Source organism: Aeriscardovia aeriphila, assembly GCF_002259595.1.
Taxonomy (GTDB): domain Bacteria; phylum Actinomycetota; class Actinomycetes; order Actinomycetales; family Bifidobacteriaceae; genus Aeriscardovia; species Aeriscardovia aeriphila.
The window spans coordinates 692,057-749,727 of the sequence record NZ_MWWU01000002.1; the positions used below are offsets into that span (position 1 = coordinate 692,057).

Annotated in this window: 44 protein-coding genes and 1 pseudogene (2 of these 45 running past the window's edge); 14 read left to right on the forward strand and 31 right to left on the reverse strand. The window is 56.2% G+C overall.

Translation table 11 applies throughout. The annotated features are described in order from the left end of the window. Positions 1-110, reverse strand: the 5' portion of a protein-coding gene (locus AEAE_RS03965; RefSeq protein ID WP_094689820.1) for a LytR C-terminal domain-containing protein. Its footprint begins 571 nt before the window's first position; 110 of the gene's 681 nt are visible here — the first part of the coding sequence; its start codon is at positions 108-110; its stop codon lies off the left edge, out of view. A gap of 283 nt (positions 111-393) precedes the next feature. On the opposite strand from AEAE_RS03965, the gene AEAE_RS03970 reads away from it, so the two are divergent. From AEAE_RS03970 to AEAE_RS04020, 12 genes are all read left to right on the forward strand, one after another. Continuing rightward, positions 394-1,110, forward strand: a complete 717-nt coding sequence (locus AEAE_RS03970) for a uracil-DNA glycosylase (protein WP_094689821.1) — start codon at positions 394-396, stop codon at positions 1,108-1,110. A 238-nt stretch (positions 1,111-1,348) separates the two neighbouring features. Beyond that, positions 1,349-2,374, forward strand: coding sequence for an AAA family ATPase (locus AEAE_RS03975; RefSeq protein WP_094689822.1), 1,026 nt, complete (start codon positions 1,349-1,351; stop codon positions 2,372-2,374). 8 nt (positions 2,375-2,382) lie between these two features. Next, on the forward strand, positions 2,383-3,360 hold the full coding sequence (locus AEAE_RS03980; protein WP_158520492.1) for a DUF58 domain-containing protein: 978 nt from the start codon (positions 2,383-2,385) through the stop codon (positions 3,358-3,360). Further along, the gene (locus AEAE_RS03985) at positions 3,360-3,860 is read left to right on the forward strand and encodes a hypothetical protein (protein WP_094689824.1); all 501 of its coding nucleotides are present in this window, start codon (positions 3,360-3,362) and stop codon (positions 3,858-3,860) included. Before AEAE_RS03980 ends, AEAE_RS03985 begins: the two co-directional genes overlap by 1 nt. Further along, complete coding sequence (locus tag AEAE_RS03990) at positions 3,857-5,050, forward strand: vWA domain-containing protein (protein WP_094689825.1); 1,194 nt, start codon at positions 3,857-3,859, stop codon at positions 5,048-5,050. Before AEAE_RS03985 ends, AEAE_RS03990 begins: the two co-directional genes overlap by 4 nt. Next, positions 5,050-6,102, forward strand: a complete 1,053-nt coding sequence (locus AEAE_RS03995) for a vWA domain-containing protein (protein ID WP_094689826.1) — start codon at positions 5,050-5,052, stop codon at positions 6,100-6,102. Before AEAE_RS03990 ends, AEAE_RS03995 begins: the two co-directional genes overlap by 1 nt. Continuing rightward, positions 6,099-6,641, forward strand: a complete 543-nt coding sequence (locus AEAE_RS04000) for a DUF6466 family protein (protein WP_094689827.1) — start codon at positions 6,099-6,101, stop codon at positions 6,639-6,641. The genes AEAE_RS03995 and AEAE_RS04000 overlap by 4 nt, the downstream gene beginning before the upstream one ends. Positions 6,642-6,833: 192 nt before the next feature. Continuing rightward, positions 6,834-7,067, forward strand: coding sequence for a hypothetical protein (locus AEAE_RS06720; RefSeq protein ID WP_148139959.1), 234 nt, complete (start codon positions 6,834-6,836; stop codon positions 7,065-7,067). A gap of 85 nt (positions 7,068-7,152) precedes the next feature. After that, positions 7,153-8,661 carry a PGAP1-like alpha/beta domain-containing protein gene (locus AEAE_RS04005; protein ID WP_094689828.1) on the forward strand — a complete coding sequence of 503 codons (1,509 nt, stop codon included), beginning with the start codon at positions 7,153-7,155 and terminating at the stop codon, positions 8,659-8,661. A gap of 34 nt (positions 8,662-8,695) precedes the next feature. Further along, complete coding sequence (gene purB / locus AEAE_RS04010; RefSeq protein ID WP_094689829.1) at positions 8,696-10,150, forward strand: adenylosuccinate lyase; 1,455 nt, start codon at positions 8,696-8,698, stop codon at positions 10,148-10,150. 144 nt (positions 10,151-10,294) lie between these two features. Further along, complete coding sequence (locus AEAE_RS04015) at positions 10,295-12,814, forward strand: lysylphosphatidylglycerol synthase transmembrane domain-containing protein (RefSeq protein ID WP_094689830.1); 2,520 nt, start codon at positions 10,295-10,297, stop codon at positions 12,812-12,814. A gap of 245 nt (positions 12,815-13,059) precedes the next feature. Continuing rightward, entirely contained in the window at positions 13,060-13,341 is a 282-nt protein-coding gene (locus AEAE_RS04020) for an HU family DNA-binding protein (RefSeq protein WP_094689831.1), read from the forward strand. 186 nt (positions 13,342-13,527) lie between these two features. Here the strand turns inward: AEAE_RS04020 and AEAE_RS04025 are convergent, their stop codons facing one another. The 14 genes from AEAE_RS04025 to rpsL form a co-directional block, all read right to left on the reverse strand. Continuing rightward, the gene (locus tag AEAE_RS04025; protein ID WP_094689832.1) at positions 13,528-14,448 is read right to left on the reverse strand and encodes an inositol monophosphatase family protein; all 921 of its coding nucleotides are present in this window, start codon (positions 14,446-14,448) and stop codon (positions 13,528-13,530) included. 13 nt (positions 14,449-14,461) lie between these two features. Beyond that, entirely contained in the window at positions 14,462-15,982 is a 1,521-nt protein-coding gene (locus AEAE_RS04030) for an RsmB/NOP family class I SAM-dependent RNA methyltransferase (RefSeq protein ID WP_158520493.1), read from the reverse strand. Next, positions 15,975-17,036, reverse strand: coding sequence for a methionyl-tRNA formyltransferase (fmt, locus tag AEAE_RS04035; protein WP_094689834.1), 1,062 nt, complete (start codon positions 17,034-17,036; stop codon positions 15,975-15,977). The genes AEAE_RS04030 and fmt overlap by 8 nt, the downstream gene beginning before the upstream one ends. A gap of 2 nt (positions 17,037-17,038) precedes the next feature. Next, positions 17,039-17,860, reverse strand: coding sequence for an HAD family hydrolase (locus AEAE_RS04040; protein WP_094689835.1), 822 nt, complete (start codon positions 17,858-17,860; stop codon positions 17,039-17,041). A gap of 123 nt (positions 17,861-17,983) precedes the next feature. Further along, positions 17,984-20,623 (reverse strand): primosomal protein N' family DNA-binding protein, encoded by a 2,640-nt coding sequence (locus AEAE_RS04045; RefSeq protein ID WP_148139960.1) that lies wholly within the window; start codon positions 20,621-20,623, stop codon positions 17,984-17,986. Between the two features lie 178 nt (positions 20,624-20,801). After that, positions 20,802-22,043 (reverse strand): methionine adenosyltransferase, encoded by a 1,242-nt coding sequence (metK, locus tag AEAE_RS04050; protein ID WP_094689837.1) that lies wholly within the window; start codon positions 22,041-22,043, stop codon positions 20,802-20,804. 94 nt (positions 22,044-22,137) lie between these two features. Next, the gene (gene rpoZ / locus AEAE_RS04055; RefSeq protein WP_094689838.1) at positions 22,138-22,425 is read right to left on the reverse strand and encodes a DNA-directed RNA polymerase subunit omega; all 288 of its coding nucleotides are present in this window, start codon (positions 22,423-22,425) and stop codon (positions 22,138-22,140) included. Between the two features lie 57 nt (positions 22,426-22,482). After that, complete coding sequence (gene gmk / locus AEAE_RS04060; RefSeq protein ID WP_094689839.1) at positions 22,483-23,160, reverse strand: guanylate kinase; 678 nt, start codon at positions 23,158-23,160, stop codon at positions 22,483-22,485. A gap of 6 nt (positions 23,161-23,166) precedes the next feature. Further along, the gene (gene nusB, locus AEAE_RS07065; protein ID WP_094689840.1) at positions 23,167-23,943 is read right to left on the reverse strand and encodes a transcription antitermination factor NusB; all 777 of its coding nucleotides are present in this window, start codon (positions 23,941-23,943) and stop codon (positions 23,167-23,169) included. A 114-nt stretch (positions 23,944-24,057) separates the two neighbouring features. Then, positions 24,058-24,624, reverse strand: a complete 567-nt coding sequence (gene efp / locus AEAE_RS04070; RefSeq protein WP_094689841.1) for an elongation factor P — start codon at positions 24,622-24,624, stop codon at positions 24,058-24,060. 177 nt (positions 24,625-24,801) lie between these two features. Beyond that, positions 24,802-26,004 (reverse strand): elongation factor Tu, encoded by a 1,203-nt coding sequence (tuf, locus tag AEAE_RS04075; protein WP_094689842.1) that lies wholly within the window; start codon positions 26,002-26,004, stop codon positions 24,802-24,804. A 351-nt stretch (positions 26,005-26,355) separates the two neighbouring features. After that, positions 26,356-28,506, reverse strand: coding sequence for an elongation factor G (fusA, locus tag AEAE_RS04080; protein ID WP_094689843.1), 2,151 nt, complete (start codon positions 28,504-28,506; stop codon positions 26,356-26,358). 57 nt (positions 28,507-28,563) lie between these two features. Next, positions 28,564-29,034, reverse strand: coding sequence for a 30S ribosomal protein S7 (gene rpsG, locus AEAE_RS04085; RefSeq protein WP_094689844.1), 471 nt, complete (start codon positions 29,032-29,034; stop codon positions 28,564-28,566). A gap of 1 nt (position 29,035) precedes the next feature. After that, positions 29,036-29,407: a 30S ribosomal protein S12 gene (gene rpsL / locus AEAE_RS04090; RefSeq protein ID WP_094689845.1), complete on the reverse strand. Its 372-nt coding sequence runs from the start codon at positions 29,405-29,407 to the stop codon at positions 29,036-29,038. 360 nt (positions 29,408-29,767) lie between these two features. Between rpsL and AEAE_RS04095 the strand changes: the two genes are divergently transcribed. Continuing rightward, complete coding sequence (locus AEAE_RS04095; protein ID WP_094689846.1) at positions 29,768-30,997, forward strand: PP2C family protein-serine/threonine phosphatase; 1,230 nt, start codon at positions 29,768-29,770, stop codon at positions 30,995-30,997. A 46-nt stretch (positions 30,998-31,043) separates the two neighbouring features. Here AEAE_RS04095 and AEAE_RS04100 read toward each other — a convergent pair whose 3' ends face one another. From AEAE_RS04100 to nusA, 8 genes and pseudogenes are all read right to left on the reverse strand, one after another. After that, positions 31,044-32,162 carry a glycerophosphodiester phosphodiesterase family protein gene (locus tag AEAE_RS04100; RefSeq protein ID WP_094689847.1) on the reverse strand — a complete coding sequence of 373 codons (1,119 nt, stop codon included), beginning with the start codon at positions 32,160-32,162 and terminating at the stop codon, positions 31,044-31,046. 224 nt (positions 32,163-32,386) lie between these two features. Then, complete coding sequence (locus AEAE_RS04105; protein ID WP_094689848.1) at positions 32,387-36,526, reverse strand: DNA-directed RNA polymerase subunit beta'; 4,140 nt, start codon at positions 36,524-36,526, stop codon at positions 32,387-32,389. Between the two features lie 49 nt (positions 36,527-36,575). Next, positions 36,576-40,157 (reverse strand): DNA-directed RNA polymerase subunit beta, encoded by a 3,582-nt coding sequence (gene rpoB, locus AEAE_RS04110; RefSeq protein WP_158520494.1) that lies wholly within the window; start codon positions 40,155-40,157, stop codon positions 36,576-36,578. A 309-nt stretch (positions 40,158-40,466) separates the two neighbouring features. Then, positions 40,467-41,717: a riboflavin kinase gene (locus tag AEAE_RS04115; RefSeq protein WP_094689850.1), complete on the reverse strand. Its 1,251-nt coding sequence runs from the start codon at positions 41,715-41,717 to the stop codon at positions 40,467-40,469. A 139-nt stretch (positions 41,718-41,856) separates the two neighbouring features. Further along, positions 41,857-43,080, reverse strand: coding sequence for a tRNA pseudouridine synthase B (locus tag AEAE_RS04120; protein WP_094689851.1), 1,224 nt, complete (start codon positions 43,078-43,080; stop codon positions 41,857-41,859). Beyond that, entirely contained in the window at positions 43,077-43,688 is a 612-nt protein-coding gene (gene rbfA, locus AEAE_RS04125) for a 30S ribosome-binding factor RbfA (protein WP_094689852.1), read from the reverse strand. The genes AEAE_RS04120 and rbfA overlap by 4 nt, the downstream gene beginning before the upstream one ends. A gap of 119 nt (positions 43,689-43,807) precedes the next feature. Then, positions 43,808-46,720: pseudogene (gene infB, locus AEAE_RS04130) on the reverse strand (translation initiation factor IF-2); the annotation flags it as partial. 243 nt (positions 46,721-46,963) lie between these two features. Then, complete coding sequence (gene nusA, locus AEAE_RS04135; protein WP_094689854.1) at positions 46,964-48,016, reverse strand: transcription termination factor NusA; 1,053 nt, start codon at positions 48,014-48,016, stop codon at positions 46,964-46,966. A 125-nt stretch (positions 48,017-48,141) separates the two neighbouring features. Between nusA and AEAE_RS04140 the strand changes: the two genes are divergently transcribed. After that, positions 48,142-49,068 (forward strand): hypothetical protein, encoded by a 927-nt coding sequence (locus AEAE_RS04140; RefSeq protein ID WP_094689855.1) that lies wholly within the window; start codon positions 48,142-48,144, stop codon positions 49,066-49,068. 94 nt (positions 49,069-49,162) lie between these two features. Here the strand turns inward: AEAE_RS04140 and AEAE_RS04145 are convergent, their stop codons facing one another. The 8 genes from AEAE_RS04145 to AEAE_RS04180 form a co-directional block, all read right to left on the reverse strand. Beyond that, on the reverse strand, positions 49,163-51,010 hold the full coding sequence (locus AEAE_RS04145; protein WP_094689856.1) for a proline--tRNA ligase: 1,848 nt from the start codon (positions 51,008-51,010) through the stop codon (positions 49,163-49,165). Positions 51,011-51,055: 45 nt separating this feature from the next. Further along, a complete protein-coding gene (locus AEAE_RS04150) occupies positions 51,056-52,714 on the reverse strand; it encodes a PIF1 family DEAD/DEAH box helicase (RefSeq protein WP_094689857.1) in 1,659 nt (552 codons plus the stop codon). A 50-nt stretch (positions 52,715-52,764) separates the two neighbouring features. Then, positions 52,765-53,460 (reverse strand): oligoribonuclease, encoded by a 696-nt coding sequence (orn, locus tag AEAE_RS04155; RefSeq protein ID WP_094689858.1) that lies wholly within the window; start codon positions 53,458-53,460, stop codon positions 52,765-52,767. Positions 53,461-53,511: 51 nt separating this feature from the next. Next, complete coding sequence (locus AEAE_RS04160) at positions 53,512-54,051, reverse strand: hypothetical protein (protein ID WP_094689859.1); 540 nt, start codon at positions 54,049-54,051, stop codon at positions 53,512-53,514. 277 nt (positions 54,052-54,328) lie between these two features. After that, the gene (gene guaB / locus AEAE_RS04165) at positions 54,329-55,873 is read right to left on the reverse strand and encodes an IMP dehydrogenase (RefSeq protein WP_094689860.1); all 1,545 of its coding nucleotides are present in this window, start codon (positions 55,871-55,873) and stop codon (positions 54,329-54,331) included. A 72-nt stretch (positions 55,874-55,945) separates the two neighbouring features. Further along, positions 55,946-56,581 carry a 3'-5' exonuclease gene (locus AEAE_RS04170; protein ID WP_094689861.1) on the reverse strand — a complete coding sequence of 212 codons (636 nt, stop codon included), beginning with the start codon at positions 56,579-56,581 and terminating at the stop codon, positions 55,946-55,948. 14 nt (positions 56,582-56,595) lie between these two features. Further along, the gene (locus AEAE_RS04175) at positions 56,596-57,198 is read right to left on the reverse strand and encodes a Cg1360 family ATP-synthase-associated protein (RefSeq protein ID WP_094689862.1); all 603 of its coding nucleotides are present in this window, start codon (positions 57,196-57,198) and stop codon (positions 56,596-56,598) included. Further along, on the reverse strand, positions 57,191-57,671 hold the 3' end of the coding sequence (locus tag AEAE_RS04180; protein ID WP_094689863.1) for an MraY family glycosyltransferase. It continues 662 nt past the right edge of the window; only the last 481 of its 1,143 coding nucleotides appear in the window; its start codon lies off the right edge, out of view — the gene reads right to left on this strand; it ends in the stop codon at positions 57,191-57,193. Before AEAE_RS04180 ends, AEAE_RS04175 begins: the two co-directional genes overlap by 8 nt.

Sequence of the window (57,671 nt, forward strand, 5' to 3'; positions counted from 1 at the left end):
GTCACTGCCCAACCACTCGGCTTGCCACGATGCAGGCCGATAGGACCTGCGGGTGGATTCTCGAAATCATCGTCAAACGCGGACTTCGCTCCAGAACGCTTATCGGCCATCTCATCACCTCAGTCTTCATGCCGTGCCATTTAGGTACCACCGCTGCAAACGCTGTGACAATCTTGCTGTGACATTCACGAGGCAACAACCTCGCTGCAACGAACGCACAGAGATTATCACTGTGAAACTCACCGTGGCGCAGGGCATTCTTCTCTATACTGCTTTCGATTCTACCGAGCAACTGGCCAAGAGGAAGAGCACTCCCCATTTGTACACACTTTTCCTCACGCTCATCCGCGGGTACTCACCAACTCGTTGAGCCATCCGCCTATCCTCACAACTATGAGCACTGTTCTTCCGCTTTCCGCCATAATGGACCCCAGCTGGGCAACCGCCCTCGAGCCCGTCGAACCCACCATCCGCAAGATGGGCCAGTTTTTGCGCGATGAGGCCAAGCAGGGTATCCGCACCTTGCCAGCGGGAGACCGTATTTTCGCTGCTTTTCACATTCCCGTCGATCAGGTGAAGGTGCTCATTGTCGGCCAGGACCCCTACCCCACTCCCGGCAACGCGATTGGCTTGTCCTTCGCGGTCGCACCTGGAGTCGCGATTCCGGCAAGTTTGCGCAATATTTATAAGGAGCTTGTCGACGATTTAGGCGTTGCTATTCCTGATAATGGCGATCTGACGCCGTGGACGCATCAAGGTGTCATGCTTCTCAACCGTTGCTTAAGCGTTGAGGCGGGCAAGTCTGGCAGTCACCGCGGTAAAGGCTGGGAGGAGGTGACAGACCGAGCGATTGAGGTGCTCAATTCTCGTCGCGATTCTCACGGCAAAGCTTTACCGTTAGTGGCAATCTTGTGGGGTCGAGATGCGAGGAGTTTGGCCCCGCGCTTGACCAACGCTTTTGTCATCGAGTCGGCGCATCCTTCGCCTCTGTCTGCGCGTAATGGCTTTTTTGGTTCGCATCCTTTCTCTCGCACTAATGAGGCGCTTATTCGCATGGGTGCTCAGCCTGTCGATTGGTCGCTTCCCAGCCACGAAATTGCTGAGTTTTAGGCCTCAACTTGTCAGGCTACGTCACGCTCGACCAGAAAACTGTTACTGCCTGCAGCTAGTGAACCAGCCCGGCGCATGACCGAGGAGAAGTCCAACGCGCAACCAACCAGAAGCTCAGCAATCAGCAAACCGAGAGAAAACTCAGAATATTTGCAAAATCTCGTAAAAGTTAGGCACAAATCGGCAGAATTTGAGTGAAATAAGGCTGAGATTCCTCTGTTCCCGCTAGTCTAAAGGTATGTCTTTATTCACGAATAGCGCTCAGGTCAACACTCCTCAACTGTTGACCTCCGAAGATTCTGCTCGCGCACAGGAACTGACCAATCAGCTTCGCGAGCGTTTTAGCTCCCAGGTCGTCGGCCAGACGATGCTGCGCGAGTCCCTGATTACCACGCTGATTGCCGGTGGCCACATTCTCATTGAGTCCGTTCCTGGCCTGGCAAAGACCACCGCCGCTCAGACCTTGGCCCACAGCGTTTCCGGTACCTTCTCTCGCGTGCAGTGCACACCAGATTTGATGCCATCCGACTTGGTGGGAACCCAAATTTTTGATTTCCAGTCGCGCGAACTGACCACACATGTCGGCCCGATCAACGCCAACGTCGTGCTGCTCGATGAGATCAACCGTTCTTCGGCAAAAACACAGTCGGCCATGCTCGAAGCTATGGCTGAGCGCGCTATCACCATTGGTGGCAAGCGCATCGAACTGCCAAACCCCTTCATGGTGATCGCCACGCAGAACCCGATTGAGGAAGAGGGAACGTACAATCTGCCAGAAGCGCAGATGGATCGTTTCTTCATGAAGACGGTGATGACCTACCCAAGCGGCGAGGAAGAGCGTCAGATTCTTGACCTTCTCGCTCAGCGCGGCTCCGACACGCCAAATATGAGTGGCAGCAAGTTGAGCATTGATGATGTTCAGTTCCTGCGTACCGCTGCTCGTCGCGTGCACGTTTCGGAAAAGATCGAGCAGTACGTGGTGGACTTGGTCTCCACGACTCGCGGTTCTGGCCCTCGCCCGATCGATGGTTTGGCGCAGTTGGTGCGTTTGGGTGCTTCTCCTCGTGCTTCCATCGCTTTGGTGCGTATTGGTCAGGCTTTCGCTTTGATGAATGGCCGCGACTTCGTTATCCCCGAAGACATCAAGATTTTTGCTCATGAGGTTCTGCGCCATCGTATTTTGCTCACCTTCGAGGCTTTGGCTGACAATGTGACCAGCGATGAGATTGTGGACCGCGTAGTGCAGGTGGTTCCTATTCCATGAGGAAAACCATGAGGAAAACTGAGCGTACTCCTTACTCTCCCTCACTTGCTGAGGAGGAACAGGCTCTTTTCCGCTCGCGTGTCGAATCGTTTGCTTCGCGCCTCACCCTTCCCCTCTCCCAGCATGCTCTGGGCTTGTTGGAGGGCGAGCATCAGTCCGACATGTCCGGCAATGGCTTTGACTTCTTGGATTTGAGGGAGTACCAGGCTGGCGATTCCGCACAGGCTATAGATTGGCAGGCTTCGGCACGCCTGTCCCGCCCGATTGTGGTCAACCGCCAAAAAGATGTGATTTCCACCTCGTGGCTGCTGCTCGACACCGGCCAGGAAATGATGAGCGTTACGCCCTCGGGTGAGACGGCTTTGCAAGTGGCCAGTAATGCACTGCGCCTCTTTGCTCTGCTTTCGCTGCGTCGTTCGGATGAAATCTCGCTGGTGTTGGCTGATTCGGGTACGATTTCGCGTTTGCCATTTAACGGTGGTTACGCGAAGTTTGACACGACTTTGCGCGATGCCGTGGAAGGCAGGGCCTTTGCTCCGCGCGACTTGACGGCTTTGCTGCGTTATGCGCAGAAAATTCCTCGCCAGGATGGTTTGATCGTGTTGGCAACCGACGCCACAGCATTGACTACTGAGCAGACGCAGTTGATGACTCAGCTGTCGCAAGACCATGCTCTCGTCGTCGTGGGTGTTTCAACGCTTAACCCGTTCGATTCCGCTTGGCCACTGCTCACTGATTCTTCGACAGGACGTAAGATGCCAGCATTTTTGAGGGATGCAAGCTTGTCGCAAGAGTTGGATCGTCGTCGCACTGCGCTCAATGAAGCCTTGCGATTACAGTTGCGCCGCCATGCAGACACCTATGTGAGTGCCAGCTCGAGCCAAGAGATGATTGACACCGTGCTGAAACTGATTTCCACGAGTATGAAATCGCCGCGCCACGCTCATCAATCCCTGCTCGCCACTGCGCAGAAGGGTGGGAAGTGATGACGACAGGTTTTTGGGCTTTACCCGCTCTTTCTCATATGTGGGCGTACCTGATTGTGGGCATTGTGGCAATCTTGGGCGCTGTTATTGCCGTGGTGCTGCTGGTGTTACCTGCCAGCCGCAAGGAAAAAGTGAAGGCGGAGAAGAAGCAAGCCCATCATGACATGCGTTACTGGCAAAAGCTCGTCTCCCAGGTGGGTATTGACTTTAACTCGGGCACTATTTCCGAGGCGGAGGCATACTCTCGCCTTGCCCAGATTGCCAGAAACTTTGCATCCAGCCGCTTAGGAGTTGACCTGAGTTCGAGTACCTTGCTGGATTTGAACCAGCGTGTTCCTTTGGGCTCCAAGCAGCAGTTCCAACAGCTGCGTCAAACGATTGCTGCTCTCTACCCGCCGGAGTTTGCTCATGCGGCGACGAATGCTGCGGCAGATGAGGCGAGTGTGGCTGCAGCGATGAATTGGGTGAACAATTTGATTGAGAGGTGGAATAACCGATGAATGTGACATTCCGCTGGCCTCTCGTCCTTTTCCTGTTCAGTTTGGCCGCGCTGCTCGTGCTCGCTGGAGTGCTCATCGCCTCGTGGTTGATGAATCGCTCGCATACTTTTAGCGCGTGGCGCAAGCGCGTGTTCTCGCAGCAGAAGCGCAAGGAAGCTCGCGAGGGCACTGGTGAGAACGCTGATTCTGCACAGTCCACACTCGACCGCGCGCTGGCGAAAACCCGCCATCTCGCCCCTCGCACCCCCGAGCAGCCGATGGTCTGGTCGGTCAAGCAGCTTCTCAAGCGCGCCCCGTATGCTGCTCGCATGCGCCGCTACGTGGTGCTCAGCGTAGTGAGCCTGCTTGCCGCTCTGGGTTTGACGGTTTCTGCTGTGGGGCTGACGGGACGACCGAGCGCTGTTAATCAAGTGGCGTCGCAAAACCATTCGCGCCAGATCATCCTCTGCCTCGACGTTTCTGGCTCCGCGCTGCCTTTCGACCGCGAAGTGATCGCCACCTACCTGGATTTGATCGATCATTTCCGCACGGAAAAAATCGGCATGAGCATTTTCAACTCGACCAGCCGCACCGTTTTCCCGCTCACCAGCGACTACCACCTCGTCAAAAAAGAGTTGACGAAGGCTTTAGGCGCGCTCAAAGGCGTGGAAAACCAGAAGTCTATCGAAAATATGAGCCAGCAAGATTATCAGAATATCTCTGACTGGCTCGAGGGCACGCAGGATCGTAAGGATTCCACTTCGCTGATTGGCGATGGCCTCGTCTCCTGTGCGGCCATGGCTCCGAACTTCTCGGCTACCGCGACCAAGCAGCAAAACCGTGTGGCGCCAACCTCTATCGTTTTCGCCACGGATAACGTGCTGTCCGGCACTCCGGTGTATTCGCTGCGTCAGGCCCTGCATTTGACTGAGCTCAACTCGATTCGCGTCGATACACTGTTTACCGGTACTGACGTTCAGTCCGCTGCTGCACAAGATTTGAAGGCGCAAACCACTGCTTTAGGCGGCACTTTCCAGGTGCGCAGCGCCAATAATTCGGTGGCTGACTTGGTGACCGCTATTGAGCAGCAGAAGAGCCGTTCGCAGACGAATCCGGATGCTGATGTGGTCGATCAGCCGCAGTGGTGGCTGATTGTGGGCATGCTCTGTGCAGCTGTCCTCTTCCTTGTTGCCGGGTGGGTGAGACGATAATGATCCAATTTTCTGATTTTGTTTTCTTGCCCGTCACTGGCGCTTGGTGGTCCACTCTCCTGCTTGACGTCATCGTCGTGGCAAGCTTCGTGGTGGGTGTGAGTCTGTTTACTGCTCGTCGCGCTAATAATGATGCGCTGGTGTGGGATTGGCTGCGCCGTGGCCTTCTCCTGCTCGCCCTTCTGGCCGCTTCGCTTGGCCCTACCCAGGTGAGCAATACGACGAGTGCTGCGGTGAACCAGACGGATGTTTTCTTCGCCGTGGATACCACGGGTTCGATCGCTGTTGGTGATGCTCGCCTTCCTGGTAAGGCTCAGCCTGTCACTCGTTTGAGTGCGTCGCGCGAGATTATCAGAAACGTGATGAAGCTCTACCCTTCTGCTCGCTACGCGGGAATCAATTTCGCTTCTTCGGCCAACATTGACCTTCCGGTGACTGCTGATCGTGAGGCGGTGCTCTCTTGGGTTGATAATCTGGAGGTCGAGCCGACTGCTGTTTCCGCTGGCTCTTCGCTGGATCAGCCTCTCGACACGCTGATTAAGGCGATGCAGGATGTTCATGCGGAGCGCCCCCATGACGTCATCGTCCTCTACTACCTCTCGGATGGTGAGTCGACGAGTTCTCGCCAGCGCCGCACTTTCTCGGCTTTGCGTGAGTTTGTCGATGGCGGCGCGGTGATCTCCGTGGGTTCGGCTCAGGGCGGTCAGGTTCCTTTGGTGACTGCTCAGAACACTCGCGAGATCAGCCGCAGCGCTTCTCCGACAAGCCCGAACGGGTGGGTGAATGACCCAGATACGAAGAAGCCTGCCATTTCGCGTATGGATGCTTCCACGTTGAAGAGCATTGCTGATGAGATGTCGGTGGACGAGGTCGACGGCTCTCAGTCACTCGATTCGCTGAAGAGCCACGCTTCTTCTCGTTTCTTGGTGGAGAAGAGCACGAGGCGTCGCGCTGTTCGCAGCTACATGGTCTGGCCTTTTGCTCTGATTATTGCCGTCCTGGCAATCTGGGAGCTGGGTGTTGATGTAGCCAGGATGAGGAGGTTCCTATGAATTATCCTGTCATTCGCCGCACGGTAAGCGCCATCGTGCTGGTACTGTTACTGGTTATCTCAGGATTATCACTGGCCAACTTCTTTGCCGCGCGCAATTACACGAATATCGCCCACACTTTGAGCTCGACAGTGAAGGCGGCGCAAGGCCAGAGCCCCGATATTGCCACCCTTCAGGCTCAGCAGGAGCAGGCGGATGCGCAGTTAGCTGACGCTCAGTCGTCCTCGTGGTACCAGACGCCGTCCTTGCACGCTGCGTATTCTCAGGCTCAGCAGGTGTCTGATCGTCTGGCAACACTGTTGAGGCATATGAATGATGGAATGACGTACGCTCAAGCTGTGGCAACGGTGGAGGGCAAGAGTGGCACGGCGAGCTCGGCGAAGAAGCAGAATTCTGCAAATAATGCGAACTCGTCCCACCAGTCGGATTCTGATGCCCAGCAAAAAGAGCAGCAGAAGCAGCAGATGGATCAGTTGTTGAAGAACAACTCTTCGGATAAGCAGTCGAGCACGAGTAGTGATACGCAAAAACCGTGGTGAGTAGCGCAATTTCGTGACTGGCACAAGGCCTGTGGATTATTTTCATCGAATAGTCCACAGGCCTTTCTTTTTTCTGTTTGCTCCCCTTTATTGCGCTTGACTGGGAGCATGACTGTTCAACCACAGCTGAGCTTGCCAGTTGAGAGCGCAAGCAGTGTCACCGCCTGCAGCTTTCCTGCACGGGTGTCACAGATGAATCAACTCACCTCCTGCGTGAGCTCGGGCTTTGCACTCGAGTCGCAGCTACGCGCGCTGTGTACTCGTTTGCACACTGTTGCCGATGAAGGGTTTGTGCTCTGCCAGCGAGCGCGCGACTCTTCCTGGTATGGGCGTGCGAGTAGCGCTTACCGCGCTCAAGTGGATGAGCTGTACAACTCGTATGTGCTACTCGACGCATTATGTTGCAGCGTTGAAGAATATGCCTAACGCGGCTCCGCGCTGCGAAGCTGTACCAGTGACAACTATCACCTCCCTGAGCTGCCGCGACTATCCTGTTTGAGAAAGGTCTGCCATGCCCGATTCAGTAACTCCCCTCGCCCATGTTTCTTCTGCTCGCTACGGCGTTGACACTGAGGAGATGCTTCAGTTGAGCTCCTTGTGTTTTACTGCGAGAAACACTGCGACTGAGCTCGACACGAGTGTGCGTTACGCTATGGCTCAAGCGCAGAACACGGCACGTACGCGCATGCTCTGCCAGTATGCGAATCTGGCTGATTCTCCGCATTCGCAACTGGGATGGCATAGTCAGGCTGCACAAACTCTGGTGGATCAGCTTCAACTCGTTCTGGCGAGCCTTCTCCAGGCTGTGGAGGAAACTCAGGAGCACAGCGAGTTTCTTGCCACGGCGTTAGCGCGAGCTTCAGGTCTGTACTCTTCTGTCGAAGTGACAATCTTGAGCTATATAAGCGGTTCGGCAAACCTTAATTCCCTGTTTTCCGCAGGAGCTTCCACCGGCCTGGCTACCAGTGAGGCGAACTCGAGCGGTACGAGCATGCTCTTACCAGCAGGCTCAAGCCCGAGTTCCCGTGCAGAGAATTTTGGTTTCTGGTATGGCACTGATGCCTACCAGCAGGATGTTCTGCGCCTTCTCAGCGGCTATGGCGAGGACGGGGTGAGAGCGGGCAAACAGTTTGCCGCCTCAGGCTCGCCTGTCGTGGGAAATATGGCGTCAGTACTGGGGTTGACGGGAAATGGCATCCGCAATGCTGTGTACGGTGGTAATCTCAGCGTTTCCCCTGCTGCTCAAGCACCGACCAGCTTGACCGGGGCGGCAGATATCTCCGGGGCTTACCGAAACCTGGAAAAGCTGGGCAACGCCACCTGGGACAAGCCGCACAGCACCGTGGCCGTGCAAGCCATTCGCAACGGTGACGGGCAGAGGTCATGGGTGGTGTATATTCCGGGCACCCAAACCAATACGACGGCGCCCATTGGGTGGCTGAGAAATCTCGATTTGATGAGTTCCCTCCCTGTTCAGCGCAAGCAGGCGGCGAGTGCACGTTTTGTCGAGGAAGCGATGCGCCAAGCAGGAGTGCCCGCCACCGAGCCTGTTGCCCTCGTCGGCCATTCTCAGGGAGGAATTATTGCCGCGACGCTTGCCGAAGAGCCGTCGAAGTATTCCATCACGCATGTCATTACCGCAGGCTCTCCTATAGCTGGGCATCGCATACCGGACAACGTGCGCGTTACCAGTAGCGAAACCCAAGGCGAACTGGTTTCCCACCTGGACGCGATGGACAACCCGAAGCGGGACAACTGGGTGACGGTTCGAGGGCAGATGAAACGGCCTGAAAATCTTCCCAACACCCTCAACAAACAGGGGCTCAAGATGAGCGACTCACCAGCGGCGACGCATGGGATGAACTTCCACCGCGCAAACTGGCAGGATGCCATCGACTCTGGCTCGCCTGCCGCTGCTCAAGCAAGTGAGGAATTTAGTCGCGAGTTTGGAGGCGAAGTGGAGAAAACGCTGTTCTTCGAAGGCTTGCTCACGGCGGATAGTGATGCTGAAGGGTGGTGAGAGGAAAACTACCCTGTCCGATAGGCTTAAAGGTATGAAACTTGCGGATATCGACCAGATTGCCCTGACCTCTTTGGACGGGCGCTACCATGCCATCACTCACCCGCTCGTCGAGTTCCTCTCCGAGCCAGCACTCAACCGTGAGCGTATGGTCGTGGAAACCGAGTGGATGATCTTCCTGGCTGAAGCTAATAACGGGGAATCAGTGATTCCTGGCGTGAAGCCGTTCAGCGAGGAAGAGAAAGCATATTTGCGCTCTATTCCTGAGCAGTTTGATGAGAAGGGCATCGAAACGCTCAAGGGCATCGAAGCTCAGACTCACCACGATGTGAAGGCGGTGGAGTATTACATCGACTCTTACCTCGACAAAGCCGAGGAAGCGTTGGGGCACCCTACTGAGCTGTCTCACGTTCAGCCGCTGGTTCACTTCGCCTGCACATCGGAGGATATTAACAATCTCTCCCATGCGCGCTGCATCAAGGCAGGCGTGGAGCGCATTTGGCTTCCCGAGTTTGATGAAGTTCTCGACCTACTGAGCTCCATGAGTGAGAAGTTTGCCGACCTTCCTTTGTTGGCAATGACGCACGGACAGCCGGCAACCCCGACCACGTTGGGTAAGGAATTGGCTGTTTTCGTCTACCGTCTCACTCGTCAGCGTCGAAAGCTGATAAACCAAGAGTATTTGGGCAAGCTCAATGGTGCTACGGGTACTTTTGGCGCACACTATGTGGCTTTGCCTGATGTAGATTGGCAGGAAATTTCTCGTCGCTTCGTGCAAGAGCGCATGGGCTTGACGTGGAACCCGCTGACCACACAGATTGAGTCGCATGATTGGGATGCGGAGCTGTTCTCCACTATCAGCCATATCAACAGGATTATTCATAACCTGTGCGTGGATATGTGGCTGTATATTTCCCGTGGCGTATTCACTCAGGTTCCAGTCAAGGGTGCGACAGGCTCGTCGACCATGCCCCACAAGGTGAACCCAATTTTGTTTGAGAATGCGGAAGCAAACTGCGAGCTGTCCTGCTCCTTCTTGGACACTTTGAGCCAGACTTTGGTTGAGGCACGCTGGCAGCGTGATCTCACTGATTCCAGCACGCAAAGGAATATGGGTGCTGCTATTGGCTACTCGCTGCTCGCACTACATAACTTGCATCGAGGCCTGCTTCAAGTTCACCCTCATCAGGAGAAGATGGCTCAAGAGCTCGAGGAAAACTGGGAGGTTTTGGGCGAGCCGATCCAAACGCTGATGCGCGCTTTGAGCTTGCAAGGTGTTGCTGGAATGGATCACCCATACGAGAAGGTCAAGGAGCTGATGCGCGGCCATCGCATCAACAAGGATGATGTGGAACAGTTCGTTCGCTCGCTCAACTTGCCTGAGGAAGATGAACAGCGTTTGCTCGCGCTGACCCCGCACACCTACACGGGTGTGGCCAGCCAGTTGGTTCGCTTCGAGCACGGCACTCAGAACCCTGACAACGCCTGAAATTTACTCTGCCGAAGAAAACTGCATATTCACCGCCCAGCAATTGTGAGTTTCAACTCCTATTCTGGGCGGTTTCATCCTCCAGTCTGATGCATTCCGCCTGATTTTCGCGCACAATGAAAGAAGAGTGCGAAGGAGAATTGTATGAACACCGCCGTCGAGATTACCGATCACAAGCCCAGCCGCGTACGCGACGCTCGTGACTTACTCTGGGCAGGCTTGTGGCTGCTGCTATCCGCAGGAGTTATCGGCCTGGCAGTGTTCTTGCACTCCACCACCTCCGGCGTGCAAAAAGACTTCAACCGTGTGAGCACCCTCTCCGCCCTGCGCTGGGTGTTGGGCCTACCGATGACGCTGCTACAAACCGCCGTCATCCTCGTGCTCATGATTGTCGTCTTCTCCAGACTGTTGATGACTCGCCAATGGTGGAGAACCCTCGCTTCAGCAGTGAGCTTTAGCGCCGGCCTTGCCATCGGATCGCTGATCACGCTGCTTTTCCATCTGTTGGGTCAGCAATTCTCTTCACTGTTAATCCCAGGTAAGCCCGCCATCTTTGGCGTGGGAACTTTCGAGCTGCTCGTAGCCACCACCGCCCTGCTCGCCTGCGCTACGGGAAGGACGCGCGACCACCAACTGCGTTGGGTAAACTCCGCCTTCGCCATCCTGCTCATTCTTGATCTCATTACTTCGTATGCGGGAATTTCTGCGGCTTCAATGGCGCTCTTCTTGGGTTTGTGCATTGGCCAAGTGTGCCGTTACGCTTTCGGCACGCGCAGCCAAGGCCTGTGGGGTCAAGACCTCGTCACCGAATTGCGCCGCATTGGTTTCGACCCCGTCAAGCTTTCGCGTAAAGACGACGTTGACAAGATTATCAATCTGGGAGCAAAGAGCCACGCCAGCTTCTCGGATGACCTGTCTGCCATTTCTCGCATTTACCATATGAAGAATGCTGACGGCGCACGTTACACCGTCTCCGTCCTCGACGAACAGCGCCACACGGGAGGCTACATTTCCCAGTGGCTTAATTCCCTGAAGATTCAGGGCATCACCATTCGTCATGACACTTCCGTTCGTCAAACGGCGGAACATCACATGCTCGTACTCATGGCTCTGGCCAGCCACAATATTTCCCCCGTCCAAGTAGTGGGCATGGGCGATGCAGGCGAATCGACCTTCCTTGTGTTTGAATCCGCGCAACCGCATCATCACATTCACTCTCTCGACCTCACTTCTGCCTCCCCTGCCCAGATTCGCGAACTGTGGGAGCAGATGGAGCAGGCCCACCGCTTTGGCATCACCCATCGCAATATCACCCCATCCTGCGTGGGTATCATCCCTCAGGAGCCGACGAGCAGCGACCAGACGATGGATTTGGATAAGCGCTCGCTGGAAAGCCTCGCCAACGGGGAGATGGGCACTGCTGTTCTCGCTGGTTGGGAGATGGCGGACCTCGCTTCGTCGAGCTTGCATATCGCCGTTGACCGCGTCCAGCTGCTCGTCATGCTGGCAGCAACCTTAGGCGTTGATAAAACTGTCGAGGTGCTGCGCCCCACCTGCTCGGATGCAACACTCGCCTCGCTTTCTCCGTATATTCAGACGGTGATTGTGCCGAGTGCGACCAAGCAGATTCCTGGCTACTCGCGCAAAATGATGAAGGCCCTGCAGTCTCGCTTAGAAGCGTTGAGTGAGAAAGAGGCTGTTGAGGAGATGGGCGAGACGACGACGAATCTCTCCCGTTTCAACGCGAAGAAGTTCATCAGTATCGTCCTGCTTCTGGTGGCGATGGTCGCGCTGTTCACTCAGCTTAACTTGGAGCAGATGATCGAGGCAGTGAAAACTGCTAATCCTTTGTGGGCTGCTATTTCTTTGGCCTTCTCGCTCATCTCCTGGCTGGGTTCTGCTCTGGCTTTCGGTATCTTTATCGACAAGGATCGTCGTCGCAAGAATATCGATGGCATTATTGGCACTCAGGCCGTAGCGAGCTTTACCGCCGTTTCCATGCCGACAGCTGCTGGTCCGCTGACCGTTAACACGCTGTTTTTGAAGAAGATTGGCATGGATACCACGCAAGCTATTGCCACGGCTACTGCTGATACGGTGGCTGAGTTTACGACTACCTTCCTCATGTTCATTGTGTTGGGCTTGGCTTATGGTCAGGCTGGCTTGGAGAACGCTATTCCTGGTAAGACTGTTCTGTTGGTTATTGGGGCTGTTGCCGCGGTTATTGCTGTGGTGATGCTCATCCCTCGCTGCCGACATTGGATTATCACTACCGTTGTTCCTCAAATCAAGAACTACGGTCATCAAATGGTGATCCTGTTCTCCCACCCGTCGATTCTGAGCTTGTCGGTGTTTGGTTCGATTATTCAGAACACAACTTTGGCAGCGAGCTTCTGGACGGCTTTACTCGCCTTCGGCTACAACGCTGATTTCATTCAAACTCTCTTCCTGTTCTTGCTGGTGAATGCAGTGGGTACTGCTGTGCCAACGCCTGGTGGTTTGGGCGCGGTGGAGACACTGTTGTCGGTGACATTCACGGGTATTGGTGTGCCGTCTCCAATTGCCGTGTCTGCAACGCTGCTCTTCCGCTTCTGGTCCTACTGGGTGCGCATGGCTTTGGGTTATGTGTACATGAAGCACATGCAAAAGCATGGTCTGCTCTAAACTGTGCTGAACCAGCTTGACCGCGATATTTTATTGCATGAACGCCGGTTTCTCAACAGTTTTGAGCCTGGAGGACAGTTTTTCTTGTGAAGATTGTTCATTTTTGTTCGCACTTGTGAACGTGTGAGAAAAAATGACCAAAATCCGCGGAAATTCAACAGTTTTTCTGATTTTTGTTGTAATATCGGCTATGTAAACGGACGGCGAACAAGAAGCCGCTCCCACAGAGAAAGAGTTAGTGCACCATGGCATATAACAAGGCTGATCTCGTTTCCAAGGTTGCTGAGAAGTCCAACCTCACCAAGGCACAGTCCGAGGCTGCTATCAACGCATTCCAGGACGTTCTCATCGAGTCCCTCAAGAACGGTGAGGGCCTCAAGCTCACTGGCGTTTTCGCTGCTGAGCGCGTTAAGCGTGCAGAGCGCACCGGCCGTAACCCACGTACTGGTGAAACCATCAACATCCCAGCTCGCTACGGCGTGAAGCTCTCCGCAGGTTCCCTGCTCAAGAAGGCCGTTTCTGAGTGAAAACTCGATAGCCTCGCAACAACTCAGTGACGAGTCATTGACGAGTTATGAAAAAGCTCACTGCTCAGCAGTGAGCTTTTCTGTTGCGTACAACTGCTTGTGCGAGCTGTTACGCTGAGTCTATTCCACTGAACTATTGCTCAGTGGGTTGCGCAAGCTATTACGCTCAGCACCTCGCACCCCTGATCACTCGTAAATGGGTGGCATCTCCTGAGTGCGAGCAATACGCTCATCATTACTCGGGTTCGACACCGTTGGGTTATCTGAACGCGCAGCCAAATAAGGCATCAACTCATCGTCGATCACAGCATTAGTCGCCACAATATCATTAGCTTCATGCCAATTGATCAACGAGCCATCCCAACGGGAGAGATGGCCTTGAGCTTCCCACAACACAATGGCTCCTGCGGCTACTGCAGGAATATCCCAAGAATGCAACGATGGCTCAAAATAAGCGTCATAGGTACCATCTGCCACTTTGCACAAATCCAGAGAAACCGGCCCAATACGTTTGATATCAGCAGGTTTACCTGTCAGATCGTTGACGGTAGCCAACGCTCTGCGAGATTCATTCCTGAAGTAGCTCATACCAAAGCAGAGAACGGAATCCGACAGATGTGGCCATGTAGAGGGGATCACTCGCTCTCGCTTTTCTGTGGTTAACAGGCGGCGGACGCGAATGGCACCTTGCCCGCGAGCTGCCATATACGTCAAGTCGAGAGCTGGAGCGTGGACAACGCCGAGAATCGGGTAGATCTCGCCCATATCATTCGCCTCGAACAGCGAAACCGTGACCGTCCATTCCGACAGGTTCCTCGCAAAGTTGATAGAACCGTCGACGTTACCCACGCACCAGAAGCGGTCGCCTGGCCTCACTTCACCGGCGAGCTCATCCCAGTAGCTCTTGTGTGGTTCGATTTCGTTGAGAGCACCCATCACATACTGCTGCAGGTGTGAATCAATGTCGGAAGCGTAGTGGCCGACTGAAATGCCTCCGCGTTCGCGCGAGGTTTTGGTCACGCTGGGGTTCAACTGCTCTCTCAGGGCGTGGTTGCCGGCAGTGCGACACACCTCTTCAACCTTTGATGCCAGTTGGCGCAAATCCATAGAGCCCGCCTTTTCACTCAGTTGGTGATTGAGGAACGACTTTTCGCAAAAGTGACATGAACATCATGTCGGTATCGATGTTAAACAGCTGAACATCGCCGTGTGCAAGCTTCAACGAGTTCTCCTCCACCACGGTAGAAAGAACCTGTGCTGCGTCTAATCGTTGCACATCATCACGACTGTTCACGCAGGCATCCACCACCGCTCGCGTCTCCTCCACCACGGGCGAACACGTCGAATAGAGTATGACTCCGCCGGGAAGTGTGGCGTCTATAGCCGCATTGAGCAGTTGTTTTTGCAAGCCGATGAGCTCGTCAATCTCCTCAGATTTTTTACTCCAGCGCGCTTCCGGCCGCCTTCTCAACGCTCCCAGCCCCGAACACGGCACATCGACGAGCACGCGGGAGAACTGACCTTGCTTGGCTTGGGCATACTCTCGCCCGTCCAGCACGGTGATCGCGTCAATCGTCTCGTCTTTCAGCGCTGCCACATTGTGTGCAACGAGTTTCGCGCGAGTAGGGTTCTTCTCGTTGGCGCGAATTGTCGCACCTTTAAGCTGGGCGAGAGCTCCGAGAAGGGCAGTTTTCCCGCCCGGTGCTGCACACAAGTCCAGCCAGAGATTATCACTGCTCGCCTGGCTCTGCGCTGCCGATAAAGTGAGCGCAACCAGCTGGCTTCCTTCGTCTTCCACACCCGCTTTGGCATTCTTCACGGCCGCAAGAGTTCCCGGATCGATTCCACTGACTCTCAGAGCGTAAGGTGACCACAAGCCTTTTTCAACGTGTGCCTCAGGTGCACGGTCAGTAATCTGGTTGGCAAGGTCTGCTGGTGCAACAAGGCCAGGGCGCGCGCATAAAGTCAGAGGTGCAGGAAGATTATCAGCGCGCAAAATCTCTTCCAGCTGCTTCTCCCGCTCCTCCTCACTCATCTGCGGGTTCGTGGCGGCGAAGGATTCGCGAAGCTTGCGAATGATCCATTTCGGATGAGAATAGCGTACTGATAATCTGGCGTCGTGCTGCGAGCGAGGGATGCGAGAGGTGAGAATCGCCTCCCATTCTTTGCGACTGCGTTCACTGGCGCGACGCAAAGTGGCGTTGATCAGCCCGGTGGCACGGTGAGCGTGCGGCGTGTGGCGGGCGAGTTCGACGCTAGTGGTCACCACAGCGTATGCGGCAACGTCAAGGAGCAAGAGTTGGGTGAGGCCGAGGCGCAGAATATCGCGCACGTCCGCGTCCAACAGGGAAGCCAATTTTCTCGCTTGTTTTGTGCTGTCAACCACACTCGCCGCACCTGAGGTGCTCGCTTTAGCTGGTTTCTTCGCGGTCAGCGCGTCAATCAGCGCGTCGAGGAAACCTTGCCAGCGCAGGGTTTGATACACCATATCCGTGCAAAAAGCAGCATCGCGCGCCGACAACTGCGCTTGACTCAACAACCCGGGCAACAGAAGGTTCGCAAAGCTGTGGCGCGTGCGAATCGCGCGCAGAGCAGACAGCGCGACCTTGCGTGCGCCGAGCAAACTGCCGGTGTCACTCACAGTGGGCTCCTGCTTGCAAACGAGCACCGCGAGCCCAGTCTGCTGCTCGCATGGTCTTCTTACCCGGAGCTGTCACTACGAGCAACTCGAGGAAATCAGTTTCGCAGGCAACCCACACGTGCTTCTTGCTCACGACGAGATCACCGGGATGCAGGGCAGCTGCTTTCAGGCCTTGTGCCTGCAGAGCAGAAGCGAGTGCTGGCTCATCAGCACGGGCAGTATGGACGGCGTTGAGGCGCAAGCGCTCGCCTTCCTCACTGGCAGCATCGTGGGCAGTAACGTGAGCAGCGCCCTCAACAGCACTCTTCCCCGCCTTATACACCGTGGTAAAAGCACCGGGGTCAGGGTTGCAGGCGCGAGCATGCGCACTAACCACACTGGCCGGCTTGTCCCACTTCACCTGAGCGTCCTCCATGCTAATCTTTTGCGCTAAAGCCCGAGAGGGGTCAGTCAACTCAGGCTGAACATGCAAGAGAGAAGCAAGAGTAGGGTCGGTAGCCGCCTCTTTTTCAACCCTTGCCATCTGCTCAATGATCATCTGCGCACCCAGCTCGGCCATCGACATCATCAAATCACCGGCATTCGGCTCGTCCTCAATCGCCATCTCACGCTGGGCAAGAAGCTTGCCCGTATCCATACCAGCATCCAGTTGGAAAATGGAGATACCAGTCTTCTTGTCCCCCAGCCAAATGCTGCGCTGAACAGGAGCAGCACCACGAAGCTCAGGCAACAGGGAGAAGTGAATGTTGAACCAGCCCAGAGGCACAGCGTCCAACACGGGCTGGCGAAGAATGCGGCCATAAGCGACTACAACAGCTGCTTGCACACCCAGCTCGTGAATGCGCTCGAGGAAGTCTGGGTCGCCAGGCTTGCCGTCAAAAACCGGGATTCCTAGCTCTTGGGCTGCCTGCTTCACCGGGCTTGGAGTAGCCTTCCTGCCTCGCGAACGCACGGCATCCTTGCGCGTGAGCACGGCAACAACCTCTTGGCTGCTCGCCAAAGCGCGCAGCGCAGGAACAGCAGCTTGTGGTGTGCCAGCAAACAAAATCTTCATGTTCACCCTTTCACAACTGTTTTCGAAGCGTGGCAATCTGACGGCATTGAGGCGCGGAAACCGCTCGCCTGCTCCACACTTGTCATCACTGCAGGAATATTCACACCCATGGCGATCAGATCCTCGCGAACCTGCTGGGCAGAACGCTGAACAATACCACCCATGCCAAAATCGCGAGCAGCTTGCACATTCGATGGCTTATCGTCAATGAACACTGCGTGCTCAGGCTCATAGCCGAAGGTGTGAGAGGCGGTTTCAAAAATATCGCGGTTTGGCTTGATCTGATGGATGAAGCCCGACACCAGGTAGCCGTCGAGCTCGTGGATGATCGGATAGCGGCGTGGCACCCAGTAGAAGTTCTCCGGCGACCAGTTGGACAGACCCCAGCAACGGTAACCGGCCTGATGAAGGTCCTCAATCAACTGACGAGCGCCCGGGATTTCACCCATCAGCGACTGGTCGAAACGCTCAAGGTAGAAGCGCATCATTTCAGCCCACGGGCCCGGGTGAGGAGTCATTTGAGCGACGGCATCCTCCAAGCTTTCGCCGTTATCCGACACCGCATTGGCATCGTCAAAACCCGACAGATCGTTGTCGCGGAACTGGCGGATCATCTCCTCGTCAAAACGCGAGGAAAGCGGGCCGGCTGGGTCCCAATGCACCAGCACCTCGCCAAAGTCAAACACGACGTCGGTAATAGCGGTGGTTGCGCGCTTCACCGAGGCAAAACGACACTGGACTTCCTGGTTGGGCTCTCCTTGCGTGCGACGCAGCTCTTCGGCGCTCAAGTGCGTGTGCGCAGGCGTAAGGTCGACAAAAGTCATTATTCTCCTTCATGAGATTATCAGTTCAGCTTTTCACTGCCTTCTATTCTACGGCTGAGGTTTACTCCTCGCCGAACGCGAAGCCCGACTGTGGAAAACTTTCGCCTGCGTTCACGCTGGCATTCAGCGAATCGCCAGATTCTTGGGATCTATCCAAAAGCGCAGCTCCCCCTGCCGCTGAATGCTGACCAAGCTCGCCGCCTGGTGCAAACGCGTCGCCAACTCTTGACGAGAGGAGAGCGGCACGCGCACAATCACTTTCACTCGCTCCGACGCTCCAGCCAGCGGCGGTGCTTTACGCTCCGTTTCGCGCAATTGCACGGAAACAGGGCCCATGACGCGAGGAACCTCTACTTCATGCAGCTGCCCATCCTTGCCATAAAGCGAAGCGACCAGCGGCGGGAAGGAATCCACATCTACGCTTTCCACAGCTTGCATAACGGCCGGATAATCGCCCCACACGCTGGCGGCCGCAACAATCGGTGGTAATCCTGTTTGACGCCTCTCCTCCAGCTCCGCACGCGCCAAACTCTGCGCATCCCAATTGCACAAAGCATCCGCAATAAACGGATCACACTCGCCGATGAGCAACACATGCCCGCCGAGCTTGACTTGGCTTGCCTCGCCCATCCACAGGTTGAGGGTATCCGTTCTCGCGTCAAGCCTCTGGTCATACTGGCTTGCCCAAGCGTCCAAGATTATCACCGCGGAATATCCCCCACCGTTCACCTTGGGGATAGCGTTTGCCGTCGCGACAACCACCCGCGGGCTCGCATCAATCTGGGCGATCGGGCCTCGAGGGAACTGCGGGCTCGCCGGCTGCGAAACGATGACCTGCTGGCTTTTCATCAGCATGCTCACCTCTCGCGCGGTTCCCTGCGCACCCACCTTCAGCTTTCTCAAACTCGTGTTGCCACAGTTAGGGCACACCCATTGCGTCGCACTTGCCCCACACCAGGCGCATTGGATGTGGCCAGCACTGTCAATCTCACGCAATGGGCCAGTACAGCGCGAACAGCGAGCAGCATGGTGGCACGAATCGCAGGTCAGAACCAAAGCAAACCCAGCGTGATCGGCCAGCACGAGCACCGGGCCTTCGTTGAGCGCTTGCGTCATCACACCCACGGCGTAGCGGGGAATGCGCGCGGACAGGCGCGGCTCATCGTGAGATTGCAAGAATTCGCGGTTCAGCCAGCTCACGTGAATCGCATGCCGAGCCTCCTGGGTACCTTGAACGCTCAGCGCCGCACCCGTTTCAACGTCAAACTGAGCTTGAGCGCTACGAGAAAGGCTCACCGCAACGTAGAGGCCGTCGTGCAAGCGTGCACGCAGACGCAACACGCCAGAAACCGAAGCGTACGGCTGCTCGCCATCGGAGTAAACGTAAGCGTTCTCACTCATGCAGATGAACAGCGCGTTCTTTCCCACCGGCGCGTACATGCTCGCGCGCGTGCCGAGAACGCAGGTCACCGCCCCCGAGCTCAGGGCCGTCAGAGAGCGCGAGCGGGTGAGAGGCGAGGTGGAAGAATCGAGAGTGCAGTAGTCAGCCAGCGGGCCGGCAACATCCGTGAGCTCGCGCTCGAGGCTTGCTTGTGCGTCCTCCAGATTGTGCGCATGCCCGCTCAACCGCTCGTATGCTTCGCTGGCAGCTTGTGCTTGTTGTGCCAGGTCTTGAAGCTCGTCGCTGGTTTGGCCTTCTTTGGTGAGCTTTTTGATGGTTCGCGCGAGCTTTCTGGACAGTACACCCTGGGCGTGGGCTTGCTTCTTGGTGTGGCTGATCTCGCGCTTGAGCGCATCTTCGCGCGCTGCAATACTTTCCAAACTCACGAGCCCGTAGCGGTGAAGGGCTGCTGAAAGCCTGGTGATGTGCGAGCTGCTGGGTAGTACACACACGACTGGCCGGCCGGCTTGCTTGGCTTGCACGATCATCCATGCGATGTCGCTCACCCAACGCGAAAAGCCCGGCACAACGTCCCAGATTACCAGGCGTTGTGATGCCAGCTCCGCACTTTCTCCAGCTGCGCTTTTCTCCCCTGTGTTTCGCTCAGCCGCAGGTCCCTCCCCCGCGCTCGCCTCGGTTCTGCCTTCTTCAGCCGCGCTAACTGTGCGTTCCTCGGCCACGCGCCCCTCAGCCGCGCTAGCCTCACGTTCTGCGCCCGCTCCAACCTCGCCATCCTCGCCAGCGCCGATCAGCGTGTGCACGGCAAGGCTTCCACGATAATCACTGAGCTCGCGCGTGGTCATTTCTTCGAGCAGATCTTCATCAACAGAGCGCGTAAAACGCTGCTCGCCACGCGCTTTAGCCGCGAAAAAGTCCCAGTCACGCTCCTGCTCCACACGCGCATTATGCGTAGGGAATGCCAGGGAAAGAATTTCAGCGCGGGTGCCACCATACAAGCGGGCGATTTCTTCGACGTCGCGGCGCATTTGCCCGTTGATCAGCACTCGAGTGGACAGCTGCGCGCGGATCGGTTTGAGCGACACGCTGACCGTTTCCACACCCCTACTCCACACAAAGCCTGTGACCACGCGCCTACCAAACGGCACACTGACGGCCATCCCCGGCTCAAGAGTGTCGGCCAGCGCGGGCGGGATGGAATACGTGAAAGTTTGCGCCATATGAATGGCGGTGACGAGAATAACGACGTGCGCGACGAGCTCGCGGTGTCTCACACTCACTTTCTGAAGATTATCAGTGCGCGACTGGTGCTTCACTTCCACGCCAGGAATATCGAGAGCAAGCTGAACGGGTTGATCGGCCACCACTCCTCCCTTCCTCGGTACTGATAATCTTCTTCAATTCTAGCCCGCGCCAAACGAGACGTCAGAAAACGCGCAAACTGGGGAAAACGCGCAACACAGATGTGACGCGCTAGGAGCCTGCTAAGGGCGAAAACTGTAGCTCACCTCGGCGCGAACAGCGTCACACCTAGCTCATCTCTCAGCGTTCAACCGCAGCGCGCAACTGCTCAGCGCGCGACACACTCTCCCAGGTAAAATCAGCATCCGTACGGCCGAAATGACCGTAGCAGCTCGTTTTCTCATAAACCGGCTTGAGCAAGTCGAGCTCATCAATAATCGCCGCCGGGCGCAAGTCAAACACCTCACGAACGGCAGCCTCAATCTGAGCATGCGTAATACCCGGAGTCTGCGTACCGAAAGTGTCAATATTAATAGCCACCGGCTCGGCAACACCGATAGCGTAAGCAATCTGAACCTCGCAACGATGCGCCAAACCTGCAGCCACCACGTTCTTCGCCACCCAGCGAGCAGCATAAGCGGCAGAACGATCCACCTTGGTCGCATCCTTACCAGAGAAGGCACCACCACCGTGATGAGCCGCACCACCATACGTGTCGACGATGATTTTGCGTCCTGTTAATCCGGAGTCGGCGGCAGGCCCACCCAGAACGAAAGAGCCCGTAGGATTAACCAGCAGCTTATACGAATCGTGCTCAACAGCGTGAGTAGACGCCTGCTCAGCCGCAGCGCACACCTGCTGCAAAACCGGAGTGATCACGTGCTCGCGAAGTTGAGCCTTGAGCCACGTCTGTTCAACATCCGGGTCGTGCTGAGTGGAGATGAGAACCGTGCGAATAGCGCGAGGATAACCGTCATCGCCGTATTCGACGCTTACCTGCGTCTTACCATCCGGACGCAGGCCAGGAACAATATGCTTCTTGCGCACCTGAGCCAGCCGCTGAGCCAAACGCTGAGCCACAGTGATCGGGAACGGCATGAGAACATCCGTTTCGTCACTGGCGTAACCAAACACCACACCTTGGTCGCCAGCGCCGGTCGTCGCGTATAGCTCTTCCTTCTCCGCGTCAGTCATATCAGCGTGGCGATGCACACGGTCCACGCCCTGCTCAATTTCTGCCGACTGTTGACCAATCGAGGAGACGACACCACAGGAGCGATAGTCGAGGCCGATCTCGCTGGAATCGTAGCCAATGCGCTTGAGCACGGAGCGCACTACCGCTTGAATATCGGTGTAGGCCTGCGTGTTCACCTCGCCGAAGACGAAGAAGGTACCAGTTGCTGCACAGGTTTCCACGGCCACATGAGAGTTGGGGTCAGAGCGCAACATGTCATCGAGAATCGCGTCGGAAATTTGGTCGCAGATTTTATCCGGATGCCCCTCGGTGACTGCCTCAGCAGTGAGTAGTTGCAACTCGGTCATACCCTCTCCTTTGAGCTTGTTTATACAGATAGTTCATACAAAAAGGGCCTCCCTCACTCGAGGAAGGCCTCAAAAACAGAAACGGTGAGTAAGCTCAGCGTCCCTCATTTTCGTCATCCGCAGCGAGATGCTCTTCGAGAACACCCTCGTCGATCTCGCGGAAAGCAACAGTCAGCTGCTTATCTTCCTTATTCGCGTCAACGAGCGGGCCCACGCTTTGAATAATGCCCTCGCTCGCCTGGCTCCAGTAAGAGTTCAGCTGGCGAGCACGCTTGGCTGCGAAAACGACCAAAGCATACTTGTTGCCGTTGGTGTGTTCCAACAGATGATCGATGGTAGGATTGACGACTCCCTGTGGTGTCGGCTCAGTTCCAATTGCCATGAGTCCCTCCATTCAGACAACTTTCCAGTCTAGTGAATCCTGTGGTCAATTGCCAGTTCACTTTCCCGTTTCCGGGTCCACGCCATATTCCTGGCAAATCACACGCCACAGCTCTTCTGCAGCCTCGTCGACATGCGTATTGGTAATCACCACGTCGAACTCTTTTTCGGCGGCAAGCTCGACTCGCGCGGTGGCCAGCCTCTTCATCCTTTGCTCAGGATTTTCAGTACCACGTTCAGCAAGTCTGGTAATCAAATCATCGAAGCTCGGTGGGGCGAGGAAAACGAAGAGCACATCCAAGCCCAGCTCAGCAGCACGTTCCCTCACGCGTCGAGCACCTTGCAAATCGATTTCCAAGATCGTGGGCACACCATCTTGCAGGTGGTCAAGCACTGGCTGCAAAGGCGTTCCATAGTGCGCCATATTGTGCACAATAGCGGTTTCCAAGAACTCGTTATTGCGTCGCATTTGCTCGAACTGGTCTTCGGTAAGGAAGTAATACGTTTTACCGTCCACTTCACCCGGCCGGGGTGCACGAGTCGTTGCGGAAACCGACACCCATACCTGAGGATGGGCCTTCGTCAAAGCGGCCTCGACAGTTCCCTTACCAACGGCTGTAGGGCCGGAGAGCACGACGAGGCGGCGACGAGGACGAGCTTGTGGCTTGCTAAAACGGCTCGTTACTCCTTGAGAAGCGCGGCGAAACCAGCTGGTCTTATCTTTCTTCTCAGCCATAAATCCTCACTTCCCTCTACGTCGCATGCGAATCACAGCACGCTGCAACAGATATTCTGCCTGCTGCTGTTCACGGTTCGTTGGGTTAAACGGCCAAGCAGCATTCCGAGCTTTAAGGAGAATTCTACGGCGAGACAGCGTCACAAACGCGCGGCGACGGCGACGTTCTGCGGCAGGAATCAGTGAGGAGAAAGTTCCTGGCTTGCGCTCATCGTCACTCAAAGAGGAGAAACTGAGATTATCAAGGTCAACATCCTCATCCGCGCTGTCACCGTACTGCTCGTCGCGTGCGGTGTTATCAGCAGTGGTAATCTCGGTTTCGCTTTGTTTGAGGGAGCGAGACAGGCCGCGCGAGCGCTGCGACTGGTCGTCGTTTTCAGGCACGGCATTCGGGTCGTCACTGATGGCAGAGAGAACAGCGTGAATAAAGCTTGGCGAGTCGGCATCAGAGAGCTTCTTGGCCAGAGCGAGAGCTTCATCGATGGCAACAGGAGCGGGAATTTCGTTGTTGTAGACGATCTCCCACACGCCCATGCGCAAAATATTGCGGTCGACGACAGCCATTCGCGAAATCTTCCACGAAGCGTGTTCGTTGATCATACCGTTGATGCGCTTATAATGCTGTGCCACACCGCGCACGATGTCCGAGGCATACTCTGGAAGTGGGGTGTCGGCTCCCGGGTTCTTCTCGCGTTCAGCGAGCAGATCGAGAATGTCCGCATCCTTCAAATCAGCTTCATATAGAGTGTTCAATGCCCTTTTCCGTGCGGTAGAGCGTGCCATCCAGTCCTCCTCATGTCTGCCTATAAGTGGCGCAAAAGCCTCCGAGTAAACTCGAAGGCTTGTTCCTCTCCCCTGCCTGCGCTCACAGCAAAGGAGTGTCAGAAGTGAGGTGACTCACTTAGTTTCGCGACCCAGGTAAGAACCGTCGCGGGTGTCAACCTTCACTACCTCACCCTCAGTAATGAAGAGCGGAACTTGAATTTCAGCGCCAGTTTCTACAGTTGCTGGCTTGGTACCAGCATTGGAACGGTTGCCCTGCAAGCCTGGCTCAGTATGAGTGACCTTGAGCAGAACAGATGCTGGCAGCTGAACTTGAAGCGGGGTGCCATCGTGGAAGGAAATCTGGCACTCAGTGCCCTCGAGCAGGTACTTCTCCTGGTCGCCGATAAGTGCGGAAGGAATCATCACCTGATCGTAGGTGGTCATATCCATGAAGACGAAGTTGTCGCCATCACGGTAGGAGTACTGCAGATCGCGGTTATCCACGGTTTCGAAGTCAACCTTCATACCAGCGTTGAAGGTGCGCTCAACCTGCTTACCAGACAGAACGTTCTTGATGGTGGTACGCACGAATGCTGGACCCTTGCCTGGCTTGACGTGCTGGAACTTCACGACAGTCCAAAGCTGACCATCGAGATTCAAAACAGAGCCGTTCTTAATGTCATTGGTGGTTTGTGCCATTTGCTAATCCCATCCAAAGAAAAATCACGTATGAAGACAACTGTTAAGTATGCCACAGCCCCACAACAAAAGGGCTGAGCATGAAAAAAGGGATAGCTCCCGAAGAAGCTATCCCTTGACGTTGGCGTAACAACAGTTGAACTGCTATTTACACGAACAAGTCACAACTGAAGTCAATCAGTCGAGAACTTCGGTCACACGACCAGAACCAACGGTGCGGCCACCCTCGCGGACTGCGAAGGTCTGGCCCTTCTCCATTGCGACAGGCTGGATGAGCTTGACGGAGAAGTTGGCGTGATCACCTGGCTGAACCATTTCGGTGCCCTCTGGGAGCTCGATGCTACCAGTGACATCGGTGGTGCCGAAGTAGAACTGTGGACGATAGTTGTTGAAGAATGGAGTGTGACGGCCACCCTCGTCCTTGGTAAGGACGTAAACCTCAGCCTTGAACTCGGTGTGAGGAGTGATGGAACCTGGAGCAGCCAACACCTGACCACGCTCGACCTGGTCACGGTTGATACCGCGGAGGAGCAGACCGACGTTGTCGCCAGCCTCAGCGGAATCCATGATCTTGTGGAAGGTCTCGATGGAGGTAACGGTGGTGGACTGGGTATCCTTCAGACCAACAATCTCAACTGGGGTGTTGGTGAGGATCTGACCACGGGAGATACGACCGGTGACCACGGTACCACGACCGGAGATGGTGAAGACATCCTCGATTGGCATGAGGAATGGCTTGTCGAGGTCGTGAACTGGGGTTGGGATGTACTCATCGACTGCGTCCATGAGCTTCTTGATCTGCTCAACCCAGTGCTCGTGGTTTGGCTGATCGTCGTGCAGTGCGCCGTAAGCGGAGATGCGCACGACTGGGCAGTCGCGGTCGAAGCCGTTCTCTTCGAGCAGGTCGCGAGTTTCCTCTTCGACGAGATCGATGAGCTCTTCGTCCTCAACCATATCGCACTTGTTCAGAGCGACGAGGATCTTCGGGACGCCGACCTGCTTTGCGAGCAGGACGTGCTCACGGGTCTGAGCCATAGGACCATCGTTTGCAGCCACAACGAGGATTGCGCCATCCATCTGAGCTGCGCCGGTGATCATGTTCTTGACGTAATCAGCGTGGCCTGGAGCATCGATGTGAGCATAGTGACGCTTCTCGGTCTGGTACTCGATGTGCGCGATATTAATGGTAATACCGCGTTCCTTCTCTTCTGGAGCCTCATCGATCTGGCTGAAATCATATTCCTGGTTCAGATCCGGGTACTCGTCGTGTAGAACCTTGGAGATTGCTGCAGTCAGGGTAGTCTTACCGTGATCAATGTGGCCGATGGTGCCGATGTTGACATGCGGCTTAGTGCGTACGTACTTGGCCTTCTCTGCCATTATGTCCTCCTGGACGTTCGTAGTTCGCTTCCGCCACATGAGCAGAAGCCCCGCTACATATTACAAAACTGCTGAGATTATGACAACCGGTGCAGTGTTAACTCTTTGAGTCTACCCGCTAAAGCAGACGGATGCCACACCTTCACTGTGAGCGTGGTTTCCCAGCACTCAGGCAAAGGATTTTCACTCACTAATGTAAGACATTAGTTCGCAAAATCGTTGTATGTAAGGGGCTGCTGTGTCAGACAACCCCTCACATACCCGAGGAGACGAGTCAGCACCCGTCCCCTCTCAAACTTTCGGCTCATGAGCGTTGATAATCTTGAGGAATACTCAAAGATTAACACTCACTCACTCGCCACGCTGCTTCTTGATGATTTCGTCAGCAACGGACTTTGGAACCTCAGCATACGAATCCATCTGCATGGTGTACACTGCACGGCCCTGGGTCTTGGAACGAAGGTCACCAATGTAGCCGAACATCTCGGCCAGCGGCACCTTAGCGTCGATGATACGAACGCCCTTCTCGTCGTCCATCTTATCGATGCGGCCACGGCGGGAGTTCAAATCACCAATGACATCGCCCATGTACTCGCCTGGAGTACGAACCTCGACGGCCATGATTGGCTCGAGAATGACTGGGTTAGCCTTAGGAGCTGCGGTCTTGAAGGCCATAGAACCAGCGACCTTGAAGGCCATCTCGGAGGAATCGACCGGGTGCATCTGGCCGTCCATGAGCTGAGCCTTGACACCCACCACTGGGAAGCCTGCGAGGACGCCAGTTTGCATAGCTTCCTTGACGCCGGCCTCGACGGATGGGATGTACTCCTGGGAGATGTCGCCGCCAGTGACGTGATCCTCGAAGATGAAGTCCTTGCCCTTCTCTTCTTCGTTGGTCTCGTCGATTGGCAGGAAGTTCATCAGGACCTTTGCGAACTGACCAGAACCACCGGTCTGCTTCTTGTGGGTGTACTCAAGGTCCATCACTGGCTTCTTGATGGTCTCGCGGTAAGCGACCTGTGGCTCACCAACGTTTGCATCAACCTTGAACTCACGACGCATACGGTCGACGATGATGTCGAGCTGGAGCTCGCCCATGCCGGAGATCAGGGTCTGACCAGACTCTTCGTCGGTCTTGACCTGGAAGGTTGGATCCTCATCGGAGAGGCGCTGCAATGCGATTGCCATCTTCTCCTGATCAGCCTTAGTCTTTGGCTCCACAGCAACCTCGATTACTGGGGTTGGGAAGGAGATGGACTCAAGGGAGATTGGGTGAGCAACATCGCACAGAGTATCACCGGTGGAGATTTCCTTCAGGCCAACGAATGCGTAGATGTTACCTGCGCGTGCTTCGTCGACTGGGATCTCCTTATCGGAGTGCATCTGGAAGAGCTTACCAACGCGCTCACGCTTGTCCTTGGAAGCATTGAGAACGGTGTCGCCTGGCTTGATGGTGCCGGAGTACACGCGAACGTAAACGAGCTTTCCATAGAATGGGTGAGCTGCGATCTTAAAGGCGAGTGCTGCGAATGGCTCGTCTGCCGATGGCTTACGATCCTCTTCCTCGTCCTCGTGACCTGGGACGTAGCCCTTGATTGCTGGAACATCCACTGGGGATGGCAGGTAATCAACGACAGCGTCGAGCATTGGCTGAACGCCCTTATCCTTGAAGGCGGAGCCGCAGAACACTGGGTAAGCTTCAGAAGCCACGGTGAGCTTACGAACGCCTTCACGGATCTCCTGCTCGGTGAACTCCTCACCAGCGAAGAACTTCTCCATGAGTGCATCGTCAGACTCGGCAACCTGCTCGAGGAGCTTCTGACGGTACTCGTCAGCCTGATCCTTGAGCTCAGCAGGGATGTCAGTGGTCTCGTAGTGAGCACCCATGTCCTTGCTCTTCTTCTGGTCGCCAGCCCACACGTATGCCTTCATGCGGACCAGATCGACAACACCGTTGAAGTCGTCCTCAGCGCCGATTGGCAGCTGCATGACGATTGGAGTTGCGTTCAGCTTCTCCTTGATGGTATCGACGGAGTAGAAGAAGTTGGCGCCCAGCTTATCCATCTTGTTGATGAAGCAGATACGTGGGACGTCATACTTATCAGCCTGGCGCCACACGGTCTCGGACTGTGGCTCCACGCCTTCCTTTGCATCGAAGACTGCAACAGCACCATCGAGAACACGCAGGGAGCGCTCGACCTCAGAGGTGAAGTCGACGTGGCCAGGGGTATCGATGATGTTGATCTGGAAGCGATCCTCAGGGTCGTGAGACTGACGGTTCCAGAATGCAGTAATTGCTGCAGAGGTGATGGTAATACCACGTTCGCGCTCCTGGACCATCCAGTCCATGGTGGAGTCGCCATCGTGGGTCTCACCAATCTTGTAGTTCACACCGGTGTAGTACAGAATACGCTCGGTAGTGGTTGTCTTACCGGCATCGATGTGAGCCATAATGCCGATATTACGGACCTGTTTCAGGTCAGTAAGCACGTCTTGTGCCATTTATTCCTCACTTAGCGCGACGATTTGTCTTGGTTATGGGTGCCCTAAGGCGGGAACTCACCAGCGATAGTGAGCGAAGGCGCGGTTGGCCTCAGCCATCTTGTGGGTATCCTCACGACGCTTGACGGATGCGCCAAGGCCGTTGGATGCATCGAGAATCTCATTTGCGAGACGCTCTGCCATGGTCTTCTCACGGCGAGCACGGCTGTAGTCAGTCAGCCAACGCAGAGAGAGGGTGTTTGCACGAGCTGGACGAACCTCGACTGGCACCTGGTAGGTTGCGCCACCGACGCGGCGGGAGCGAACCTCGAGGGATGGACGAATGTTATCCAGAGCGCGCTTCAAGACGGAGACTGGGTCCTGCTCAGTCTTGGTCTTCACCTGCTCGAGTGCGGAGTAGACGATGGTCTCAGCGACGGACTTCTTGCCGTCCATGAGAACCTTGTTGATCAGCTGAGCGACAACGGTGGAACCGTAAATCGGATCAGGCTGTACGATACGATGCTTTGCTGGTCCTTTACGAGACATATCACTTAGCCTTCTTTGCGCCGTAGAGAGAACGAGACTGCTTGCGGTCCTTCACACCCTGGGTATCCAGAGCACCGCGGACGATGTGGTAACGAACGCCCGGGAGATCCTTCACACGACCACCGCGAACGAGCACGATGGAGTGCTCCTGCAGGTTGTGGCCTTCGCCTGGAATGTATGCGGTGACCTCGATACCAGAGGACAGACGCACACGGGCGACCTTACGAAGGGCGGAATTTGGCTTCTTTGGAGTGGTGGTGTACACACGAGTGCACACACCACGACGCAATGGGCTACCCTTGAGGGCCAGAGTCTTCGACTTCTTGGTCTTCTTGGTACGGCCGAAACGAATCAGCTGCTGAATAGTTGGCATTTTTCTCCGATCCAACTGCTACTTACTCTTTGTGCCTCAGGCCGCGACGTTGTGGAAGGCACACTCCCCCAGAAGGATCGAATGTACAGCCAACACCCACCGGCCCGATGGCCCGTCATCCTCCCCTTGCCGTTACCGGTTCGGTTCACAGAATTCAGGGATGTTCCACAGGCAACCTGTGGCACACTTTTGATAACTATATCACATGCGTGGACAAACAATTTCAGCTGAAAACAAGCACCTCAGCCTCGAGGCTCTGTCGCCTCAACTTCGAATCACTTTCGCATCGGCCACTGAGGCACTTTTACTACTTCTGCACTCGGCGTTAGCATTACTACGTCAGTTGCACAGGAGGATACTATGGCCGTGAGTATTAGCAGCGCCGCTTTTTCTGATATCGGCTTAGTCCGCCGTGACAATCAGGATTCGTATGTGAGCCAGGATGGCCTCTACTTGGTTGCTGACGGTATGGGAGGTGGAGTCGACGGCCGCGAAGCTTCCGCTGTAATTATCGCCGAATTTGCCAAGCTTGCTCATGTTTCCATCCGCTCACGCGCGATGATTGAAGATTGCATTCAACAGGCTCAGGCTCGCGTTGCTGCAATGGCTCATGACGGGCGTATGGCAGGCAGTACGCTGACTGGCATTATTTTGAAGGATATTTCTGGCGAAGATCCCGATAACTGCTGGTACGTGGTCAATATTGGTGATTCTCGCACCTATCACCTTTCCGAGTTGCAAGTCGAGCAGGTCGTCGCTCCTCGCAACTTCCTCCAGCGCGCTCTTCACCGCAAGGAAACGCCTGACATTACCGATGCCACCTCGTCAACTCCGCGCTATTCTATTCCTACTTTGGATGCACCCCACCTAACTTTAGAGGGTGCTTCCTCACCAACTCATCCCACTCACACTGAAGCGAGCTCGTATGATGAGGTTCCTGCACCGGCGAGTAGCGACCAAACCATGGTGCTACCGCGAATCCGCAATCTGACTCGCGAGGACGTTACACCCGGAATGGCTTTGACCGCACAGGGAGAAACGGACAATGGTAATCTCAAGCTCGACGTCGAGGTGAGTGAGCAGAGGAAGGCCACGTGGGACGTGCACTCCTTCGTGCAGGTGACCCATGACCATTCCAAGCGCCAAGAGGTGATTGACGCCGGCGAAATGGACGAAGAGAGCGCCAAGAGGAGCATTCCGCGCAACATCATCACTCAGGCAGTAGGCTCCCCTGACGGCGTGTCGGCCGACTACTTCCGCGCCGGCTTGTACGGCCGTTTTGTGATGTGCTCGGATGGCATTTACTCCGAGATCGAGCCCACCAAATTCGTCGAACTCGCGTGCGCCCAGCAGGACGCCAGGACGGTGGCACAAAACCTCGTCAACGCAGCTTTAGACGCCGGAGGCAAGGATAACGCCACGGTGATCGTGGTGGATTGCCTCGATTCTGCGGTTCACCAATGGCGCTCGGTGCGTCTGGCGGAGAATGAGGACATCGAAACGATGAATGATTCGACGCTCATCACTTTGCGCACTGCTGTGAAGAGCAGCTCGGCCGCTAGGAACGGCGCAGCTCACCAGGCTCAGTGAGCAACACACACCGAGACGGTGCGCTCCGCGTAGCAAAACGCAGTAATCACACGCGCGGGCGGAAGGCCTCGAAAATCACCTCGTCAAACACATCTGCGCACTCAATGCGATCCAGCTCGGTACGCACCGTCCACGCCGTGAGTGTAGCCCCGGCACGACGCGCCACACGCGCTGGCAAAGACTTGCCCATATGCCATTCCAAAGCCAGGAAATCAGGGCGAGCATACCAGTTGAGCAGCAACGAGGCAGCGAGGAAAGCCAGGACATCCGAACGCTTCGGAAGCTTGCCCTGCTTGAGCCCCTCCACAACACCCGTACGACGCTGCTTCGAGAACGGTGCAGCCAGCTGACCGCGGATCACTTCCGGGTGATTGAGCTTAAACCAGCGCACCATACGCGAGTCAAACGATTCAATGCAATACTGCCCCTGATAAGCTTGCAGCAAATCGCACCCCTTACGCAGCAAATCCTCATCGAGCTGCTCAGAATGCGACTTAAATTCCACGATCAGCGGAACGCGACCATCCACCAAATCCAACACATCACGCAGCAAAGGCACATGCTGGTAAGCCATTGCACCCAGATTGCCGCGCTTGAGGTCCCCCATAGCAGGCTTCGCACTCACCGCCTTACCATCTCCCGCAAGGTTTGGCGCTGGGAAGAGCGGGATGGTGGTGAGCTCTTCATACGTGAGGTCCTTGATTGCCACATCGAGCCCCGCCACGCGTAACAGGTCAGGATCGTGGCAGACCACCACTTGCCCATCCTTACTCAGCTGAATATCAAGCTCAATGCCGTAGCCCGCTTCACAGGCGGCGGCAAAAGCTGCCATCGAATTCTCTGGCGCAACAGGAGCCGAGTCGACGACCGGCTCATAGCCTGCTTGAGCGGCCAGATCGCGAACCCAAGCAACATACTCGCTGGCCTCAGAATGTTCGTCACTCATAGCCGCACGCGACAAGCCCGAACCCGCGTCATGCAAGCCACGATGGGCAAAAAGTGTGACAGGAAGGCCCGTTTTCGCAGGAATAAGCCCCTGGCCAGGCTGCTCACGCAAACGCTGAGCCCTCGTGCGAGGAAGGATGCTCCATAACCAAGCAGCCCCGCCTAAAAGCGACAGTTTAACCAGCTTGCTTGCCAGGCTTTTGTGCTCTTTCGCCGACATGGTAACCTCTTTCCTCCTCGAGTCTTTCTCTATTTTATGCCTCAAGATTGTCAACGCATCAACCCAGAGGATGAAACGTGCGGCTGCGCCCCTCCCCTTGCCTTCGCCCGCGCGCTGCGCGAAGCGGGAGGGATATGAAAAAGTCCTCGCCCGAAGACGAGGACTGATAATCTTAAGCCCTACTGAGGCCAAGACAAAGCCGCCGTGACCTCAGAGCGAGCGTATTACTCCCGCGAGTCGTCAGAGGACTGAGAGTCGTCAGAATTCTGAGAATCGGAGTCATCAGAAGTCTGAGCGTCATCAGAGCCAGAGGACTTGTCGGAGTCAGACGTGTCGAAGGAGCCGAAAGTATCGGAATCCAACGAGAAGTCAGAACCGAAGTTCATGTCGGAAAGCGAATCGTCACCGAACTCGTTACCCAAGGAGAGATCGCCGAAATCAATGTCGTTGAAGTCGACAGAGCTCAGATCCTCGGTAGGCAGAGTGGAGATGACGGAATCCTGCTTGTCACCCATGTTGAAGGTGGTGTAGATGGAGTCGCGGATCACCTTATCTGGCTCAACCGTAGCCTCACGGTAACGGGCAAGGCCGGTACCAGCTGGGATGAGCTTACCGATGATCACGTTCTCCTTCAGGCCACGCAGGTGATCGACACGGCCATCGAGGGCAGCCTCGGTGAGCACGCGAGTCGTCTCCTGGAAGGATGCAGCAGACAGCCAGGAATCGGTTGCCAGAGAAGCCTTGGTGATACCCAAAAGCTCTGGACGGCCGGAAGCTGGCTTCTTACCGTTCTTCACTGCCTCACGGTTCTGTGCGGTGAAGACGTTGCGATCCACCAACTCGCCTGGAAGCATCGTGGTTTCACCCGAATCGATGATCGTCACGCGGCGAAGCATCTGGTGAACGACGATCTCCAAGTGCTTGTCGTGGATGCCGACGCCCTGAGAGCGGTACACATCGTGAACGCCGTCCACAATGTTGAGCTCTGCTGCGCGAGGTCCGAGGATGCGAAGGATCTTCTTTGGATCGACAGAACCTTCCATCAGCTGGGTACCTGCGGAGACGTGCTCGCCTTCCTTGACCAGCAGTGGAGCGCGACGGGACACCTGGTAGGTGATGTTCTCCATGCCAGGAACATCAGGGGTGAGAATGACGTAACGGCCATCCTCGTTCTCCTGAATGTGAACAGTTCCGTCGTACTCGGTGATCGGAGACTCGCCCTTAGGAGTACGAGCCTCGAAGAGCTCCGTCACACGAGGAAGACCCTGGGTGATATCGGATGCAGAAGCGACGCCACCAGAGTGGAAGGAACGCAGGGTCAGCTGCGTACCAGGCTCGCCGATGGACTGTGCTGCGACGATGCCGACTGCCTCACCAACATCAACCAGGTGGTTGGTTGCCAAGGACCAGCCGTAGCACTCGGCGCACACGCCACGCTTGGATTCGCAGGTCAACACGGAGCGAACCTTGATGGAGGCAATGCCGTGCTCGACGAGCATAGCGATGACGTCCATATCCACTGCGGAGTTGCGCTTGGCCAGAACGGTGGTCTTATCGCTTGGATCAACGACATCCTCAGCGAGCATACGAGAGTAAGCAGAGGAATCTGCGAACTTGTCGACGCTCAAGGTGCCGTCGTCGTTGCGCTCGGCGATCGGGATGACGATACCCTTCTTAGTACCGCAATCCTCTTCGCGCACGATCACATCCTGGGAAACGTCGACCAGACGACGGGTGAGGTAACCAGACTCTGCCGTACGAAGTGCGGTATCAGCCAGGCCCTTACGAGCGCCGTGCTCGGAGATGAAGTACTCCAGGGTGGACAGGCCATCGTGGTAGTTGGACTTGACTGGACGAGGAATGATGTCGCCCTTCGGGTTCGTCACGAGGCCACGCATTGCGGCGATCTGACGAATCTGCATCCAGTTACCACGTGCACCAGAGCGCACCATGATGTTCAGGTCGTTGTGAGGACCGAAGTTCTCCTCCATCTGGGAAGCAACTTCGTCGGTGCACTTCGTCCATGCATCGATGACTTCCTGACGGCGCTCGGCTTCAGTGAGCATACCCATCTCGTACTGCTCGTTGATCTTCTGAGTCAACTCATCGTAACGAGCAATGATGGCCTTGCGCTGTGGAGGAGTGACGATGTCGGAGAAGGCCATGGTCACGCCGGCCCACTGGCCGTGGTTGAAGCCGAGGTCCTTCAGAGCATCGAGGGTTGCGTCAGCCTGGGCGACTGGATAGTGCAATGCAATATCGTCGACGATTGGCTTGAGCTTGTCCTTCGGAACCTGCTCGTTGACGAATGGATAGTCAACTGGCAAGGTGCCGTTGAACAGGATGCGGCCGTAAGTGGTAGCGAACAGGAAGCCGCCATCTTGCAGGCGCTCTTCCTTCACCACCTCTGGCATACCTGGCTGTGGGTCAACAACCTTGACCTCGCCAGGCTCCCAGTTCTTGGACGGCACGAAGTCCTTTGGCATGCGGAAGAGAACCAGAGTGTTCATGGTAATCTCACCGGCATCGAGGGCCATACGAGCCTCAGGAATGGTGGAGAAGATGCGACCCTGGCCCTTCTCGCCTTCCTCAACGGTGGTCAGCCAGTACAGACCCAGAATCATATCCTGAGATGGCATGGTCACCACGTGGCCATCTGCTGGCTTGAGCAGGTTGTTGGAAGCGAGCATGAGGGTACGAGCCTCAGCCTGTGCCTCAACGGAAAGCGGCAGATGGATTGCCATCTGGTCGCCATCGAAGTCGGCGTTGAATGGTGCGCAGGCCAGTGGTGGCAGGTGAATTGCGTTACCTTCCACCAGGATTGGCTCGAAGGCCTCAATGGAGAGGCGGTGCAGGGTAGGTGCACGGTTGAGCAGCACTGGGTGCTCGGAGATGACCTGCTCCAACACGTCCCAGACGTTGGCGTCGGCACGGTCGATCAAGCGCTTGGCGCTCTTGACGTTCTGTGCGTAGCCCTCGTCCACCAAACGCTTGATGACGAATGGCTTGTACAGCTCGAGTGCCATTGGCTTTGGCACGCCGCACTGATGCATGCGCAGGCTTGGGCCCACGACGATCACGGAACGGCCAGAGTAATCCACACGCTTACCCAGAAGGTTCTGGCGGAAGCGACCCTGCTTGCCCTTGAGCATGTCTGACAAGGACTTCAATGGACGGTTGGAAGCGCCGGTGACGGCACGACCACGACGGCCATTGTCGAAGAGGGAATCAACAGCTTCCTGAAGCATGCGCTTCTCGTTGTTGAGCATGATCTCTGGTGCGCCGAGCTCGATCAAACGCTTCAAACGGTTGTTACGGTTGATCACACGACGGTAGAGATCATTGAGGTCGGAGGTTGCGAAGCGGCCGCCGTCCAGCTGGATCATAGGACGCAGGTCCGGTGGGATAACCGGGATGGCGTCGAGAACCATTGCTGCTGGGCTGGTGCCGGTGTTGAGGAATGCGTCCACAACCTTCAGGCGCTTGAGAGCGCGAGCCTTGCGCTGGCCGGTGCCAGTGCGCACGATTTCGCGAAGCTCCTCATCGGCTGCTTCGAGGTCGAAATCTTCCAGGCGCTTCTTGACGGCTTCTGCACCCATAGAACCGGTGAAGTAATCGCCGTAGCGATCCATCATCTCGCCCCACAGGTCGACATCGCCTTCCATATCGCCTGGCTCGAGGCCCTTGAAGCGATCCCACACGCTCTGCAGACGACGAATCTGGTCGTCGAAGCGGTTGCGGATGGCCTTCAATTCGCGGTTGGCAGCGCTCTTGAGCTTGGAAGAAGCTGCGGACTTGCCTTCGCTTGCTTCCAGGTCAGAGAGGTCCTCTTCCAGCTTGCGCTGGCGGTTGGCGAGCTCGATGTCGCGACGCTTGGTCATGGCATTGAGGTCGGTGTCCAACTCGGCCTGCAAATCTGGAAGGTCCTTCTGGCGCTGTTCAACGTCGACCGAGGTGACCATGTATGCGGCGAAGTAAATCACCTTTTCCAGGTCGCGTGGGGAAACGTCGAGCAGGTAGCCCAGGCGGGATGGAACGCCCTTGAAGTACCAGATGTGAGTGACTGGGGCTGCCAGTTCGATGTGGCCCATGCGCTCACGACGAACGCGGGAACGAGTCACTTCGACACCGCAGCGCTCGCACACGATGCCCTTAAAGCGGACGCGCTTATACTTACCGCAAGCGCACTCCCAATCGCGGGTAGGACCGAACACCTGCTCCGAGAACAGACCGTCACGTTCTGGCTTGAGGGTGCGGTAGTTGATGGTTTCCGGCTTCTTGACCTCGCCGTGGCTCCAACGATGGATATCCTCGGTGGTAGCCATACCGATCCTCAGCTTGTGAAACTGATTAACGTCGATCAATCTATTTCCTGTCTATCAGAAACTTTTTACTCACGTGAGGGAGACGAGCTCAGCGCTCGGACATTCCCCAGCTGTTGTCATCCAGAGAGGTGTCGATGCGGCTTGCCTCTGCAGCAGCCTTATCTGGGCGTTCACCAATGTTGAAGCCCAGCTGCTCGCGGGAGTTGCCAGCCTCGTCATCCTCGGCATCCAAGTCCACAGCAACGCCATCGGCGTTGAGAACTTCGACGTTGAGGCACAAGGACTGCATTTCCTTGAGCAACACCTTGAAGGATTCAGGAATACCAGCCTCTGGCAGGTTCTCTCCCTTGACGATTGCACCGTAGACTCGCACACGACCGTCAACATCATCAGACTTGACCGTCATCATTTCGTGCAGGGTGTATGCGGCACCGTAACCTTCAAGAGCCCACACCTCCATCTCACCGAAGCGCTGGCCGCCGAACTGGGCCTTACCGCCGAGTGGCTGCTGTGTGATCATGGAGTATGGACCAGTGGAGCGAGCGTGGACCTTGTCGTCGACCAGGTGGTGCAGCTTGAGGATGTACATCACACCCACAGCGACAGGCTTCGGGAATGGTTCGCCGGTCAGGCCGTCGAAGAGGCGTGCCTTACCGAACTTATCCACGAGGCGGTTGCCGTCTGCATCTGGCAGGGTGGTTTCGAGCAGGCCGTTGAGAGCATCCTCACGCACACCGTCGAAGACTGGAGTGGTGACTGGGGTGTTTGGAGCAGCCTTCTCAGCACCTGCTGGGATGTGCTTCTTCCATTCGCTCATGGTCTTGTCGATATCGATATCCCAACCCTGGCGTGCGATCCAGCCGAGGTGGAGCTCAAGCACCTGACCGAGGTTCATACGCGGAGGAACGCCCAGTGGGTTGAGCAGCATGTCGACAGGAGTACCGTCCTCCATGAACGGCATATCCTCTTCTGGCAGGATGCGGGAGATGGTGCACTTGTTGCCGTGGCGGCCGGAGATCTTATCACCTACGGTGATCTTGCGCTTCTGAGCGACGTAGACGCGAATGACGCGGTTGACGCCGCTTGGCAGCTCATCGCCGTCAGCCTCAGCATCTTCCTTGGTCTCTTCCTTCACTGCAATAACAGTGCCGCGCTCGCCGTGAGGCATGCGCAGGGAGGTGTCGCGCACTTCGCGAGACTTCTCGTTGAAGATGGCACGCAGCAGGCGCTCTTCTGGGGTGAGCTCGGTCTCACCCTTCGGGGTAACCTTGCCGACCAGAATGTCGCCGGACTCAACCTCAGCGCCGACGCGGATGATGCCGCGCTCGTCGAGGTCAGCCACAGCGTCTTCGGAGACGTTTGGCAGATCGCGAGTGATCTCTTCTGCACCCAGCTTGGAGTCGCGAGCGTCAATCTCGTACTCCTCGATGTGGATGGAGCTCAGGGTATCGTCCTTGACGAGGCGCTCAGAAATGAGCACGGCGTCCTCGTAGTTGTAGCCATCCCATGGAAGGAAGGCGACAACCAAGTTGCGGCCGAGTGCGAGCTCACCATTCTTGATAGCTGGACCATCAGCAATCACGGAATCAGCGTCGACGCGGTCGCCCTGGTTCACGATTGGAGTCTGGTTGTAGCAGGTGGTCTGGTTAGAGCGCTGGAACTTCGCCAAGCGATAGCTCGAGGTGGTTCCATCGTCGTTGGCCACGCGGATGAGGTCTGCGGACACGTAGTCGACGGTACCTGGCTTATCGGCGATGACGCAGTCACCAGAATCGTGAGCGGTACGCCATTCGGTGCCAGTACCGACCAGTGGAGCCTCAGAGCGGACCAGTGGAACAGCCTGACGCTGCATGTTAGCGCCCATGAGTGCTCGGTGGCCCTCATCGTGGTCGAGGAATGGAATCAAGGAAGAGCCCACCGACACCATCTGGCGTGGGGACACATCCATGTAATCCACCTTGGAGACAGGCACATCGTCTGCCTCTTCCTCAGCATCTCGAACCAGTGCGGTTTCGGAGGTGAAGTTACCGTCCTCGTCGAGCTCCTGGTTGGCCTGAGCGATGTAGTGGTTGGCATCCTCATCTGCGGTCATGTAGACGACTTCATTGGTGACGTGGCCGTCAACAACCTTGCGGTATGGGGTCTCGATGAAGCCGAATGGATTCACGCGAGCGAAGGTTGCCAGCGAGCCGATCAGACCAATGTTCGGGCCTTCTGGAGACTCGATTGGGCACATACGGCCATAGTGGGATGGGTGCACATCGCGCACTTCCATGGAAGCGCGGTCGCGAGAGAGGCCGCCTGGGCCCAGTGCGGAGAGACGACGCTTGTTGGTCACGCCAGCAAGTGGGTTGTTCTGATCCATGAACTGGGACAGCTGGGAGGTGCCGAAGAACTCGCGGATCGTTGCTGCAACTGGGCGAATGTTGAGCAGGGACTGTGGAGTGATGGACTCCGGGTCCTGCGTGGTCATACGCTCGCGGACAACGCGCTCCATACGTGACAGACCGGTACGCAGCTGGTTTTGAATCAGCTCGCCTACCTGACGCACACGACGGTTGCCGAAGTGGTCGATATCATCGGTTTCCACGCGCAGGTTGACAGCTTCACCATTACGAGTGCCCGCAAAGCTCTTAGCACCGTCGTGCAAAGCTACCAGGTACTTGAGGGTGGAGACGATATCTTCCTTGGTCAAAGAACGATTGTCAGGATCAATTTCCAAGCCGAGCTTGCGGTTGATCTTGTAACGACCCACGCGAGCGAGATCGTAACGACGATCGTTGAAGTAGAAGGATTCGAGCAGGGTACGGCCAGCCTCTGGGGTGGCGGTATCGCCTGGGCGGATCTTGCGGTAGACGTCGGTCAGTGCAGCGTCGCGGTCTTCCACAGCTTCCTTTTCAATGGCGTCGAGCACCATTGGGTAGCCTTGGAACTCCTGACGGATCTCATCGACGCTCATGCCGATGGCCTGGAGGAAGACGATGACGGACGTCTTACGACGACGGTCAATACGCACTGCCAAATCGTCGCGCTTGCCGATTTCGAACTCGAGCCAAGCACCGCGAGATGGGATGATGCGGCCACCGTACACAGCCTTGTCGGTGGTCTTATCCACTTCAGATTCGAAGTACACACCTGGGGAACGCACGAGCTGGGTGACGATCACTCGCTCGGAACCACCGATGATGAAGGTGCCATGAGGCGTCATCAGTGGGAAGTCACCCATGAAGACGGTCTGCGACTTGATCTCGCCAGTCTCCATGTTGGTGAATTCTGCGTTCACATACAGTGGTGCAGAATAGGTGTAATCACGATCCTTTGCTTCCTGCCAGGTGTGGCGTGGCTCTTCGAAATAGGGATCGGAGAAAGCCAGCTCCATGGTGTCAGCGAAGTTCTTGATCGGAGAGATCTCTTCAAAGGCCTCGGCCAAGCCAGAGGTGTGAAGAGTGGTGAAGGTGCCGTTAGCCTTGTCGCGCTCGACCTTTGCCTTCCAGCGGTCGTTGCCGACGAGCCAGTCGAAGGAGTCAGTCTGCACGCCCAAAAGGTACGGGAGCTCGATTGGCTCTCGAATGGACGCAAAGCTGACACGATTCGGCGCCTTGTGCAGCTTGATATCTTCCGCGTCGTTTCGCGCGTAAGTTTTCGTTGTGCTCTGTGATGCAGCAGCCAAGTGAGTCATTCCTTAATGTTCTTGTGCCGTTCACTACTATGGCCAGGGATCAAGGAATTGAGAAAAATACCGTGAGATTATCACAGCTCAAACTCTGACGGCCGCCATATGCCGCTCCCCTGATCCTTACTCAGGGTTGCCCGCCATATGACACGCCCATAAGCTGTCAATATAGTAGCACAAATCGCCGATAAGTTCAAAAAAACACTTCCCCTACCGGCGATTTGCGTGTACAATTTTCAGCTTTCGCGATCACTCACTCGCGAAGCCTCACGCTCACGGAGCTAGTGCGCGCGTTAACGTACTCCCCTAGCTTTCGCGAATAACAGGGCCAGCCCAATCCACGACCGTGCCCTGAATATGATCGCCGGTGATGGAATCAGTCCATCCGCCGTCGCACTGTTTCTGAGAATCTCGAACCTCTTGAGAAATGAGTTCCGTGAGATTATCCAGAGTTTCGGCCTTCACCATCTGCCCTGTTGTGTCAGCAAACTCGACGCGGACGCGATGGCCGTACAAATCCAGCCAGTCGTTCTCCACGGCGAAAACTTCCAGAACACGAGCATGAGGGCCGAAAGTTGGGTTCGTACCCACAGAAATGGCAGCAGTCCAGCGTGCCACTTCAGCAGGTTGCGTACTGATAATCTCCCCCTTCGTCACCGAGCCAGGAGTAGCGGAAAGTGCGGCAACAGAGGCGGGAGCAGGCAGCGAGTCTGCCGGGCCATAATCGATAAGCCAGCCGGAGTAAACGCCGTCAGCAGGCAGAAGGCCTTCATAATCGGGGGCAAAGTTAGCAGTCGGGAAGCCCAAAGTGCGTCCTCGAGCCTCACCGTGCACCACCGTACCGTCGACAGCATGCGGATGACCCAAAATCTCCATGGCCTGGGAAACCTTCATCTGCTCGAGAGAGTTACGCACCGCAGTCGAGCTCCACACGCGCACCTTCTTCTCTACTGGCTTGCCGTCCACAACGCCAGCAGGAACATGGATGAAGCCAGGGCCTTTGTAGTCGACGACTTCGAGGTCAAACATGCGGAAAGCTTCGGAAAGCCTTTGCACCGACTTGACGTTGCCGCCACGGTCGCGACCAAAGTTCGCATCCTGGCCCAAAACCAAGCGAGTCATACCCAGCGTGTGCACCGGCTGGCGCGAGTTCTCCACGCGCTGGCTAATGAGCTGGCCGAGGAATGCCGAGTAGGAAATCTGAGAGAAGGCCTGCGTAAAGTGCACGACGATGGCAATATCGATACCCGTTTCGGCGATATACTTCAAGCGCTGGTCGACGGTGGAGAGCTGCTGAGAGTCTGGCTCGCTGGCTGCTGGCTCCACACCATGCTGGGCGATCCAGGAAAAGAGGAAGCCAGGGCGGCGGTCAAAAACGATGGCAACAGAGCGAGAATTGTACGATTTAGCCAGCTCCACCACCCTCTTGAGCACGGCCTGGTGGCCCTTATGCACGCCGTCGAAAGTTCCCAGCGTCACCACGGAGCTGACTTTCGGGTCCAGACGTGGCCAAATCACGTTTCCTTGCTCGTCTGGAGTGAGGTAGTAAACCTTCATTGGTTCCCTTTCTCTGTGTTTCTCGCGCTGGGGTGACGCTACTGGCTTGTCGCCCGCGTGACCGCCTGTCGTACTGGCTTGTCACTCGCGTGACCGCCTGTCGTACTGGCCGGCGGCGCGGCTGGCCAGTGATGGCCGTTCACCGCATCTGCGGCACCAGAACGGTGGTCGGTTTGATGATCAGCTCGCCGCTGCGCTTCAGCTCGACACTGACCACGGCGATGGCTTGTTGCTGCTCGCCCGTGCCCGTCAGCGCTACGGCTGTCATTCTACCGTGCTCGACCTCGCCTGATGCGCGCAGACTTTCAAATTTCATTCCCAGCTTGAGCAGAGTTGCCACGCTGGTACTCACGAAACGGCCGAAACTCAGGTCGCTGGCTTGGTGCGCGGTCACGGGTATGCAGGCGAGCGTCCCGTTGACGGCTTGTGGCACGCTCATCACGCATTTCTCCAGATTATCAGCGCGCTTCAGGTCTACTCGCACCGCTTTTCGGGTGATGGTCTCTGACTCGCGGTTACGAAAGGTCTTGTCGGTCAGCTCGCATTGCAAGGCGTCAACCACGCTGAGATTACCAACGCGGGTTCGTCGAAGCCGTGTGAGGTAGCCCCCAACACCCAGGATGCGGCCCAAGTCTCGGCCGAGCGAGCGAATATACGTACCTGCAGAACACGTCACCGTTGCATCGACGTCGACGAATACGGGCAGCTCGCTCTTCTCAGCCGTGACGCGGTTGCGCGAATTCGCAGAGCTGGCGAGACTGCCTTGGGCTTCAGCCAGATACACAGGGCGAATCTCGCCTACTTCGAACTGACTAATCGTCACCTCGCGGGCAGGGATATCCACATCGTGACCACCGCGGGCGATGTCATAGGCACGTTGGCCATTGATTTTCACTGCGGAGAAGAAACTCGGCACCTGAGAGATCACACCCGTCAAATGCCCGCTAATGGCCGAACGAATGAGCTCGGGGTGGGCTGATAAATCAGCGAGAGTGCGCTGCAGGGCCAGAGGCTGATTCAGCGTCGTGTCAATCTCAGGGTGTGCAGAAATGTGATGGGCCAGGAAGCCTTCGGAATCATCGGTATGTGTGTAGGCACCGAGGCGAATGGTGGTGCGATACTGCTTGTTTTTACCGGTAAGAAGGTTGAGAAGCTTGGTGCCCTGGTTGTAGCCGACCAGCAGCAGGCCGGAAGCCAGCGGATCGAGGGTGCCAGCGTGGCCCACATGCTTGGTGTGAAGCGCTCCCCTGCAGGCGGCAACCACATCGAAACTGGTGACGCCCAGGGGTTTATCGATCAGGAGAAAACCTGATTCGGGCAACAGAGACTCGTTCTGCTGCCCGATCGAGGAAGAGGATGTCACGCTACATCCTCGTTTTCATCAGAATTTGCGGAGGAATCGTGGGACTCAGAGTCCTCAGAGTCCTCGTCGAGGTCATCGTCATCGTCTTCAGAATCGTTCTCAGAGGACTCGTCAGAGTCGTCATCAAAGTCATCGTCGAACTCTTCATCGTCCTCATCGTCGAAGTCATCGTCCTCATCCTCACGAGGATGACGGTACGGATCTTCCTCACCGGCGTATTGCGCGCCTTCACGAGAACGCTCGAGCTCTTCGTCGCGCTTCTTGGCGACCACGAGCACATCATCGATCTCATGAGCTTGGGTAGGAAGTTCGTCGTAGATGAACTCCAACTGTGGTGTCAATCTCAAGCCAGCCTTGTGGCCAACATGCGAGCGCAGACGACCAGCAGACTGACGCAAAGCCTGCTCGGCGCGCTTACGCTCACCACGAGCCTTATTCGGGTCGGTGAGCAGAGTCCAGTAAATGCGGGCGATCTGCAGATCACCAGTAACGCGCACTTCAGTAATCGTGACGCCTCTCAAGCGTGGGTCGTGAAGCTCACGTTGCAGCGAGCTCGCGACCACACGCTGAATCAGCACACCAATGCGCGCAGCACGAGTGTTTGCCATCACTTCTCCTTTGCAGCAGCGACGGCTTGTGCAACTTCGGCTTGAGCCTTAGCCTTCTCGTCCTCAGCCTTCTTGGCTTCCTGAGCTTGCATCTTGGCCTTCTCATTGGCCACGACCTGAGCACGTGGAATCTCACGGTCTTCGTAGGTCTCGATGATGTCGCCCTCTTGGATGTCGTTGAAGCTACCCAAGTTGATACCGGCTTCGAAGCCCTGCTTGACTTCGTTGACGTCGTCCTTGAAGCGGCGCAGCGAGGTGATGGTCAGGTCGTTGACGGTGACCACACCATTGCGGGTGATGCGAGCCTTGGTGTTGCGCTTGACCACACCATCGAGAACCATCACACCAGCAATATTGCCGAACTTAGAGGAGCGGAAGATCTCGCGAATCTCGGAGTGAGAAGTCGTAGCCTCTTCGAAGACGGGCTTGAGCATGCCTTCCAAGGAGCTCTGAATTTCTTCCACGGCCTGGTAGATGACGGAGTAGAACTTGATTTCCACACCCTCTTGCTCTGCCAGCTGTGCGACATTGCGGTTTGGACGCACGTCGAAGCCCAAGATGACAGCCTTATCGACTGCTGCAAGGTTGACGTCGTTCTGGGTGATGGCACCGACACCGCGGTGGATGACCTGAACTCCGACCTCGTTGGACACCTTGATCTTCATGAGCTCGTCTTCCAGGGCCTCGACAGAACCCGAAGAGTCGCCCTTGATGACGAGGTTCAACATGTCGACTTCGCTCTTCTTGAACTGTTCGTTCAAGCTCTCGAGAGAAACGACCTTGTGGCGCTTGGCCTGCTGGGCTGCACGACGGACGGCTTCACGCTTTTCAGCAATCTGGCGAGCAGAACGGTCGTCAGGTGCGACCAAGAACAGGTCGCCTGCGCTTGGAACGGAGGTCAAGCCGAGCACCTGAACTGGGGTGGATGGCTTCGCTTCCTGCAAGGAGTGACCGTTCTCGTCCATCATGGCGCGAACTCGACCGTATGCAGTACCGACCACGATTGGGTCGCCCACATGCAAGGTGCCTTCCTGAACGATGATGGAAGCCACTGCACCACGGCCCTTATCCAAACGAGCCTCGATGGTGGCACCACGTGCTGGCATATTCGGGTCAGCACTCAGGTCCAAGGATGCGTCAGCGGTGAGCAGGACGTCTTCGAGCAAGGTGTCGATATTTGTACCCTGCTTTGCGGAGATATCCACGAACATGGTGTCGCCGCCGTACTCTTCTGGCACGAGGCCAAATTCCATGAGCTGGCTGCGCACCTTCTCTGGGTTAGCGCCTGGCACATCGATCTTGTTGACGGCCACGACGATCGGCACGTGAGCTGCCTGAGCGTGGTTCAAAGCTTCCACGGTCTGTGGCATCACGCCGTCGTTAGCAGCGACAACGAGGATGACGATATCGGTAATTTCAGCACCGCGCGCACGCATAGCTGTGAAGGCTTCGTGGCCTGGGGTATCCAGGAAAGTGATGCGACGCTTTTCACCGTTGAGGTTGACGGACACCTGGTAAGCGCCGATGCGCTGGGTGATGCCGCCAGCCTCGTGGGCGGAAACGTTGGTCTTACGGATGGTGTCGAGCAAGCGAGTCTTACCGTGGTCGACATGGCCCATCACGGTCACGACTGGTGGGCGTGGCACGAGATTATCAGCGTTGTCATGATCCATTTCCTTATCCAGATCAATGTCGAACTGCTGAAGAATCTCCTTATCCTCTTCCTCAGAGGAGACCACCTGAATGGTGTAGCCGATCTCTTCACCCAGAATCTGGAAGGTGTCAGCATCCAAGGACTGGTTTGCCGTTGCCATCTGACCCAAGTGGAAGAGCACGGTGACCAAAGCTGCTGGGTCAACGTGAATGCGCTCAGCCAAGTCGGCAAGCGAGGCACCTTGGCGCAGGCGAATCACTTCGCCGTGGCCGTTAGCGATCCTCACGCCACCGATCTTTGGTGCGTGCATCTCCTCCTGATATTCCTTCTGCTTCTCCATCCTCGACTTACGAGCGCGAGAAGAGCGGGAACCCTGATGGCCGAATGCACCTGCGGTACCGCGGGAGTTCGGGCCACCGCGGTGGAAGCCACCGCGACCGCCCTGGTTAGAGTTCGGGCTGGATGGTGCGCCGGCAGAGACGTTGCGACCCCACTTGTTCTCACCTGCTGGTGCAGAAGTGTTGCGCGTGAAGCGGTTACCGCGACCACCGCGACCGCCACCACGACGAGAGTTGCCATTTGCTGGGCCGTTCTGGGAGTTGTTAGCCGAGCCAGGACGGGAGAATGGGCGTGGACGAGGGATGTCGGCTGGAGTTGGGAAATGCATACCCTGATGGGAGGTGTATGGGTTGTTTCCTGGACGTGGACCACCCTGGCGTGGACCTGGCTTTGCCAAGGTACGTGCTGGGCGCTCGCCACGCTCTTCAAAGCGACGGCCACCGCGCTCATTACGCTCATTACGATCGAAGTTGCGTTCACCGCGCTCGCCGTGCTCACCACGACGTGGGCGGCGCTCACCGCGGTCCTCGAAGCGACGGCCACCGCGCTCATTGCGATCATTGTGCTCGCCACCGCGCTCAAAGCGCTCAGAACGGTCGGAGCGAGAGTGCTCGGAACGGCGAGAATCATGCTCTTTATGCGAATTGTGACGGTCCAAGCTTGCTGGGCTCACGAACATACCCGGGTTCGGAGTTGGTGCAGAACCGGAAGTATGAGCAGCTGGCGTTGCCGAGGTGTGCTCGGAGGAGCCAGCATGAGCCGAAGCAGGTGTTGCTGGACGTGCAGCAGGGCGTGGGCCTGGCTTAACACCAGCAGCCGCGCTGGCGCCAGTGCGAGGAGCGCTCGGTGCTGGCTTGTGGGATGGAGCAGGGCTTGCCTGCTGTGAAGTGAAGGCCATTTGCAGCTTGTGCACAACGGGAGCTTCGACTGTGGAAGATGCGGATTTCACGAACTCGCCCATATCCTTGAGCTTGTTGAGAACATCCTTGCTACTGACGTTGAATTGCTTCGCCAACTCGTAGACGCGTGCTTTTGGCACTCAAACTCCGTTTCCGGACCACGCAAGCTGGCGTGGCCCACTTATCTTCTCTTACTTTTTCCTCTGGTGACGCTTGTTGAGCGTTTCATAGTGTGACCATGGCTGTTTTCAACCTCATCCCACATGTTCGAAATCGGACGGGTAAGCGCAGGCTTGCCCGTGTGCAAGCATAGCGCATCACCTCAACTGCTCTCCTCAGAGCATGAGGCAATGCGCTCGGCTGAGCAAAGTTCACCTCACAGTTCAGCGCTGGCTGAAATCGTGATGTGCGGTTTCGCCCTGAGCCAACTGAGCGGCATGCTTTTCAGCAGACTCCACACCGATCTTCCAACCGGTGAGCTTGGCTGCCAAACGAGCATTCTGGCCTTCCTTACCAATGGCAAGCGAAAGCTGAGAATCAGGAACAAAGGCGATGGCCGTCTCATTCTTCAAGCTCACGACTTCCACAGAGGTGGCGTGAGCTGGCGAGAGAGCCGCAGCGACGAACTTGGCTGGATCCTTCGACCAATCGACAATGTCAATCTTCTCGCCACCCAAGTTGTCCATCACCGCACGCACGCGCTGACCAGCAGGGCCAATCAAAGCACCCTTCGGGTTCACGCCATTTTGATTAGCACGAACGGCAACCTTCGAACGGGCACCAGCCTCGCGAGAAATAGCCATGATGGAGACTGCGCCAGAAGTGAGCTCTGGGACTTCACGTTCGAAGAGCAGGCGGACCAGTTCTGGGTGAGAGCGAGAAACGACGATCTCGGGGCCCTTCAGGCCGCGGTTGACAGAGACGACGTAGACGCGCAGACGCTGGCCGTGACGGTAATGCTCGCCAGGAACCTGTTCGCGCTTCGGCAGCAGAGCCTCGACGTCACCGACGCGAATATGAACGTTGTAATCGTCCTCGTCATCTTGCTGGACGATGCCGGAAATCAGCTTGCCCTTCTGGCCAGCGAAAGCGCCAAACACCTTCTCGTCAGCAGCCTGACGGAACACTTGGCGAATAATCTGACGGGCAGCCATAGCAGCCTGACGGCCGAAATCATGAGGGGTATCGTCGTATTCTTCACCCAACAGTGGTGCTGGATGCGGGTTATCTTCGGTTGGCTCCTGGGGGATTGCCTTACGAGCCCACACCGTGAAAGTGCCAGCGCGCTCGTCCAAAACGACGCGAGCATGCTGCTGAGCACCGGGAGTCTTCAAGTACGCGAGAAGGAGAGCCTCCTCGAGAGCAGAATTCAGTTTTTCAGGGTCAACACCATTCTGTACCGCAAGCTCGCGGATATCCGCCAAATCCAGTTCCATACCTCTGCCTCTCCTCTTCTTCAGTTCTGATGTTCACTTATACGTATACGTTTGCTTGAATTATACCGACGCCGTCCTTTGGCCAAAGGCTGGAACGTCGTATTCACCGGCTATTGTACGGTTTCATGCAGACTTATCACTTCGCGCATCGCTTCTCTCGTCGCCTCGCTCTCGCTAGCGCGCTGGCCGTGGTGGTGATGGGGTCTGTTGGTACGCCTGGCCTGGCAATGGCCGATACTGCAAATGCTGCACATTCGAACTCGGCGGCCGCACATTCTAATTCTCCTTCTCACCCGACGCCCGCATGGCGAACCGGCTTCTTCCCGCGCAACACTTCTGCTCTTCTCGCCTCTTCTCGCGCTTTTGCCCTGCTCAGCACCTGCACCTCGCACTGTGGGCAGGCAAGCTTGCAAGCGGCGGCTCTGCTGGCAGCTTTACCCGATTTTTCTCTCGAAGACGGCACCGTGCGTACTCGCGCTCTTCGTACGCTCGACTCTCGCTTTTCCCAGATTATCAGCCCGGATGTTATCAACACAGCAGAGAGTGCCAGCAGTGATAATCTCAAGGGCTCCCAGCAGGCGTCAGCGGTGCAAACTTCCGGCTCCGCTGAGCTCTCCACCCGTCTGCCCCGCCACCTTGCTGGAGCTTTTGCAGCTAGTTACGACAGACTCGCCATGGCGCAAAAGTACCTGATTATCCGTCATTCGCACGTTGAGCTGAAGCAAGATATGCTCCTCAACGTACAGGCTAGTGAAATGTTCGCCGCGCCGTTTGCCCAGGCCAATGAGGCGGATCCGCGCGAAAAAGCATACAATTGGGCTCCTCTCGCCTCCAATCCGGCAACTGTGGTCGACAAGGCGACCGGCCTGCCCGCCCCTACCCTGGCCGTTTTGTACATGGATGCGGCCCTTGAACAGGCTCACACTCTCGAAGAAACGCCCCAGATTACCAGTCTGAGTAACTCAGATCGCGTTTTGCTGCTGTCGAGTGTGACTCGTCTCGCGCTTCGCGCTTACCAGCTGGGCTATCCGCTCATCCTCACCGCGAACTGAGCAGGAAATAAAAAAGCTGATATGCCCGAAGGCATATCAGCATGCGCAGTGATAATCCTCAGCAAGGCGCTGAGCTACAACTCGCCAGCAGCGTTCACTCGCCAGCAGCTGCATCCAGCTCAGCAAGCTGCTCGACCACCATCTTTCGCAAGGTTTCAGCAGCCTGATCAGCAGGAACCTGCAGGGACTCACCAGTGTGACGGTTACGAACCTCAATGGTACCGTCATTGCTGAAGCCGCGACCCACCACGGCGATCAGCGGAACACCGATAAGCTCAGCATCCTTGAACTTCACACCAGCGCCAACCTTCTCACGGTCGTCGAAGAGAACTTCAACACCGTTACGAGAAAGCTCAGCAACCAGCTTTTCCGCCTCAGCGCTCAATTCGTCACCCTTACCAGCGATGACGACGTGAACCTGAGCTGGAGCAACGCTCATTGGCCATGCCAAGCCCTGCTCATCGTGATGGAACTCGGCGATGCAAGCCAAAGTGCGGGACACGCCAATGCCATAGGAACCCATCCACACGGGCTGAGTCTTGCCGTTCTGGTTGAGAACGGAGAAGCCCAGAGCGTTGGTGTACTTGAGACCGAGCTGGAACACCTGGCCGATCTCGACACCACGCTCGAAGGAGAGCGGGCCGGAGCCATCTGGCGACATATCGCCTTCGCGAACGCGCAGAGCTTCCACCACGCCGTCGGCTTCGAAGTCACGGCCGTAGACGAGGTTGACGTAATCCACGCCGTTCTTGTCAGCGCCGGTGTACCAGACAGAGCCGCGGGCAATATGGGCATCGACGAAGTAACGAACGGCAGAATCAGAAGCACCGTCAGCAGCCTGACGAGCCTGAGGGCCAAGCGCCTTTGGACCAATGAAGCCCAACACGAGCTCAGGGTGCTTCTTCAAGTCCTCTTCGCTCGCCTCTTCCACCTCGCAGGGGCTGAAGGCAGCTTCGAGGCGCTTCGTATCCACTTCGCGGTCGCCAGGAACACCGACCACCACGACCTCGCGCCACGCTTCCTTGTGCTCGCTATCGGCAGGGTGAATCAAAGTGACGGCAACATTCTTCAAAATGTCAGAAGCAGCCCACTCACGGCCATCTTCACGAGCAAACTGAGCGTTGGCAACCTCCACCATCTTGTCGATGGACTTGGCTTGGCCAACCTCCACCTCACTGGCGGCGGGAGTCGAGCTAAAATCAACAGGCTCTGGGGTTGGAGTGCTCAAAGCCTCCACATTCCACGTGTTACCCGCTGGGGAGAGCGCGTAAGTGTCCTCACCGATCGGAAGTGGAGCCTGGAATTCCTCAGAAGCAGAGCCACCCATTGGGCCAGAGAAGGACTTGACGATGACGTACTTCACGCCCACACGCTTGTACACGCGCTCGTAAGCGTCGCGCTGCTTGACGTACTCCTGCTTCAAGCCGTCCTCGTCGAGGGTGAAGGAATAAGCGTCCTTCATGATGAACTCGCGGCCACGGATCAGGCCTGCGCGAGGGCGTGCCTCATCGCGGTACTTGGTCTGAATCTGGTAAAGAACGACAGGAAGGTCCTTGTACGAGGAGTAATAGTTCTTGGCCAGAAGGGTGAACATTTCCTCGTGGGTTGGTGCCAGAAGGTAGTCGGCACCGTGGCGATCCTTGAGCTTGAAGATGTTCTCGCCGTACTCTTCCCAACGGTGAGTCACCTCATAAGGCTCTTTTGGCAGCAGGGCTGGCAGGTGCACTTCCTGAGCGCCGGCAGTTGCCATTTCTTCGCGAATAATATTTTCCAGCTTGTTCAAAACGCGCAAGCCGAGAGGCAGCCAGGTGAAAATACCGGGGGCTTCCTTCTTCAAATAGCCGGCGCGAACCAGCAGCTTGGCGGAGTCAATATCCTCATCTGCTGGGTCGTTGCGCATGGTGCGAACGAACAAATTCGACATTCTGAGAGCTTGTGTCATGGCGTCTACCTTATTACAACCTCTCAACCCAGTGGCCCAAGATTATCAGAACCACATATCGTCGTCATGGAAATTGGAGAAGAAAGGCGTGTTCCACCAGGAGTCGTCCTCGTCGAGATCAGGCATGGACGTGCTCTGTGTTTTCGGCGCTGGTTTGAGCTCATCGTCGCTGGTTTGTGTGGCTGTTTGTGTGGCGCCGAATTGTGCCTGCTGTGCAGGTGCGGCGCAATTGTGCGGCGTGGAAGTCACAGCGTAATTCAACGACGGAGAAGTGCCAGCTGCATTATTTCCATGGCCGCTAGCTTTGCTACCGCCCTCCAGCGCGAAAGGTGAGAACTCATCAAAGCTCGGCTGATGCAGTTTCGCCACAGCGAGCACACCCTGATGATGCAGATCCTGTTCCAGCTGCTCGGAATCGCGAATCAGAGCACTGTTAATCTTGAGCGCTTCGGGAGAAACACGGTAAGCGGTGTCGTTGACTCCCTCCAAATAGAGCCCTGCCAAGCTCGTGAGGCGAGAGAGGGCGACGTAACCCATGCCGTTAGTGAAGGAGCGTGACAGATCAGCCTCCTCGGCATCGAGAGTCATGCCCTGCGACTTGTGGATCGTGATAGCCCAAGCCAAGCGCAGAGGTACCTGCTGCATGAAGGCCATCTCCGTGCCATTATCCTCAAGCTTCCAATCGCGAGGCTGCATAGCCACCGTATTACCATTGTCAAACTTGACGATAGGCAAACCCATGTCCTCTTCAGGCAAGAAGTCGACAACGCGACCCAGAGAACCGTTGAAGTAGCGGCCTTCCGGGTCATTCCATAGAGCCATCACATGAGCGTCGTACTTGAGCTCCAACTGGTGAGGAGCTAAAACGTTTTTCTCCAGCTTGACCAAAGAATTGATATCACCCCTCGTGAAAGCCGTAAAGAAGTGCGACTCGTGGAAGAGGTCGTTCAAGCGGTCCTGGTTGATCTTGTCAACCTGCGCGTTGTGCGGGTAGAGGTGAATGACGGTTTCCGAGGCGGAAGGCCTCTTGCCCATACGAGATTGCAGCTCGCGCCGGTCGGCCACGCTCACCTGGTCGTTTCGAATGTCGGTGAGAATGTCGAGAAGCTCGCCGTCGTCTTGGCGGTGCTGCTCGGTGATGTAACAGGTGCGGAATTTCGCGGTTTCCCAGGCGAAGGAATCCGTCATGAAGCCGTCGGGGTTCTTGCCGTGCGCGAGGTATTCTTTCTCTACTTCTTCGACGCGAGGGTCGGGAGCTTCCAAGCCTTTGCGAGTGACAGGCGGGAGCTGGAAGAGGTCGCCAGCGAGAATGACTTGCAGGCCGCCGAAAGCGCGTGCATCTGAGCGGATTTTGCGGCAAACTTCATCCACCATGTCCACAACGGAGGCTTTGAGCATGGAAATCTCGTCGATGACGAGAATATCCGTACTGCGGATTGCTTGTGCGCGACGGCCACGAATTTCCGAGAGCTTTCTGGGCGTGAGCACCTGGGAAACGCCAATTCCTGCCCATGCGTGAACCGTCATGCCATCGAGGTGAGTGGCGGCTATGCCTGTCGAGGCAGTGACAGCGACGTTTTTGCCGTGTTTGCGTGCCCAAGTGATGAACTGGTTGAGAACATAAGTTTTTCCAGCGCCTGGCGCTCCAGTAATGAAAACAGAAAGGCCGGCTTTCATCAGTTCAAGCGCGTCGTGTTGCTTCATAGCACCTTCTCTCAGACGCTGGAATCACTTCAGTTCGGCTTGTGGTGAGCTCAGTAGTCGAGCTTCGACTCTCCCGACTTGTCAGCAAGCACCCGACCATGGCCCTCATATTGACGCAACAGAGAGGTTGCCTCCACATGCTCGCAGATTTTCTTCGCTTCCTCAGTGTCGGGGCCAGGAACAGGCTTGAACATCACTTCACGGTAGAAGCGCAGCTCGTCGATAGATTCGATGATGTCACCCAACGAGCGGTCCTGGCCATACTTTCCTGGACGTTCCACGAATGCTGCCGGGTACCAGCGACGGCACAGCTCCTTGAAGCTGGACACATCAATAGAGCGATAGTGCAATTGACTCATCAGGTTGGGCATGAAGTGGTCAAGGAACTTCTTATCCGAGCCAATGGTGTTACCAGCCAGGTGGGCTTTACCTTCAGCAGGCAGATATGGCTGAATGTAGTCGATGACCTGCTTCTCAGCCTCCTGGTAGCTCACGCCATGCTTCATCTTTTCCATCAGGCCGTTTTCCGTGTGCATATTGCGCACGAAATCATTCATCTGCTCCAAAGCTGCATCGCTTGGCTTGATGACGATGTCAATACCCTCGTCGAGCACGTTGAGATCGAAATCAGTAGGGACCACGGCAATCTCACACAGCTCGTCGTGGAACACATCAAGGCCCGTCATCTCACAGTCGATCCACAAAAGTCTCGATTCTTGAGAGCTAAAGGTCTGAAAATCTGCCATTACCAATGCCTTTCTTCATAACAGATCAGGACAGAACTTATCACCATAATATTAGCGGCGGACGTGATGATCCGCATTTTCTAACGCTTCCAGCGTCAACTGTTCAGCCCGGCTCGCAACCATATGAGAAGTGGCAAACAGCGCAAGGGCAAGAACCAGGAAGATTATCACCACGAAAATCGCCTCTAACTGCGGCCAAAACACCACGCGAATCAGTGTAATGAGCACCGCCAGGCTGCTCGCAATACCCATGCGTCGAATATTTCTCGACACGCGCAGCGAAATAGGCTTGTCGAGCACGACACGTTCCACCACGTCGAGTTCGGCCAGAATCCACACTCCCAGCAGGGACATGCTCATCATGTACGCCGGACCGGAGAGCATGTAGAGCTTGTCCGTGCGATAGCCGTCGTGGAAAGCGAGCTGTAAGGCGCGAGAATACTGAGGAGCAGCCAGAATAAAGATTGCCAGAATCACCATCAGCACCCACCCGGCAATGCGGGCTGTCTGCACGAAGTTCTTCGCTTTTTCACGGTGCGCTGCAATCCGCTCTTCGGCTTGTGCCCTGCGGTTTTCTTCCAGCGTGCTCATAAGCCTCCCTGGCAATCTCAGTGAACTGACAACAGTATCAGCGAACTGGCAATCTCAATAAACTCCTTCAACGCTAGCACGCGAGAGCCTCAGAATTCCCAGCGCGCCAGCAAGTTTTGCGCCGAGAGTTGAGGTTGCCGCCAGTTTGAGACCACCAACTCTCCGCGCCAGCTTGCGTCCACCAGCTTGCGCATACAAAAAGGGCTTGACCCTCACAAGCCAAGCCCTCACAACAACGCCGTCACAGCGAGCTGTTCAGAAACGTGCAGCGAACCACTCAGTCAGCGTTGTGGAAGCCAGTGTAGTTTGGAGCCTCACGAGTCATGACGATGTCATGTGGGTGAGATTCGCGCAAACCAGCGTCAGTGATGCGAATGAAGCGAGCCTTCTCCTGCAGCTCTGGGATGGTGCGGGAGCCCGTGTAGAACATGGACTGGTGCAAGCCACCGACCAGCTGGTAGAGGACAGCCTTGAGTGGGCCGCGATAAGCAACCTCGCCCTCGACGCCTTCTGGAACGACCTTGTCGTTACTCTTCACATCAGCCTGGAAGTAACGATCCTTGGAGTAGGACTTCTTACCACGAGGAGCCATAGCAGCCAGCGAGCCCATGCCGCGGTACACCTTGTACTGCTTGCCGTGCAGAAGAACTTTCTGGCCAGGAGCTTCCTCGCAACCAGCGAGCAAGCCGCCCAGCATGACGGTGTCAGCACCAGCGCCGATTGCCTTAGCGATATCGCCGGAGTAGTGAATACCACCATCAGCAATGCACGGAACGCCAGCAGCCTTGCATGCCAAAGCTGCTTCATACGTTGCGGTGAGCTGTGGAACACCAACACCAGCAACCACGCGGGTGGTGCAGATGGAGCCTGGACCCACACCCACCTTCACCGCGTCAGCGCCAGCATCGATAAGAGCCTGAGCACCTTCGCGGGTGGCGATGTTACCGCCGATGATGTCAACATCCTTGAATGCCGGATCCTTCTTGATGCGGGCGACCATTTCGAGCATGAGCTTGGTGTGGCCGTGCGCGGTGTCGACGACGAGAACGTCAACGCCAGCATCGCGCAGAGCGCAAGCGCGCTCCCAAGCGTCGCCGAAGAAGCCGATTGCGGCTGCCACGCGCAGGCGGCCCTGGCCATCCTTGGTGGCCATGGGGTACTGCTCCGTCTTGACGAAGTCCTTGACGGTGATCAGGCCGGTCAGACGGCCAGAGTGGTCGACCAAAGGCAACTTCTCCACCTTGTACTTGGCGAGAAGGGCGTGAGCATCTGCCTTGGTAATATCGGATGGGCCGGTGATCAGGTGATCCTTGGTCATGACGTCGGAAACGTGGAGGGTCGGGTAATCATCCGACTCGATGAAACGCATGTCGCGGTTAGTGATGATGCCGATGAGGTGCTCATCCTCGTCCACGACTGGCAGACCGGACACCTTGTAGGTGGCACACAGCTTGTCGAGCTGTTCCAAGGTTGCGTCAGCACGAATGGTGAGCGGGTCGGTGATCATGCCGGACTCGGAGCGCTTGACGATGTCAACCTGGCTGGCCTGGTCATTAATGGAAAGATTGCGGTGAAGCACGCCGATGCCGCCGTTGCGAGCCATAGCGATTGCCATGCTCGATTCGGTAACGGTATCCATGGCAGCCGAAATAACCGGAACCTTAAGGCTGATATTTCGGGTCAAACGTGCGGTGGTGTCCACCTCGGATGGAATGACGTCGGACTCATTTGGCAGGAGCAGGACGTCGTCATATGCCAAGCCGATAGATGCGAACTTTGGCGGGAGTGGTTGATATTGCGATTCATTCACATTGGAAGCCATATGCCAAAAGTACTCACAGCGCTTGACAGGTGTTTCTCGCTGTGGGTTAAAATTTTGAATTTCTTGAGATTATCACCGCGCTTGAAGCATCGCTTCGAGCAAGTTATACACGTCCAGCGTGTCCTTGGCATCGGAGAGCGCCCGATGTTTTTCCACCCTGGTAATCCCGAGCCGTATCATGACGTCTTGGAGGCGGTGGCGCCTTTCTTGCGGGAATTTATCGCGCGAAATCAGCATCGTGTCGATCAGCTTGTTGGTGACGCTTGGCAACAGGAATCGCTCGGCTGCGGCTTGCAAAAAGCTTTGGTCAAAGCTCACATTGTGGCCCAGAAGAGGCCTGTTGCCCAGCAGTTTCCGCACTGTAGGGAAAACCTCGCCCAATGTTGGCTGGTTGACGAGGTCACTATCGCTGATGTGCGTGAGCTGGACGATGACCGGCGCAAGATTAACACCGGGGTAAATCAGCTGCGAGTATTCGTCGACAATTTTCCCGTCAATCACCTTGGCCATGCCGATGTCGATAATCTCGCACTCTTCGGGTTTAAGGCCGGTGGTTTCGAGGTCGAGTGCGATGAGGTCAGCGTCCGACCAATCGAGGCTCTTGGGTGCAATATTGCCCAGCTCGTCTGCTGCAAGGCCTGAAAGTTGAGCTTGTTGTTCACCCTGCTGTACTGGTTCCTGCTGTGCCTGTTGTGATGTCGTGCTCATATCTGTTCCCTCGCTCACGCCTTATGCTCATCCTGGTGACGCTGATCTTGTGCCAGCCCTGAACCGCTGTGATGCGATTTCTTGTTCACCGATTTCTTGTTCTGTGATTTTTTATTCTGAGGCTGGCTGGGCTTGTCAAAGGTCAAGCCGGCCACAAGCTCCGCACCCAAAATCAGAACAGCGCCGACGAACACTGACCACACAAAGATCGTGTGGTCGTAGAAGTTCAAATCTCCCAAAATCAGCAGTGTGCCGAAGAGGATGACAAGTTTGAAAATCCAGTTGACCATGGTGGCCATCGTAAAAGTACGCATCGGGTTTTGCGCGCGCTTCAGCCCCGGCATATGAGAGGTCACCCAAAAAGCCACAGGAGTACTCAAGCAAAAGATCACTACCACCACAACGGCGAGCACAATAGCCCACACGTGTGGTGCTCCCCCAATCACGGCTCCGGCAATCACTTCCGCCAGAGTGAACAACGAGAGCAGCGGACGGGTTATGTGCAAAACTGCTGCCACATACCTGTCCATCATGTCGGCGTTCTTGGGCCGATCATTCAAAATCGCTTCGAGCTCAACGTCGCGCTGTTGGCTCTCATCGTTTGTGACATCACTCATCGCGACCTCCAATATGCTGGCCTGCTTGCGCGTGAGCGCGAATCTCTGCCAAACGGCGACGATAATGCGGAGCCATCGTCGCCACCGTCAACACTGGCACGACGACACAAGCCACAATGAAAATCTCCCAGAGCGGGACAAAAAGCGTGGAAATAGCGCCAAAGGAAATGAGGGCAGCCCAGCCCCACAAAATCGCAACGGCGCCACGAATCGAATGGCCAATGCGGATCATGCGATGATGCAAGTGCATGCGGTCAGGGTGCATCGGCGACTGGCCCTTCGCCAAACGGCGAGTAATAGCTAGGCACATGTCGAGCACGGGGATGAAAAGCACCAAGATTGGCAGAATGAGTGGCATGAAGATCGGCAAATACGTCGAGCTCGTCATCGTTGCCGGGTCGAGGTGGCCGGTGAGAACAATCGAAGCCACGGTCAGCAAATAGCCCAAGAGCATGGAGCCTGAATCACCCATG

What these genes read in the sequence shown, in the direction of transcription:
- efp (WP_094689841.1), bottom strand. Translation starts at nt 24,624, where the DNA reads ATGGCACAAACCACCAATGACATTAAGAACGGCTCTGTTTTGAATCTC.
- fusA (WP_094689843.1), bottom strand. Translation starts at nt 28,506, where the DNA reads ATGGCACAAGACGTGCTTACTGACCTGAAACAGGTCCGTAATATCGGC.
- AEAE_RS04095 (WP_094689846.1), top strand. Translation starts at nt 29,768, where the DNA reads ATGGCCGTGAGTATTAGCAGCGCCGCTTTTTCTGATATCGGCTTAGTC.
- metK (WP_094689837.1), bottom strand. Translation starts at nt 22,043, where the DNA reads ATGACCGAGTTGCAACTACTCACTGCTGAGGCAGTCACCGAGGGGCAT.
- AEAE_RS04005 (WP_094689828.1), top strand. Translation starts at nt 7,153, where the DNA reads ATGCCCGATTCAGTAACTCCCCTCGCCCATGTTTCTTCTGCTCGCTAC.
- AEAE_RS04000 (WP_094689827.1), top strand. Translation starts at nt 6,099, where the DNA reads ATGAATTATCCTGTCATTCGCCGCACGGTAAGCGCCATCGTGCTGGTA.
- fmt (WP_094689834.1), bottom strand. Translation starts at nt 17,036, where the DNA reads ATGAAGATTTTGTTTGCTGGCACACCACAAGCTGCTGTTCCTGCGCTG.
- AEAE_RS04160 (WP_094689859.1), bottom strand. Translation starts at nt 54,051, where the DNA reads ATGAGCACGCTGGAAGAAAACCGCAGGGCACAAGCCGAAGAGCGGATT.
- rpoZ (WP_094689838.1), bottom strand. Translation starts at nt 22,425, where the DNA reads ATGGCAATTGGAACTGAGCCGACACCACAGGGAGTCGTCAATCCTACC.
- rpsL (WP_094689845.1), bottom strand. Translation starts at nt 29,407, where the DNA reads ATGCCAACTATTCAGCAGCTGATTCGTTTCGGCCGTACCAAGAAGACC.
- AEAE_RS04115 (WP_094689850.1), bottom strand. Translation starts at nt 41,717, where the DNA reads ATGAAGGTTTACTACCTCACTCCAGACGAGCAAGGAAACGTGATTTGG.
- orn (WP_094689858.1), bottom strand. Translation starts at nt 53,460, where the DNA reads ATGGCAGATTTTCAGACCTTTAGCTCTCAAGAATCGAGACTTTTGTGG.
- AEAE_RS04015 (WP_094689830.1), top strand. Translation starts at nt 10,295, where the DNA reads ATGAACACCGCCGTCGAGATTACCGATCACAAGCCCAGCCGCGTACGC.
- nusB (WP_094689840.1), bottom strand. Translation starts at nt 23,943, where the DNA reads ATGGCACGCTCTACCGCACGGAAAAGGGCATTGAACACTCTATATGAA.
- AEAE_RS04170 (WP_094689861.1), bottom strand. Translation starts at nt 56,581, where the DNA reads ATGAGCACGACATCACAACAGGCACAGCAGGAACCAGTACAGCAGGGT.
- AEAE_RS03985 (WP_094689824.1), top strand. Translation starts at nt 3,360, where the DNA reads ATGACGACAGGTTTTTGGGCTTTACCCGCTCTTTCTCATATGTGGGCG.
- AEAE_RS04040 (WP_094689835.1), bottom strand. Translation starts at nt 17,860, where the DNA reads ATGACTTTTGTCGACCTTACGCCTGCGCACACGCACTTGAGCGCCGAA.
- AEAE_RS04020 (WP_094689831.1), top strand. Translation starts at nt 13,060, where the DNA reads ATGGCATATAACAAGGCTGATCTCGTTTCCAAGGTTGCTGAGAAGTCC.
- rpsG (WP_094689844.1), bottom strand. Translation starts at nt 29,034, where the DNA reads ATGTCTCGTAAAGGACCAGCAAAGCATCGTATCGTACAGCCTGATCCG.
- AEAE_RS04140 (WP_094689855.1), top strand. Translation starts at nt 48,142, where the DNA reads ATGCAGACTTATCACTTCGCGCATCGCTTCTCTCGTCGCCTCGCTCTC.
- AEAE_RS06720 (WP_148139959.1), top strand. Translation starts at nt 6,834, where the DNA reads ATGAATCAACTCACCTCCTGCGTGAGCTCGGGCTTTGCACTCGAGTCG.
- guaB (WP_094689860.1), bottom strand. Translation starts at nt 55,873, where the DNA reads ATGGCTTCCAATGTGAATGAATCGCAATATCAACCACTCCCGCCAAAG.
- rbfA (WP_094689852.1), bottom strand. Translation starts at nt 43,688, where the DNA reads ATGGCAAACACTCGTGCTGCGCGCATTGGTGTGCTGATTCAGCGTGTG.
- tuf (WP_094689842.1), bottom strand. Translation starts at nt 26,004, where the DNA reads ATGGCAGAGAAGGCCAAGTACGTACGCACTAAGCCGCATGTCAACATC.
- AEAE_RS03970 (WP_094689821.1), top strand. Translation starts at nt 394, where the DNA reads ATGAGCACTGTTCTTCCGCTTTCCGCCATAATGGACCCCAGCTGGGCA.
- purB (WP_094689829.1), top strand. Translation starts at nt 8,696, where the DNA reads ATGAAACTTGCGGATATCGACCAGATTGCCCTGACCTCTTTGGACGGG.
- AEAE_RS03975 (WP_094689822.1), top strand. Translation starts at nt 1,349, where the DNA reads ATGTCTTTATTCACGAATAGCGCTCAGGTCAACACTCCTCAACTGTTG.
- AEAE_RS04025 (WP_094689832.1), bottom strand. Translation starts at nt 14,448, where the DNA reads ATGGATTTGCGCCAACTGGCATCAAAGGTTGAAGAGGTGTGTCGCACT.
- nusA (WP_094689854.1), bottom strand. Translation starts at nt 48,016, where the DNA reads ATGGAACTGGATTTGGCGGATATCCGCGAGCTTGCGGTACAGAATGGT.
- AEAE_RS03980 (WP_158520492.1), top strand. Translation starts at nt 2,383, where the DNA reads ATGAGGAAAACTGAGCGTACTCCTTACTCTCCCTCACTTGCTGAGGAG.
- AEAE_RS04175 (WP_094689862.1), bottom strand. Translation starts at nt 57,198, where the DNA reads ATGAGTGATGTCACAAACGATGAGAGCCAACAGCGCGACGTTGAGCTC.
- AEAE_RS04145 (WP_094689856.1), bottom strand. Translation starts at nt 51,010, where the DNA reads ATGACACAAGCTCTCAGAATGTCGAATTTGTTCGTTCGCACCATGCGC.
- AEAE_RS04150 (WP_094689857.1), bottom strand. Translation starts at nt 52,714, where the DNA reads ATGAAGCAACACGACGCGCTTGAACTGATGAAAGCCGGCCTTTCTGTT.
- AEAE_RS03990 (WP_094689825.1), top strand. Translation starts at nt 3,857, where the DNA reads ATGAATGTGACATTCCGCTGGCCTCTCGTCCTTTTCCTGTTCAGTTTG.
- AEAE_RS03995 (WP_094689826.1), top strand. Translation starts at nt 5,050, where the DNA reads ATGATCCAATTTTCTGATTTTGTTTTCTTGCCCGTCACTGGCGCTTGG.
- AEAE_RS04100 (WP_094689847.1), bottom strand. Translation starts at nt 32,162, where the DNA reads ATGTCGGCGAAAGAGCACAAAAGCCTGGCAAGCAAGCTGGTTAAACTG.
- gmk (WP_094689839.1), bottom strand. Translation starts at nt 23,160, where the DNA reads ATGGCTGAGAAGAAAGATAAGACCAGCTGGTTTCGCCGCGCTTCTCAA.